The 57,671-nt window shown below is 57.9% G+C and carries 49 protein-coding genes and 3 rRNA genes (2 of these 52 cut by a window edge); 5 read left to right on the top strand and 47 right to left on the bottom strand.

Features of this window, described 5'->3' with window-relative positions:
* The 19 genes from der to I6J72_RS04290 all read right to left on the bottom strand — a co-directional run.
* Positions 1–1,439: the 5' portion of a ribosome biogenesis GTPase Der gene (gene der, locus I6J72_RS04380; RefSeq protein ID WP_204100053.1), read on the bottom strand. 190 nt of this gene lie to the left of the window's left edge; the window shows 1,439 of its 1,629 coding nt (coding positions 1–1,439); its start codon is at positions 1,437–1,439; the stop codon falls past the left edge of the window.
* Entirely contained in the window at positions 1,432–2,142 is a 711-nt protein-coding gene (gene cmk, locus I6J72_RS04375) for a (d)CMP kinase (RefSeq protein WP_204100052.1), read from the bottom strand. Before cmk ends, der begins: the two co-directional genes overlap by 8 nt.
* Positions 2,142–3,062 (bottom strand): pseudouridine synthase, encoded by a 921-nt coding sequence (locus tag I6J72_RS04370; protein ID WP_039675471.1) that lies wholly within the window; start codon positions 3,060–3,062, stop codon positions 2,142–2,144. Before I6J72_RS04370 ends, cmk begins: the two co-directional genes overlap by 1 nt.
* 84 nt (positions 3,063–3,146) lie before the next feature.
* Positions 3,147–3,719: an SMC-Scp complex subunit ScpB gene (scpB, locus tag I6J72_RS04365; RefSeq protein ID WP_204100051.1), complete on the bottom strand. Its 573-nt coding sequence runs from the start codon at positions 3,717–3,719 to the stop codon at positions 3,147–3,149.
* Positions 3,720–3,739: 20 nt separating this feature from the next.
* A complete protein-coding gene (locus I6J72_RS04360; RefSeq protein WP_070669813.1) occupies positions 3,740–4,537 on the bottom strand; it encodes a ScpA family protein in 798 nt (265 codons plus the stop codon).
* A 9-nt stretch (positions 4,538–4,546) separates the two neighbouring features.
* Positions 4,547–5,425 carry a ParA family protein gene (locus tag I6J72_RS04355; RefSeq protein ID WP_204100050.1) on the bottom strand — a complete coding sequence of 293 codons (879 nt, stop codon included), beginning with the start codon at positions 5,423–5,425 and terminating at the stop codon, positions 4,547–4,549.
* Positions 5,426–5,568: 143 nt separating this feature from the next.
* Positions 5,569–6,636 (bottom strand): hypothetical protein, encoded by a 1,068-nt coding sequence (locus I6J72_RS04350; protein WP_239107490.1) that lies wholly within the window; start codon positions 6,634–6,636, stop codon positions 5,569–5,571.
* 48 nt (positions 6,637–6,684) lie between these two features.
* Entirely contained in the window at positions 6,685–7,563 is an 879-nt protein-coding gene (xerD, locus tag I6J72_RS04345) for a site-specific tyrosine recombinase XerD (protein ID WP_204100428.1), read from the bottom strand.
* Between the two features lie 41 nt (positions 7,564–7,604).
* A complete protein-coding gene (locus I6J72_RS04340) occupies positions 7,605–8,243 on the bottom strand; it encodes an NUDIX hydrolase (protein WP_204100049.1) in 639 nt (212 codons plus the stop codon).
* Positions 8,244–9,206, bottom strand: a complete 963-nt coding sequence (locus tag I6J72_RS04335) for a copper transporter (protein ID WP_204100048.1) — start codon at positions 9,204–9,206, stop codon at positions 8,244–8,246.
* The gene (steA, locus tag I6J72_RS04330; protein ID WP_204100047.1) at positions 9,206–10,390 is read right to left on the bottom strand and encodes a putative cytokinetic ring protein SteA; all 1,185 of its coding nucleotides are present in this window, start codon (positions 10,388–10,390) and stop codon (positions 9,206–9,208) included. Before steA ends, I6J72_RS04335 begins: the two co-directional genes overlap by 1 nt.
* Positions 10,391–10,416: 26 nt before the next feature.
* Positions 10,417–12,093, bottom strand: a complete 1,677-nt coding sequence (gene recN, locus I6J72_RS04325; RefSeq protein ID WP_204100046.1) for a DNA repair protein RecN — start codon at positions 12,091–12,093, stop codon at positions 10,417–10,419.
* A 43-nt stretch (positions 12,094–12,136) separates the two neighbouring features.
* The gene (locus tag I6J72_RS04320) at positions 12,137–13,048 is read right to left on the bottom strand and encodes an NAD kinase (protein WP_115022267.1); all 912 of its coding nucleotides are present in this window, start codon (positions 13,046–13,048) and stop codon (positions 12,137–12,139) included.
* Complete coding sequence (locus I6J72_RS04315; protein WP_204100045.1) at positions 13,045–13,854, bottom strand: TlyA family RNA methyltransferase; 810 nt, start codon at positions 13,852–13,854, stop codon at positions 13,045–13,047. The genes I6J72_RS04320 and I6J72_RS04315 overlap by 4 nt, the downstream gene beginning before the upstream one ends.
* A gap of 14 nt (positions 13,855–13,868) precedes the next feature.
* Positions 13,869–14,030, bottom strand: coding sequence for a hypothetical protein (locus tag I6J72_RS04310; protein WP_181815373.1), 162 nt, complete (start codon positions 14,028–14,030; stop codon positions 13,869–13,871).
* Positions 14,021–15,004: an HAD-IIA family hydrolase gene (locus I6J72_RS04305; RefSeq protein WP_204100044.1), complete on the bottom strand. Its 984-nt coding sequence runs from the start codon at positions 15,002–15,004 to the stop codon at positions 14,021–14,023. Before I6J72_RS04305 ends, I6J72_RS04310 begins: the two co-directional genes overlap by 10 nt.
* Before the next feature lie 2 nt (positions 15,005–15,006).
* The gene (locus I6J72_RS04300) at positions 15,007–15,912 is read right to left on the bottom strand and encodes a tetratricopeptide repeat protein (protein WP_239107489.1); all 906 of its coding nucleotides are present in this window, start codon (positions 15,910–15,912) and stop codon (positions 15,007–15,009) included.
* A gap of 127 nt (positions 15,913–16,039) precedes the next feature.
* Positions 16,040–16,789, bottom strand: a complete 750-nt coding sequence (locus I6J72_RS04295) for a hypothetical protein (RefSeq protein WP_204100043.1) — start codon at positions 16,787–16,789, stop codon at positions 16,040–16,042.
* 171 nt (positions 16,790–16,960) lie between these two features.
* Positions 16,961–17,413, bottom strand: a complete 453-nt coding sequence (locus I6J72_RS04290; RefSeq protein WP_239107488.1) for a hypothetical protein — start codon at positions 17,411–17,413, stop codon at positions 16,961–16,963.
* Between the two features lie 651 nt (positions 17,414–18,064).
* On the opposite strand from I6J72_RS04290, the gene I6J72_RS13200 reads away from it, so the two are divergent.
* Positions 18,065–18,187 carry a hypothetical protein gene (locus tag I6J72_RS13200; RefSeq protein ID WP_255562257.1) on the top strand — a complete coding sequence of 41 codons (123 nt, stop codon included), beginning with the start codon at positions 18,065–18,067 and terminating at the stop codon, positions 18,185–18,187.
* Between the two features lie 493 nt (positions 18,188–18,680).
* On the opposite strand, the gene rrf is transcribed toward I6J72_RS13200, so the two are convergent.
* The 27 genes from rrf to uvrA form a co-directional block, all read right to left on the bottom strand.
* A 5S ribosomal RNA gene (rrf, locus tag I6J72_RS04280) occupies positions 18,681–18,799 on the bottom strand.
* 129 nt (positions 18,800–18,928) lie between these two features.
* Positions 18,929–21,999: ribosomal RNA gene (locus tag I6J72_RS04275) — 23S ribosomal RNA — on the bottom strand.
* A 462-nt stretch (positions 22,000–22,461) separates the two neighbouring features.
* Positions 22,462–23,978, bottom strand: a 16S ribosomal RNA gene (locus tag I6J72_RS04270).
* Together the 16S, 23S and 5S rRNA genes form the textbook arrangement of a ribosomal RNA operon.
* A 561-nt stretch (positions 23,979–24,539) precedes the next feature.
* Entirely contained in the window at positions 24,540–25,826 is a 1,287-nt protein-coding gene (locus I6J72_RS04265) for an ISL3 family transposase (RefSeq protein WP_204100042.1), read from the bottom strand.
* A gap of 276 nt (positions 25,827–26,102) precedes the next feature.
* A complete protein-coding gene (gene tyrS, locus I6J72_RS04260; protein WP_204100041.1) occupies positions 26,103–27,362 on the bottom strand; it encodes a tyrosine--tRNA ligase in 1,260 nt (419 codons plus the stop codon).
* A 38-nt stretch (positions 27,363–27,400) separates the two neighbouring features.
* Positions 27,401–27,580 carry a Trm112 family protein gene (locus I6J72_RS04255; RefSeq protein WP_115022283.1) on the bottom strand — a complete coding sequence of 60 codons (180 nt, stop codon included), beginning with the start codon at positions 27,578–27,580 and terminating at the stop codon, positions 27,401–27,403.
* An 11-nt stretch (positions 27,581–27,591) separates the two neighbouring features.
* The gene (locus I6J72_RS04250; protein ID WP_204100040.1) at positions 27,592–28,185 is read right to left on the bottom strand and encodes a hypothetical protein; all 594 of its coding nucleotides are present in this window, start codon (positions 28,183–28,185) and stop codon (positions 27,592–27,594) included.
* Between the two features lie 36 nt (positions 28,186–28,221).
* Positions 28,222–29,787: a VWA domain-containing protein gene (locus I6J72_RS04245; RefSeq protein ID WP_204100039.1), complete on the bottom strand. Its 1,566-nt coding sequence runs from the start codon at positions 29,785–29,787 to the stop codon at positions 28,222–28,224.
* A gap of 36 nt (positions 29,788–29,823) precedes the next feature.
* Positions 29,824–30,951 carry a hypothetical protein gene (locus I6J72_RS04240; protein ID WP_204100038.1) on the bottom strand — a complete coding sequence of 376 codons (1,128 nt, stop codon included), beginning with the start codon at positions 30,949–30,951 and terminating at the stop codon, positions 29,824–29,826.
* Positions 30,952–31,074: 123 nt separating this feature from the next.
* Positions 31,075–32,499, bottom strand: coding sequence for an argininosuccinate lyase (gene argH / locus I6J72_RS04235; protein ID WP_204100037.1), 1,425 nt, complete (start codon positions 32,497–32,499; stop codon positions 31,075–31,077).
* 7 nt (positions 32,500–32,506) lie between these two features.
* Positions 32,507–33,721, bottom strand: a complete 1,215-nt coding sequence (locus tag I6J72_RS04230) for an argininosuccinate synthase (protein ID WP_070670097.1) — start codon at positions 33,719–33,721, stop codon at positions 32,507–32,509.
* A gap of 77 nt (positions 33,722–33,798) precedes the next feature.
* Positions 33,799–34,284: an arginine repressor gene (locus tag I6J72_RS04225; protein ID WP_115022293.1), complete on the bottom strand. Its 486-nt coding sequence runs from the start codon at positions 34,282–34,284 to the stop codon at positions 33,799–33,801.
* A 5-nt stretch (positions 34,285–34,289) separates the two neighbouring features.
* Positions 34,290–35,207 carry an ornithine carbamoyltransferase gene (gene argF / locus I6J72_RS04220; protein ID WP_204100036.1) on the bottom strand — a complete coding sequence of 306 codons (918 nt, stop codon included), beginning with the start codon at positions 35,205–35,207 and terminating at the stop codon, positions 34,290–34,292.
* On the bottom strand, positions 35,204–36,382 hold the full coding sequence (locus I6J72_RS04215; RefSeq protein WP_204100035.1) for an acetylornithine transaminase: 1,179 nt from the start codon (positions 36,380–36,382) through the stop codon (positions 35,204–35,206). The genes argF and I6J72_RS04215 overlap by 4 nt, the downstream gene beginning before the upstream one ends.
* The gene (gene argB, locus I6J72_RS04210; protein ID WP_204100034.1) at positions 36,379–37,314 is read right to left on the bottom strand and encodes an acetylglutamate kinase; all 936 of its coding nucleotides are present in this window, start codon (positions 37,312–37,314) and stop codon (positions 36,379–36,381) included. The genes I6J72_RS04215 and argB overlap by 4 nt, the downstream gene beginning before the upstream one ends.
* Positions 37,315–37,334: 20 nt before the next feature.
* The gene (gene argJ / locus I6J72_RS04205; RefSeq protein ID WP_204100033.1) at positions 37,335–38,492 is read right to left on the bottom strand and encodes a bifunctional glutamate N-acetyltransferase/amino-acid acetyltransferase ArgJ; all 1,158 of its coding nucleotides are present in this window, start codon (positions 38,490–38,492) and stop codon (positions 37,335–37,337) included.
* Between the two features lie 54 nt (positions 38,493–38,546).
* Positions 38,547–39,590 (bottom strand): N-acetyl-gamma-glutamyl-phosphate reductase, encoded by a 1,044-nt coding sequence (gene argC / locus I6J72_RS04200; protein ID WP_204100032.1) that lies wholly within the window; start codon positions 39,588–39,590, stop codon positions 38,547–38,549.
* Between the two features lie 177 nt (positions 39,591–39,767).
* On the bottom strand, positions 39,768–40,220 hold the full coding sequence (locus I6J72_RS04195; protein ID WP_204100031.1) for a hypothetical protein: 453 nt from the start codon (positions 40,218–40,220) through the stop codon (positions 39,768–39,770).
* Between the two features lie 151 nt (positions 40,221–40,371).
* Complete coding sequence (gene pheT / locus I6J72_RS04190) at positions 40,372–42,894, bottom strand: phenylalanine--tRNA ligase subunit beta (protein WP_204100030.1); 2,523 nt, start codon at positions 42,892–42,894, stop codon at positions 40,372–40,374.
* Positions 42,895–42,921: 27 nt separating this feature from the next.
* Complete coding sequence (gene pheS / locus I6J72_RS04185) at positions 42,922–43,968, bottom strand: phenylalanine--tRNA ligase subunit alpha (protein WP_204100029.1); 1,047 nt, start codon at positions 43,966–43,968, stop codon at positions 42,922–42,924.
* 97 nt (positions 43,969–44,065) lie between these two features.
* Positions 44,066–44,866 (bottom strand): RNA methyltransferase, encoded by an 801-nt coding sequence (locus I6J72_RS04180; protein WP_204100028.1) that lies wholly within the window; start codon positions 44,864–44,866, stop codon positions 44,066–44,068.
* 132 nt (positions 44,867–44,998) lie between these two features.
* Entirely contained in the window at positions 44,999–46,663 is a 1,665-nt protein-coding gene (locus I6J72_RS04175; RefSeq protein WP_204100027.1) for an alkaline phosphatase, read from the bottom strand.
* A 213-nt stretch (positions 46,664–46,876) separates the two neighbouring features.
* Entirely contained in the window at positions 46,877–47,260 is a 384-nt protein-coding gene (rplT, locus tag I6J72_RS04170; protein WP_039675591.1) for a 50S ribosomal protein L20, read from the bottom strand.
* 55 nt (positions 47,261–47,315) lie between these two features.
* On the bottom strand, positions 47,316–47,510 hold the full coding sequence (gene rpmI, locus I6J72_RS04165; RefSeq protein WP_039675593.1) for a 50S ribosomal protein L35: 195 nt from the start codon (positions 47,508–47,510) through the stop codon (positions 47,316–47,318).
* A 36-nt stretch (positions 47,511–47,546) separates the two neighbouring features.
* Positions 47,547–48,068, bottom strand: coding sequence for a translation initiation factor IF-3 (gene infC / locus I6J72_RS04160; RefSeq protein WP_082013933.1), 522 nt, complete (start codon positions 48,066–48,068; stop codon positions 47,547–47,549).
* Between the two features lie 266 nt (positions 48,069–48,334).
* Positions 48,335–49,411, bottom strand: coding sequence for an S-adenosylmethionine synthetase (locus tag I6J72_RS04155; protein ID WP_204100026.1), 1,077 nt, complete (start codon positions 49,409–49,411; stop codon positions 48,335–48,337).
* Entirely contained in the window at positions 49,408–52,245 is a 2,838-nt protein-coding gene (uvrA, locus tag I6J72_RS04150; RefSeq protein WP_204100025.1) for an excinuclease ABC subunit UvrA, read from the bottom strand. The genes I6J72_RS04155 and uvrA overlap by 4 nt, the downstream gene beginning before the upstream one ends.
* Before the next feature lie 76 nt (positions 52,246–52,321).
* On the opposite strand from uvrA, the gene I6J72_RS04145 reads away from it, so the two are divergent.
* From I6J72_RS04145 to I6J72_RS04130, 4 genes are all read left to right on the top strand, one after another.
* Complete coding sequence (locus tag I6J72_RS04145; RefSeq protein ID WP_204100024.1) at positions 52,322–52,924, top strand: MBL fold metallo-hydrolase; 603 nt, start codon at positions 52,322–52,324, stop codon at positions 52,922–52,924.
* Between the two features lie 72 nt (positions 52,925–52,996).
* Positions 52,997–53,920 (top strand): DoxX family protein, encoded by a 924-nt coding sequence (locus I6J72_RS04140; RefSeq protein ID WP_204100023.1) that lies wholly within the window; start codon positions 52,997–52,999, stop codon positions 53,918–53,920.
* A 195-nt stretch (positions 53,921–54,115) separates the two neighbouring features.
* Positions 54,116–56,302 carry an AAA family ATPase gene (locus I6J72_RS04135; RefSeq protein WP_204100425.1) on the top strand — a complete coding sequence of 729 codons (2,187 nt, stop codon included), beginning with the start codon at positions 54,116–54,118 and terminating at the stop codon, positions 56,300–56,302.
* Between the two features lie 10 nt (positions 56,303–56,312).
* Positions 56,313–57,323, top strand: coding sequence for an App1 family protein (locus tag I6J72_RS04130; RefSeq protein ID WP_204100022.1), 1,011 nt, complete (start codon positions 56,313–56,315; stop codon positions 57,321–57,323).
* A 79-nt stretch (positions 57,324–57,402) separates the two neighbouring features.
* Here I6J72_RS04130 and I6J72_RS04125 read toward each other — a convergent pair whose 3' ends face one another.
* On the bottom strand, positions 57,403–57,671 hold the 3' portion of the coding sequence (locus I6J72_RS04125; protein WP_039675608.1) for a universal stress protein. The gene runs 172 nt beyond the window's last position; the window shows 269 of its 441 coding nt (coding positions 173–441); the start codon falls outside the window, past its right edge — the gene reads right to left on this strand; the stop codon is at positions 57,403–57,405.

The raw sequence follows: 57,671 nt of genomic DNA, 5'->3' as shown, positions 1-57,671 counted from the left end.
TTGTTGTTCATCGGCGGCGGATTGGCAGCAATCGCCTCGCGCATCCAGTTGTTGAGCTGGCCCGTGGAAACGCGCTGGTCCCAGCTGTCCAGTGCCTCAATCATCGCCGGCTCCAGCTTCTGCAGGGCGCGGCCAGTCTCTGCAGAGATATTGACGCGAGTGACCCACGGTAGGTGGCGCAGGTTCTCATCGATCTCGCGGTCCAAGTAGTAACGACGGTCCTCATCAACCAGATCCCACTTGTTGAAGGCGATGACGAGGGCCTTACCGGCCTCCAGAATCATGTTGAGGACGCGCTGGTCCTGCTCGGAGACTTCCTGGGAGGCGTCGATAAGCATGATGCATACCTCAGCCGCGTCGATAACGCCACGGGTGCGCAGGGAGGCATAGTACTCGTGGCCTTGAACGTTTTTGACCTTCTTGCGCAGTCCTGCAGTGTCGATGAACTTCCACAGACGCTCATCCAACTGGACGAGGGAGTCCACCGGGTCAACGGTGGTACCAGCGGCGTTATCGACGACGGAACGCTCCTCCGAGGTCAGCTTGTTAAGAAGCGAAGACTTGCCCACGTTAGGTTTACCCACGAGTGCGACGCGGCGCGGACCAGAGGTAATTGAGGAATTGCGTGGCTCCTCCGGGAACAGACGCAGGATTTCATCGAGGACGTCGGCGCCGCCGCGGCCGTGCTGTGCAGAAACCGGCCACGGATCGCCCAAGCCCAGTGCGTAGAATTCCGCCATGTCGGCATACATCGTCTCCGAATCGAATTTATTCGATACGAGGATGACCGGCACTTCGGATTTCTGCAGCTTACGGGCCATAACCGCGTCCGTCTCGGTGATGCCGACCTTGGTGTCGACGACGAAGACGATCACGTCGGCAGTGGCCATGGCCTGCTCTGCCTGGCGCGCAATGGCGGCATGAATGCCCTTGACGTTGGGGTCCCAGCCGCCAGTGTCTTGGACGAAGAAACGCTGGCCATTCCAGTCTGCAACGTAAGAGACGCGATCACGGGTGACACCAGGGTGGTCCTCCACCACTGCTTCTCGACGCCCCAAAAAGCGGTTCACCAGAGAAGACTTACCCACATTCGGGCGCCCCACGACAGCTACCGTGCAGAGGTTCTCCTCCGTATGGCCATCATCGACGCCAAATTCGGAGGACAGAGCTGCCCACTCTTCTTCGCTCAGCGGGGCTTCGCTGTCAGCTTCATCCTCGTCATCACCGAAATCGGCTTCACCGAATTCAGAGTCGTCAAACTCAGACTCATCGAATTCATAGTCAAACTCATCTGAGTCGAAATCATCCGGAGCCCAACCGCCATGCGGATCGCGCACAACTTCTTCCTCCAACTTGCCCACCGGGTAATGGAACTCCGTCTCGAACTCCTCGGGCTCCTGGTCTGGGGCCCGATTCGGGTTCTGCGGTTCATTAGTCATGGGAGGCCTCCTTTAAGGCTGACTTTTCGACCACGGCTACGAGCGCGTCAAGGACCTCATCGCGGGACATGTCTGAAGTATCGACGAGCACGGCATCCTCCGCTGGACGCAGCGGTGAGGTCGCGCGGGAAGAATCCGCAGCGTCGCGCTGCTGAACGGCGGCAAGCACGGAGTCAAAGTCAGACTCAATTCCTGCCGCGAGGTTCTGGTCATGGCGGCGCTGTGCACGCACCTCGGCCGACGCCGTCATAAACGCTTTGGCCGGTGCGTCCGCAAGCACCACAGTGCCGATATCGCGACCCTCCACGATAGCGCGGTGAGCCTTCTCAGCGAGGTTACGTTGCAGGTCAACGAGGTTCTGGCGCACCTCCGGAATGGCAGAAACGGCAGAGACATTCCGGGTAACCTCATCCTCACGAATGACCCGGGAGACGTCCTCACCATCAAAGATGACCTGGGTGGAGTCCGGATCATCCGAGACTTCCAAAGGAAGGTTGGCAGTGGCGTTAATAACCGCTGCAGTATCTGCAGGATCCACGCCTGCGCGCAACACGGCGAGGGTCGCCACGCGGTACATGGCACCGGTATCGACGTATTTGGCGTCTAGACGCTTGGCCAGCGCGCGGCAAGTCGTAGACTTACCCGTGCCGGAGGGACCATCGACGGCCACGATAAGGCCGTGGTTTGGCATATTCGAAATCATTACATCCCCACCGCCTTGTACAGACTGGTCAATTCGTTAGAGTTCAGAGCACGCAGGGAGCCTGGCTTCATATCACCGAGCTGCACCGTGTGGAGCTTGGTTCGCACGAGGCGCTGGACTGGGTAGCCAGCCTCCTTCAGCATGCGGCGCACGATGTGTTTACGGCCCTCATGCAGCTCGACGCGGACGAGGGAATAGCCCTGATTCTTATCCACGATTTGCACATAGTCCGCCTTGGCGAGTCCATCCTCGAGCTCAATGCCCTCCTGAAGTTGGCGGACAAGTTTCTTGTCGCCTTCTCCCAGCACTGTTGCTAGGTAGGTCTTCGTGACCTCATACTTTGGGTGCATGAGACGGTTTGCTAGCTCGCCATCGTTGGTGAGGAGCAATAGGCCCTCAGTATCAGCATCGAGGCGGCCGACGTGGAACAGTCGCTGGCCCGATACAACTCGGTCAGCGACGACATCTCCCACACAGGGACGCCCCATGTCATCAGACATCGTGGACTGCATGCCACGTGGCTTGTTGAGCACGAAGTATTGGGTTTCTTCGTTGACGTTGATACGGGTGCCATCAACGCGGATGACGTCCTTGTTCGGATTCACGCGAGTGCCCTGCGTGATGATGACCTGGCCGTTGACTTCGACGCGGCCCTGGTCAATCAGGATTTCTGCGTGGCGGCGCGATGCGACGCCAGCCTTAGCCAGGACCTTCTGGAGGCGTTCTCCTTGGTTCTGGGAGTTCTTCTTATCGTTGCCGTCTACCAGCCAATCAGCGCCCAAGTCGCGGGCGACGGAATCTGCAGTGGCCTTCTTCTTTTTAACGTGCTGATGGCGGGCCGGCTTAGCATTGGAGACAATCATGTCGCTGTCTCGCTGCTTCTTTTCCGGTGTGCCATCGCGGCGAGCGGGTGGAGTCACGGAATTGTGTCCTCTCAATAGTTCTTCAATTTGCGATGCGGAAAGCACCGTGGTCTGCGCGCAATCCTACCCCAGAGTCAAACGTTATGAATAGTCCTCATCGATCTGTTCAATGTCCGGCAGCAGCGGCGCAAGGTCGGGAAGGCGTTCTAGCGAGTCAATGCCGAGGAGCTCAAGGAAAAGCTCAGTCGTTTCGTACTGGTGGGCCAGGCCCTCAGCACTTTCAAGCTCACGAATCAGACCACGCATCATCAGGGTACGGACCACACCATCGACATTGACTCCGCGCACACCGGCTACCTGGGCACGAGTGACCGGCTGGCGGTAGGCAATGACAGCCAAAGTCTCTAAAGCTGCGCGCGAGAGCTTGGTTTGGGTTCCATCGAGCACAAACTGCTCCACGGCATCCGCATTTTCCTTGCGGGTATAAAAGCGCCAACCTTCAGGGGTTTCACGCAGATCAATCCCAGAGCCCCGCTCGGTGAGCTCGCGCTGTAAGCTGCGAAGAACATCACTAACCACAGTGGTCTCCGCATCAAGCGCGCGGGCTAAGGCCTCGACGCTCGCCGGTGAATCCACCACTAACAGGATGGATTCCACGCGTGAGCGCAATTGGGAGATAAGTGGTAAAGCTGTGCCTTCGGTGTGGGCGTCCATGACTGGGTAGCGTACCTTTCTTAATCCCAGTTGGCTGCCGCCACGACGGCAGGATCCACATCGAGTCCGGTCCAAGCCAGCTCAAGCGGCCCAAGGGATTCCTCCTGAACGGCATCAACAGCCTTGGCTTTGTACAGCTCGAGCAATGCGAGAAAACGGCCGACGATTTCCATGGACACCGTGCAATCCCTTGTCAACGCGTCAAAGCTCATCCATTGACCAGAGCCCAACATCTTGAGTGTGCCGAGAATCTTTCCTGCCTGCTCCGGCACGGAAACCGCCACCTGATGGATGTGGCCGGTTGCCACTTCCTCAGGTGGTTTGGGCCGAAAGACACTGGCAGCAAGTTCCGCAAAACTAGCTGGGGTATGTCCGAGCTTTACCGGTGGCAGAAGCTCGCTGAAGCGTTCCTCCATCGCTACAGCACGTGGGTAACGGCGTTGGGCTTGACGCTGCCACTGGGCGAATTGGTCCGCAACCTGCTTATAGGCCTTATATTGCAGCAAGCGAGCGAAAAGCAGGTCACGGGTTTCTAGTAGCTCAAGGTCCTCGAGGTCATCCACGTCACCGCGTGGAAGCAAGCGGGCCGCTTTGAGGTCGAGCAACGTCGCTGCGATGAGAAGGAACTCAGTTGTTTCATCCAAATCCGCGGTTTCCCCAAGGGCTCGGGTATACGCCACAAATTCATCGGTAACCTCAGACAGTGCCACCTCAGTGACATCGAGCTTCTTCGCCTGGATGAGCTGGAGAAGAAGGTCAAAGGGACCTTCAAAGTTACCCAGCGCGATGCGAAAGCCGGTGATTTCCGGTTGCGTCATACCGACACGCTAGACGGTGGCTCGCTCAATGACCTCTTTGGCCAAGTCACGGTATTGCTTAGCTGCCTGCGAGCTTGGCGCCCAAGATGTAATCGGCTCACCCGCAACGGAGGTTTCAGGGAAGCGAACCGTCCTCGTAATGACGGTGTCAAAAACTTTGTCGCCGAAGTACTCAACCACGCGATCCATGACCTCACGTGCGTGACGGGTACGGCGATCAAACATAGTGACGAGGATGCCCATGACCTCAAGGTCGAAGTTAATTCGATCGGCCACCTTTTCCACGGTGTCCGTCAACAGTGCTAGACCACGCAGGGAGAAAAACTCGCATTCCATAGGGATGATGACGCCTTGGGAGCAGGCCAAAGCGTTGACGGTGAGGAGACCCAAAGAAGGCTGGCAGTCAATAATGATGAAGTCATATTCCTTGCGTACAGGACGCAATGCGCGAGCCAGCGTATGCTCGCGGCCGACCTCGTTGACCATTTGAATCTCTGCTGCAGAAAGATCGATGTTGGCTGGGACCAAGTCCAGCCCGTTGACGCTGGTATGCACGATGGCGGAATGCACCGAAACGTCGCTATCCAGCATGACGTCATAGATGGTGTCACCAATCTGATCATGCGTAAGACCCAAACCAGCGGACAGGGCGCCCTGCGGATCCAAGTCAACGAGAAGGACTTTACGGCCGAGCTCAGCCAGACAAGCTCCCATGTTGATGGTCGAGGTGGTTTTTCCCACGCCACCCTTCTGGTTGCACATCGAAATGATGGTGGCGGGCCCATGTTTTTCCAGTGGCTCCGGTTCCGGCAGCTCCCGCAGTGGGCGGCCGGTCAAACCGACCTGTGCCTCCGAGGCCTCAAACAGTCCCTCGTCGCTCACAGTCACACCTGCTTCCTTGACCTACATGGCCTCTCACGTCTGGCCCGCAGCGCATGCCCACGCCGCCTTCTTACATCGTTGTGATTACAGAGTACCCCCTTGGGCAACCCGCCCCGCGATTATAGCCAGCAATAATACTGAGATAAAGCCTAGTGGCTAGACTTTCGGCCACGTGAGCGCCAGAACACAAGACCAGCGACAAGAGCCACAAGACCCAGGCCGCCGAATGCAGCGATGAGCTTGCCAGTGCTGTTTCCCTCACCATCCGCACCGTTTTCTTCGGCATTGTCTTGTCCATCCGCACCCAATTGCTGGTCAGCCGGAATTCCTTCTGCGATGGCTGTAGTGGGATCTGTCAGCGTCACAACAAGTTCAGCTGACTGTGATTCCTTCTGAACGAACTGCATGATGAAGGGGTTGTCGGGAGTCTTTCCCTCCGGGTAAGTCAAAGTCATTGTCCTAGAAGCCTTGTCGATGTCGCGCTGGACGCCTTCTACGAACTCTCCCTGCGCATTGAGATAGCGCAGAGTCACGCCATCATCGTCGAGGTGCTTGAAGCGGTTATACAGATCCAATGCCTGCTTGAAGCCAAGCTTTGCGGTGATGGTTTGCCCGTCGATGGTGGCTTCGAGATTGACGTACTCGGTATGAGAATCATCAACGCCTTCCCAGCCGCGACCCGTATGCGGTGTCTGTGCTTGGCCGTGCCCGGCCTCTCCCCCTTCGCGCTCACCGGAACGCGGATCGGCGTCAGAATCTCCATCACGGTGAGCGCCAAGGGCGGGGTCGCCGCCCTGGCCTAGGTCGCCGCCAGGCGCGGCTGCGCCATCGGGCCCACCTAGGCTTTCTGGATCACCATCGGCCGCGGCGTCATTGAGGTCTTGACCTGTAACGTTCTCATCAGCGACCAACAAGAAGGTCATGGTGACACCTTGGTAGGTCACAGGGACGCTAATTTGTCCGCCAGCGGCGGGAGCGGTGACCGTGGCGGAACCACCGGAAGCTGAGACGGTCCAGCCATCGGCGGCTATGTTGACGTCGACGGGCACAGGCAGAGAAACCGTCGTGGTCTGCCCAGCCGGGACCGGAATCGTGGCATCCTGCGCGTGCGCAACCACACCATCACCCCAGTCGGATGCTGCCACGGGAAGCACAGTGAGGCACCCAGCGGCTATGACGGCAGCGAAACGGCGGCGGAGCGATGCAAGTTGAGGCATAGGGATCTTTCAGTTTGGGGTTGGTTCTAAGGAATAGCTGCCGCGATTTTAGGCGCGGGGATGGGCAGTACGCCAAACCTCACGGAGTGAATCGGCAGTAACGTGAGTGTAAATCTGAGTGGTCGTCACCGAGGAATGCCCCAGCAACTCTTGGACGGTACGAACGTCCGCGCCGCCTTCCAACAGGTGGGTAGCAAAGGAATGGCGCAAGGTATGGGGAGAAATAGTGGCCTTAAGCTGGGCACGCTCCGCAGCTGACTTAATCGCGGCCCAGGCGCTTTGGCGCGACAGAGTTGTGCCACGAGTATTAAGAAACAGCGAATGGGACGTACCTGTGGACAGGACTGGGCGTGAACGCACCAGGTAATCCTCCACCGCCTTCACCGCATGTGACCCCAAAGGGACGAGGCGCTGTTTGTCGCCCTTGCCGCTGAGCATGAGGATATCTCGCACCGAGCGCGGCCCCTCGCCCGTCACGTCATCGACGTTCAAGGAAATAACCTCGGAGATTCGCGCACCGGTGCCATAGAGCATTTCCAGCAAGGCGCGGTCACGGATGTCGATGGGGGTGGCAGCGTCGTCTGTAGGGATGGCGCTCAGGAGCGTATCAACATCGTCCACGCTCAACGTTTCCGGCAGGTGCTGCGCACGTTTGGGCGGCGATACTTCTGCCGCCACATCGCTGTCGATGAGCCCCTCTGCCAGAGCAAATTTGTGTAGACCGCGAGCGACGATGAGTGCACGGCTAGCGGAAGACTGCGCAAGCGATTCACGCAGATAGACCAGATAGTTCTCCACATGGGTGCGCTGGACGTGCCGCAGGTCCGTTATGCCGAGCTCAGCCAACCACGTGATGTAGCGGTTGATGTCACGGCGGTAGTTACTCACCGTGTTTTTCGATGCGCCTTTCTCCACCATGAGATGCATAAGCCAGGCGTGCCCTGCCGACTGGGCCGGAGTATCGCCGCTCACAGCTTTTTGAGGTCGGGGCCTAAGCGCCGACCGGCCATCGACTGCGGGCGGATATCAAAGGGCGAGTCCACTGACCGTGGCATTCGGCCAGCACTGACGCAGGCATGCGCGGCTAAAATTCCTGCCACGGCAATGGAGTTCACAATCTTGCCTGACAGGACGCGTTCCACGGCATCTTCAAGGTCTACCCACGCAAAGCCCATGTCGGCTTCTTCATCGCCTTCGGCATCGAGCTTGTCCACTTGAGACAAACCACGGGCCAGAAACACTCGCACTGCTTCCTCGCAGAAACCTGGTGAGGTTACTAAGTCAGTCAGCACGCCCCACTGCGAGGCGGAAAGGCCAGCTTCTTCCTGCAGTTCGCGCTGGGCACCGGTGAGTTCGTCCTCCCCTTTGACGTCGAGAAGCCCTGCGGGCAACTCCCACAGGCGCCGGCCCACGCTGTGGCGGTACTGCTCCACCATGGCCACTCGATTGCTGTCATCCAGGGCCACTACGGCGACGGCGCCTAGGTGTTCTACTACTTCGCGCTGGGCGACGACCTCGCCGGGCATGACGACGTCATCGCGGCGAACGGCGATAATGGGAGCGTCGAGAAGCTGCTCGGTACCTACTGTGCGAAACTGATGAGCCATTTACAGGTCCTTCGGCAACGCTGGTGCGGCATTCTGCGCGTTGGCAGCGGCGCCGTATACACCTTGTCCGCCCTCAAGCTGTTCCTTGACCGCAAGAACGGCAGCCATCTGGGACACCGGGTGATCAATGGAATCCACAGTAGTAATTTCCGTCTTGGCCTTACGCAGCTTCTCCAGCGCGCCTCCGTTTCCGGCGGCCTTCACCTGACCTGCGTAAACGGTTGCCGTGCCAACGGAATCGAATCCTTCGAGGAACTTCACTGTCGTATCGATGGCGTACCGGGCCGGAGCATCTTCCTCGTTATCGTTAGCGGTCTGGCGGCCGCCGACAACAATGACCGCTTGGGCAGGCACGATTGTGCCGTCCTCGTAGTCGATATAGCCAGCTTCCCGCAGCGCACGCAAAAGGGTGGCCCGGTCATCCACAGAGGCCAACGGCTCAGTACTCTTCGGATCCAGCATGAGAGCTGCCGCCAAAGCTTCACCCGAGTGTGTACCGGCGTCAACCGTCTTTTCACTTAGCTTGGCGCCCGCCGGAAGCGTGTTCGTCACTAAGGACAGCAGCTTGTCAGCAGAACCCTGTTCGAAAAACTTTTGGGTGAGAGTGATGTGGCCGGCATTCGTCGAATCGGCGGACTTCAGCAGCTCCTTTACCGCATTCACGTCCGGTTCTTTAGCGTCCGGAGTACTAATGACCATGACTGGTCGCTGCACCAAAGAACCATCGACGATAAACCGGTTAAGATCGCGCAAGACAGAGTCTGCGGAATCCAGCTGGGCCTCATGAATCTCGTTTTCGACCACTAGCTCGGCATATTTCTCACGTACCTCGTCGTGAGAGCCAGCCTGACCACCGCCTGGAGTGGAGTCCATATTCGGCGCGATAAGCAGTGTGCCCAAAGCTACGCCGAGCGCCGTACCAAAGCCCAGGCCAGCGACGAGAAGCGACTTAGGCGAAGCCATTATTTAAACCACCCCTGGACGCTAAGCGCAAAGTTATTCCAGGTGTCAATGAGATTCTGCAGGAATGACTCATCTCCGCCAAGGCCCACGATGAGGATCACCACAGCGAGGGCGACAAGGATGCCAAGAAGGGCCCACAGCCAGCCCATGGCCCCGGAACTCGGCGCAGTGTAGAGGTTGATAACAGCCTCGGCATCAACTAAGCGGGTACCAGCCTTCATACGCGACAACAGTGCCGCCGGGGTGGCATTAGGTTTGTCGGCAAAGATGTCATCAAGGTCGAGCGCACCGCCGACCTGCACGATCATCTGGGCATCGTGATAATCCGCCAGCAACAGTGCGAGATCCGTGGCCGAGTCTGTAGCAGCTGGGAACGTCATGGCACCTATGCCTAGGTCTTGAATACGCTCAAGGCCCTCGGCAGTGCCGTCCGGTTCCGCAGGCAGGATTACCTGGGCGCCTCCCCGCAAGGTCTCAGAGCTGACGTCGGAAGGATTGCCCACAATGAAATGCGGCTGGTAGCCCAGCTCCACAATTGTGTCGGCTGCAGCATCAACGCCGATGATGATGGGCTCGTATTCACGGATGAAGTTACGCAGCAGGGAAAGCTTTTTGCGGTGTTCCTCAGTGGGCGAGACAATAAGTACCTTGCGGCCCGCCATGTCGGATCCGGCATCGGGGACGCCGAGGCCGTCGATCAGCAGCGGGCCCTCGGAGTGAATGAACTCGATGGAGTTACCGAAATAGGCCTCCATGTGATCAATGAGTTGCTGCTGGGCGGAGGCAAAGTTCTTCTCGGCCCGGTCACGGGTAACGACGGTCCCTGTTGCCAACTGAGTGTCGCCCACATATACGGTGCCGTCCTCGGTCAGGCGGGCCTTCTTGCCATCCTTGAAGTGTGCCACAAAGTCTTCGCCGACACCCTCGATGAGGGTCACATCGGCGTCGAGAAGCATGTGCGGACCATAGTTGGGAATAGAACCAGTGGAGAATTCAGCCACATTAATCACGGCCGCCGGCTTCATATCGACGAGGGTCTGGGCCTCTTGCCGGGAGATGTTGGCTGCATTGATGACGGCGAAATCACCGGCGCTGAACTTCTTCATGCCCTTTCCGCCTGGGGTGCAATCACGGAGCGCGCCGTGTTCTCCAGGCAGATCGGTATTACGGGAAAACAGACTCATGAGTGACAGTTTCCCCTGTTAGAGACTCAATGTGTGGAAGGCGCGCGGAAGTCTGCTAGTTCTGCCTGTGCACGGTCGAAGAGCTCCTGTGCATGCGCGCGGCCAGTCGCAGTGTCATCAAGTCCCGCGAGCATTCGCGCAAGCTCCTCGACGCGTTCTTCGGGGCTAAGATCTGCCACGCCGGAGGTGAATTTCTCCTTAGACACGTGCAGATGAGAGTTCGCATAGGCCGCGACTTGGGGCAGGTGGGTGACGCAAATGACCTGATTAGTCGTGGAGAGCCGTGCTAGCCGACGCCCAATTTCCACCGCCGCCCGCCCACCAACGCCGGCGTCGACCTCGTCGAAAACCAAAGTCGTGTCATCGCCGCTGGCCAGAACCACCTCCATGGCGAGCATGACGCGGGAGAGCTCACCGCCCGAAGCTGCCGACGCCAAAGGTTTGCCATTGAGCTGGAATTCGACTTCATCCGCGCCCGTTTTGGAATACTTAGCCTTGTTGACCGTAACCGTCAGAGTGGAGTTCGGCATGGCTAGGCCGTGGATTTCCTCGGTAACTTGAGCCCCCAGCTTCTTCGCCGCCTTGGTACGGGCGGCGCTGAGCTTCTCTGCCTTCGCCACCATGTCCTTTTCCGCCTCCATCACCTTTTTCTTGAGGGCTTCCAGGGCTTCAGTGGACGTATCGAGCGTCGCGAGCTTCGATTCGGCAGATTCGCGCCAGGCCAACACTCCGTCAATATCGGCGGCATACTTACGGGTAAGCCGCTTGAGGTCTTGTTGGCGCTGCAGTGATTCTTCCAAAAGGCTGGGGTCTGCAGGAAGTTCGCTGAGGTAGGTGGTGAGTTCAGCGGCGATGTCCGTGAGCTGCGCCGTGGCCTCACTGAGGCGCGCGGCCAACGACGCGAGTGTTTCATCGCTGCTTCCGGTTAATGCAGATTCAGCGGCGCCCACGAGGTTGACCGCAGTGTCTTCATCGCCGAACCCTTCCCCACCGTCCAGAGCGGTCAGGGCCGTCGCCGCGGCCTCACGAAGAGCATCGACGTCCTGGAGCCGTCGAATGAGGGTGACCAACTCCGCGTCCTCGCCCGGCTCTGGGTCGAGCTCAGCAATCTCGTTAATGGCGAAGTGAAGGCGGTCAACCTCCTGAGCCATTTCGCGGCGCGATTCGGTGCGCTGGCGATAGTCCTTGGCCAAGGAGCGCCAGTGACTAAAAGCTTCCGTATATGAGGTGCGCACCTTCTCTATGCCGGGTTCAAACTTATCGATAGCAGTGAGTTGTTGATCAGGAGACAGGAGCCGGAGCTGGTCATTTTGGCCATGAACAGTAATGAGGTGGGAAGCAAACTCCCCTAGTGTGGCTGCTGGTACCGCGCGCCCGCCCAAGTAAGCGCGGGAGCGTCCTGCAGCTGACACCGTGCGGGAGACAATATATTCGCCGTTTTCATCCGGTTCTCCCCCGGCGTCTTCAACCACCTGCGCCACTACTGGTGAGCGCGAAGAAAAGTGTCCCTCAACTGCCGCTTTCGCGGCGCCATCGCGTACCCGGGAGGCATCGGCCCGCCCACCTGCTAGAAGGCGCAAGCCAGTAACCACCATGGTTTTGCCCGCTCCGGTTTCACCGGTGAGCACAGTGAGACCATCGGAGAGTTCTGCTGAGGAGCTCTCAATTACTCCGAGGTCAGCGATGCTGATATCAACGAGCACGTGGGTCTTCCTCCTTGTACTGCGTCACTCTAGTAGGGATACTCTAGCGCCTCGGCCCCCGCCAGCCTTCGACAGGCAGACGCAATTTGGAGACGAGGCGATCCGTGAATGGCTGATCGTCGAGGCGCACCCAGCGCACGGGACGGCCTCCACGCACGATTTCTACGCGTGCACCGGGTGGCATTGAGATTTCACGGAAGCCATCGAGGATGACTACGGCTGGAGTCGTAGCCGAAGCTGATTCCACTGCCACCTGCGCATCAGGTGAGACCACAAGTGGCTTGGTAAACAGCGCATGCGCATTGTTAGGAACAACGAGAATGGCATCCAGCGACGGCCACAACACCGGCCCACCAGCGGAGAAGGCATACGCCGTCGAGCCAGTCGGGGTGGAAATAAGCACGCCATCACAGCCGAACGACGACACTGGGCGGCCATCAATCTCCAGGATCGCATCAAGAACGCCAGAGCGGTTGAGGTTCTCTATCGATGCCTCATTAAGCGCCCATCCGCGCTGGCGAAGTTCGCCTTCGGCGTCAAAGACGGCAACGTCGATAGTCAGACGGTCCTCCACGTCATAAGACTGCTCGATAACCCGCACAAGTGCGCGATCCAGTGACTCGGCTTCCCACTCGGCAAGGAAACCCACATGCCCTAAGTTGATGCCCAGGACTGGGACATCCACAGCACGAGCCATATCCGCGGCGCGCAGGAAGGTGCCATCCCCGCCGAGAACCAGAACCAACTCGCAGCCTTCCGCTGCCGCTGGTGTGTGCTTGACGTGCTGGAGCCCCGGCAGCACTGTACTAGCGGCACAGACACGAACCTTGATGCCCGCCTCTTGCAGCAGTTCTGCTGCTCGGTGCGTAGCCGCAAGATTGTCTTCACGGCTAGCGTGCGGGACAAGAAGTATTTCGCGGCGCGCGCTGGCCTCCGCAGCCACAATTCTGCTCACTGTGGTCCCTCCTCAATGGCCGTGTCGATCATCGCGTCTAGCTTATCCTCTGCTGTAGACATCCCGTCTTTGACCAGCCAGAGGAAATACTCCACATTGCCACTCGGGCCCGGCAGCGGTGATGCTGCCACGCCCTTCACACTAAGCCCCAAACTCTGGGCATAGATAGCCACGTCCTTAGTGACCTCCGCCCGCAGTTCTGGCGACCGCACGACTCCACCAGAACCGATGCGGTCCTTGCCTACTTCAAACTGCGGCTTCACCATGGGCAAAAGCCACGCACCCTCCGCCATACACTCGGTAATGGCAGGCAAGACCAGTTTCAGGGAGATGAAGGACAAGTCCCCCACCATGGCGTCACACAGCCCCCCGGTCTGCTCCACGGTGAGGTTGCGGATATTTGTACGGTCGAGCACAGTGACGCGGTCATCATTCTGCAATCGCCACAGAAGCTGTCCGTACCCCACATCCACAGATAGGACCTCGGCAGCGCCCCTGCGCAGGCACACGTCGGTAAAACCACCAGTCGATGCCCCTGCATCCAGCACGCGCCGACCTTTGAGGTCGACGCCGAAAGCATCAAGAGCTCCTAAGAGCTTGTGTGCGCCTCGCGACGCCCAATCGTCCCCCTCCACGGCTTCCACCTTGATGGACACCTCAGGTTCTACCACCGTGGCGGGTTTGGTGGCTTTGAAACCACCTACAGTGACTCGGCCGGCCTTAATCATCTCAACAGCGTGCTCACGAGAGCGCGCAATTTTGCGGCGAACCAGCTCCGCATCGAGGCGGCGGCGTTGTGGGGGCATGGGCTGTTCTTTCCTCAGTTGTCTTGGAGAGCATCACGCAGCACAGCGTGTGCCCGATCCAGCTGGTTAAGTTCCTCCTCGAGGGAGTCGGCCGGTTCCTGCAGGATCTCGGCCACAGAGGCGTCGAGTGCCTCCGGCGCCAGGACCGCACGTGGATCGTGTGGCTTTACTGCCATGTAGACACTGCCTTCTCTGCGAACTCACTGCGCGGCTGAATGTAGCGCGGGGGCTGCGAGCCGGCCCAGGCCACTTCGAGGACGGTACGCAGCGCTTCAATCGACGTCGACTTCTCATTGCCACCTTGGAGGACAATGTCGTAGCCGTCATACCGCGCCATAAATCCTCCCTGGGCTCCGGGACGCGCCTGGGCTTCCGAGAGGGACAGCTCGTGGAAACCTGATCCAACAAAATTGGGGCGAAGTTCCGTGGAGGCCTCAATAAGCGCAAGTTCCCTGGAGACACCGGTCAATACATGAAAAGTATCCATAGCAGCTGTGTTACCACCGGCAATGTCGGTATCAAGTCGATCTCCCACTGCAAGCGGTTTGGTCGAGCCGACAAGTTTCGCAGCCTGGGTAAACATGGCTGGCTCTGGTTTGCCCGCGGATAGGGGTTCCACGCCCGTCGTCGACGTAATAGCGGCGACGAGAGAGCCATTGCCTACAGCCAGTCCACGTTCGGTAGGCAGCTGAGTATCCAGGTTGGACGCGTAGAACTTGGCGCCCTGGTTGATAGCAATAGCGCCTTCAGAAAGCTGCTCCCATCCCACGGACTTGTCCATGCCCTGGAGGACAGCCACCGGTTTCTCGTCCGCGCTGCTGACAACCTCGAACCCTGCATCACGGGCAAGCGCACGGAAAGAATCCGCGCCGATGATGAGAACCTTGGATCCTGCAGGAAGATCCTCACGCGCCATACGGACAGCCGCCTGTGCGGAGGTCACGACGTGCTGAGCGTCGGTTTCAAGTCCAATCTGACCCAGCATCTCTGCGACAGCCTCCGGGCTCCGCGAGGCATTATTGGTCACGTACACCGCCGGAATACCGCACGAATTGATGACATCTACGACGCATTGCAGCGCCTGACCACCTTCCCAGACGGTTCCGTCCAGATCCAACAGAAGCGAATCATGGGTTCTGAGAATACTCATTGTTAGCACTCGGCCAGACGCTCAGCAGCGTCGGTCCAGTCTCCTTCATCAATGTCGGTAGCGTGTTGGAACCATTCCTTGGCTTCATCCTTACGGCCGGCCTCCAATAGCGCATTGGCGTAGGCGTAGGACAGGCGGCAGGCAGCTACGCCCGTGTCATCTTTGTTTGGCTGCGCACGCTGAATGGTGACCACGGCCGAATCAGCCTGGCCCATATCAAGTCGTGCACCGGCAGCAACGATGGCCAGTTCGATGGCGTCCTCCGGGGCGAGCTCCTTGGCATCATCGCTGCGCCACAACTCAATTGCCTTTTCCGGCCGTCCTAAGCCGCGTTCACAGTCTGCCATGACTGCCAGCAGCCCCGGGCCACCGGAAATACGGCGGGCAGCGCGCAACTCAGCAAGAGCTTCCTTCCATTCACCCGCACGGTAAGCGGCGATGCCGTTCATCTCACGCGCGACTGAGACACGGCCAGCTCGGTCCTTTGCTGCGCGCGCATGGCGCAGGCTCAACTGCGGGTCATCATCGAGCCACGTGGCCGCCATAATGAGGTGCTTGGCCACGGCCTCAGAATTCTCCTTCGACAGGGAAGAAAGATCCTGCAGCACCGAGGGATCAAGATCGGTGATATCGATATCGGAGGGCAGATCCGGATCGGTCATGCGTCGGTTAATGCGCTCCTCACGGTAGCCGGAGCGCTGAGGATGGGAGACCTTGTGCTTGTCGCGGTCATGTCCCTTGCGGTCGTTGCGACGATCATCGCGACGGTTGCCGCGACGCTCTTCTCGACGCCCCGATGCTCCCCCACGTTTTTCAAACTTGCGGCCCCCAGAGCGGTTGTTTCCGCGGTTGCTATCCGAGGAACGTTCACGGCCACGGCCGTGGTCGCGGGACTTAGAATCAGACATTAAAGCCATGCACTTTCTGCGGTAGACGCGTCCGTATGTACCGAACCAGTGTACAGGTCACCACGGCAAAAGCGGCAATACGTTCGGCCGCTAGTGAAGTGCCCCACACCCATCGACGTACAGTCACTCAGGCGGTATCAGGAAGCGGCCCCACGTTGTCCAGTGGCCAGCCGTAGCGGACACGATCCAGTCCTGCTGCCACTTGCGGCCGGCCCAGTCCAGTTTCTAGGCTTCCATGCTCCAACGGTTTTCCTCGTACAACAGCAAGAAATGTCCATCCATTATGCTGGTGAGCATCCAGCCGAATCTTATGGCGCTCGCTAGCCAAAGCCACGCCTTGTGCTATCAACCGACGAGGGCTCTCCGAGCGTGCCTCAAACTCTTCGATGGTTCGCGTCTCACCGCTGGGCGCTACCACCATGAGCGTAGTGAGATAGAAGTACTTTGCCTTATCGGCCTTTACATTCTTCTTGTCATAGTAGAGACTGCCGATCAGCGCGGGATAGCAATCAATCCAACCGTTCTTCCACGCGGTAGCGAGCTTTCGGACAAAGAGCCGCCATTTCGCGTAGTCAACAATGTGATAAAGGGAGATTCCTACGGCACACAAAATAATCAGCCACGGTACTTCTCTCCCGTTAGCAATCCACGCAATGAACGAAATGAATGAGCCGGCTCCCATAATGATCCCGAGAAAGAGAATCCCCTCCAACAATGTTCCACCGTCCGGGACTGGCCCCTGGGATGCAAACACCTTGTGAAGATTATACGGTGACGAATTCTCGTGCTTATCCTTGTAGGGCACCGACTCCAGATCATTCAGGAAGACCGAGTTATATCTATTGGCAAAGGGAATGGACGTCTGGGTAAACTTCACCGGCTGCTCCTTCGATGCCTCACAGGTGAGCTGTAAAAGCTATTCTAAACCGCCGTCTCTACTCACCGGCCCCTATTCGCCCAGCAATGCTATGCCGCAGTCTGCGCAGTAATCAATGCCTCGCAGTACATGGTCGATCCGTCTTCTGCACGCTGTCACAGCCGAGGATCGTCACTCCGCTTTAGCGGCTACTGCGCCAACGCGCTTCTCGTGCTCATCCCAGTAGGCCCTAGAGTTCCTCGCGCCTTTCCACCCCACAAGAAACGCTGTACCGAGCCCAACTACGGGAACGAGAATCGCTCCAACTGGGCTAAACAACGAGGCTAGGAACGCTATCGCATGATCAAGCTGCAAGAATTCCAGAACAATTCCGGCCAGTTCACCGCGGCTGTGCATGTCAGGAACGCGCTCGGCGACGGGCGCAAGCACCGGGTCGATCCGTTCACGAATGGCAGGACCAAACATCAAGACAACGAACGAAAGCATGGCAAACACGAGCTTCTTGCTGACCTGATAGCAGCCCGATAATACAGGGTTTTCCATCAGCTTGATGATGCCATCACGACGTTGACCCGCGTCTACTGGGAGAAAATCAACGCTGCTCAAGCCGCTAGAAAGCTTCACGCGTGAGACTCCTCCAGCCGAAAACTCAATCGCTACAGACTCCCGGGCCACTAGGTGCTGCAATGAGTCTTCTTCCCACCCTTTCGAAGGTTCATTCCGGAAAACCAGTGTGTGGTCAACGTCTTTAACGCGCGATACAACGCTGCCCCTAACAAAAAGACATGCAGCATCAACTTTGGAAAGCAAGCCTTGCGGGGCGCCGGCTTCCTCCACCGCGGTGACGATGTCCTCAGCAGTATTGAATCTGGCTCCAGAGATGGTCTGCTTAGTTAAGGATTCAATTGTTCCCCGAGGCGCTACAAGGACATAGCACCAATTACCGCCCCTTGGCAGTTCCCACAATGTGAATCCATCAGGCAAACAGAACCATCCCTTCCCTTCAATCGATTTTGTCACCACGTTACATGGGAGTGAGGCCTCGCAAAAGGGAACGGCACAACTTGCGGTGTTCAATAGCCAGCTCCTCGCGGCCCCTCTGCTCGCAGCTGCGGAATCATCTATGTGTCCAGCCGTGGAAGTACCGACCTACAGGTCGCGATATCCCGGTGCTTTCGGTGAGTGTCGCGCCAGCTGGCGACCCATTGCTTTTGACTTTTCGGTCCGATAGCCTAAGAACCCCCTATACTTCCCTATCCGAAAGGACCTGACACGATGAAAAAGCCCCTAGCTCTCATCGGCGCCACCGCACTGCTTGTGACAGCAGCCCCCACCGCCAACGCTGAAAACAGCACACTGCACAACACCAACCAGGGCTCGTCCACCGATCTCAATTAGCTCGTCGTCGACTCCCCTATTTACGGCATCATTGCCATTCCAGTCACGCTCTCATCTATCGCGCTTTCGTTCCTCGGTATTCCTCAGTGCGGTTTGCATGACACCCGCGGATGCAAGAAGGGTTAAGGAGCCTAAGCCCAACCTCTAGCTTTCGCCTTAATACAAATAGCCCGCCAGCCCAGCGTTCTTGGGCTGGCGGGTATCCATTTGGCGCGCATTGAGATTTCTCCCGGCGAAGCTCTGGGCGTATCACCACCCCCTCTTGTTGAGGATATTCTATGTGTCCAGACGTGGAAGGCGATTTATGCTGGTGGTGGTGTGCCGGGGCTGTTGGGTGGGTGGTACGACAGCTACGGCCTGTCACCTTTCAGGTCTGTACTTTTACAGCGGTATAGCGTGGCGATGATGCTGTGAAAACAAAAAGGAAAGGGGTCCTAGACGTTGTGTTGCCTAGGACCCCTTCTTGTGTATTTTGTTGTTTGTTGTTGTTTGGTGTCGGCGGTTTCTTACTCTCCCACAACCTCCCGGTTGCAGTACCATCAGCGTTAGCAGGCTTAGCTTCCGGGTTCGGAATGGGTACCGGGCGTTTCCCTGCTGCTATAGGCCACCGACAAACACTCGAGGCATTGTTTGTGCCTGGCTGTTGGTGTTGTGTCAGATACTGTGTAGTGGACGCGAGCGACAGTGACGTGATTTTTTGTCTTGGTGTTTGTTTGTTCTCCAATACCCTGGTTGGGTTTGGTGTGTTTGTTTTGGTCTATTAGTACCAGTAGCCTTCACACCTTGCGGTGCGTCCAGGTCTGGCCTATCAACCCCATCGTCTGTAGGGGACCTCAAATGAAACCTCATCTTAAAACAGGCTTCCCGCTTAGATGCTTTCAGCGGTTATCCCTTCCGTACGTAGCCAACCAGCGATGCTCCTGGCGGAACAACTGGCACACTAGAGGTACGTCCGTCCCGGTCCTCTCGTACTAGGGACAGCCTTCTTCAAGTTTCAACGCGCGCGGCGGATAGAGACCGAACTGTCTCACGACGTTCTGAACCCAGCTCGCGTGCCGCTTTAATGGGCGAACAGCCCAACCCTTGGGACCTACTCCAGCCCCAGGATGCGACGAGCCGACATCGAGGTGCCAAACCATCCCGTCGATATGGACTCTTGGGGAAGATCAGCCTGTTATCCCCGGGGTACCTTTTATCCGTTGAGCGACACCACATCCACAAGTAGGTGCCGGATCACTAGTCCCGACTTTCGTCCCTGTTCGACATGTCTGTCTCACAGTCAAGCTCCCTTGTGCACTTACACTCGATACCTGATTGCCAACCAGGCTGAGGGAACCTTTGGGCGCCTCCGTTACATTTTGGGAGGCAACCGCCCCAGTTAAACTACCCACCAGGCACTGTCCCCAACCCAGATCATGGGCCAAGGTTAGATATCCAATCCGATCAGAGTGGTATTTCAACAACGACTCCACACGTGCTGGCGCACGCATTTCAAAGTCTCCCACCTATCCTACACAAACCGAACCGAACACCAATACCAAGCTATAGTGAAGGTCCCGGGGTCTTTTCGTCCTGCCGCGCGTAACGAGCATCTTTACTCGTAGTGCAATTTCACCGGGCCTGTGGTTGAGACAGCAGAGAAGTCGTTACGCCATTCGTGCAGGTCGGAACTTACCCGACAAGGAATTTCGCTACCTTAGGATGGTTATAGTTACCACCGCCGTTTACTGGGGCTTAAATTCTCAGCTTCGCAGCCAAAAGACTACTAACCGGTCCTCTTAACCTTCCAGCACCGGGCAGGCGTCAGTCCATATACATCAACTTCACGTCTTCGCATGGACCTGTGTTTTTGATAAACAGTCGCTTCCCTCTATTCTCTGCGACCCCACAACCCACCACCAACGCAAAGGTTGGTTTAAGTCGTGTGGTCCCCCTTCTTCCGAAGTTACGGGGGCATTTTGCCGAGTTCCTTAACCACAGTTCACCCGAACGCCTTAGTATTTTCAACCTGACCACCTGTGTCGGTTTAGGGTACGGGCCATACATCCACATCGCTAGAGGCTTTTCTCGACAGTACTAGATCACCAACTTCACCCCAATTGGGCTACGCATCACGCCTCAGGTTATACGGTGTGCGGATTTGCCTACACACCACCTCACACGCTTACACCAACAATCCACTAAGCGGCATGGCTACTACACTGTGTCACCCCATTGCTTGAACCACACTTCAGGCCCCACGACATCAACAACCAACGTGTTCAAAGAACACGCCAATTATCTCCGCGGTGGTTAGTATCAGTGCTTTATCATGGGCGCGGATATACGGGTACCAGAATATCAACTGGTTGTCCATCGACTACGCCTGTCGGCCTCGCCTTAGGTCCCGACTCACCCTGGGAAGACGAACTTGACCCAGGAACCCTTAGTCATCCGGCGGGAAGGATTCTCACCTTCCAATTCGTTACTCATGCCTGCATTCTCACTCGCACACACTCCACGCCTCCTTACGGTAACGCTTCCACACATGCACGACGCTCCCCTACCCAATACAAAGTATTGCCGCGGCTTCGGCGGTGTGCTTGAGCCCCACTACATTGTCGGCGCAGGACCACTCGACCAGTGAGCTATTACGCACTCTTTCAAGGATGGCTGCTTCTAAGCCAACCTCCTGGCTGTCTTCGCGATCCCACATCCTTTTCCACTTAGCACACCCTTAGGGGCCTTAACCGGCGATCTGGGCTGTTTCCCTCTCGACTATGAAGCTTATCCCCCACAGTCTCACTGCCGCACAACACAATTGATGGCATTCGGAGTTTGGCTGACATTGCTAAGATTGTAGTCCCGCTCAACCAACCAGTAGCTCTACCTCCACCAAGCTAATGCGACGCTGCACCTAAATGCATTTCGGGGAGAACCAGCTATCACGGAGTTTGATTGGCCTTTCACCCCTACCCACAGCTCATCCCCGCAGTTTTCAACCTACGTGGGTTCGCGCCTCCACAACCTCTTACAATTGCTTCACACTGGCCATGGGTAGATCACCCCGCTTCGGGTCCAGGACATGCCACTAAAACACCCCATTAGGATTCGGTTTCCCTACGGCTACCCCACACGGGTTAACCTCGCGACATGCCGCTGACTCGCAGGCTCATTCTTCAAAAGGCACGCCATCACACACAAACGGTGCTCTGACGGATTGTAAGCACATGGTTTCAGGAACTATTTCACTCCCCTCCCGGGGTACTTTTCACCATTCCCTCACGGTACTCATACACTATCGGTCACACTAAGTATTTAGGCTTACCGGGTGGTCCCGGCAGATTCACAGCAGATTCCACGAGCCCGCTGCTACTCGGGCAACCCAACAACCCATGCATTGAAGCCTTCAACTACGGGACTATCACCCTCTTTGGCGGGCGTTTCCACACCACTTCACCTAACAACAACACACAAGCAAACCAGTGGTAGCTGGTCAACATCAGGGCCCACAACACCGCACACACAACCCCTACCAAGTATCACATGCACACGGTTTAGCCTCATCCACGTTCGTTCGCCACTACTAGCAGAATCATATTTTATTTTCTCCTCCTACGGGTACTGAGATGTTTCACTTCCCCGCGTAAACCCCCACAACAGCTATGAATTCACTGAAGGGTAACACCCCATAACAGGTGCCAGGTTTCCCCATTCGGACATCCTCGGATCAACGCTTTATTGACAACTCCCCGAGGCTTAACGCAGCCTTACACGTCCTTCATCGGCTCAGCATGCCAAGGCATCCACCATGCGCCCTCAATAACGAACACACAACCAACACACAAAAGCCACCACAAAAAGCAGCAACCAAAGCATGCCGGCGTGAACTACACAAAACACAAAAGAACAGAAATCACACAAACCACACACCCACACCACCACACAAAGCAGCAGCACAAAGCATGCGGTTTAATGCTCGCGTCCACTATACAGTTCTCACACAACACCCCACACCAACCACATAACCAACAACAAAAATTGCTACAAACCGGCTACATGCGCTTCGCGTGGGTTGACATCCAGGGGATAATGCCCCAGACACCCAACAATGCACCAACGTATCTTTAAAACCGTGTTAGTCACGTCAACCATCTGGTCAACAATCATTCTGGTTAAGGTGTATCTCCACCCGATTAAACAATCGGTGGCAGCAGAACAATCGACTACTCAACCACCACACACACAACAAACAGTGTGCAAACACCAACTGGTGTCTTATTAATGCTCCTTAGAAAGGAGGTGATCCACCCGCACCTTCCGGTACGGGTACCTTGTTACGACTTCGTCCCAATCGCCGATCCCACCTTAGACAGCTCCCTAACAAGTTTGAGCCACTGGCTTCGGGTGTTACCAACTTTCATGACGTGACGGGCGGTGTGTACAAGGCCCGGGAACGTATTCACCGCAGCATTGCTGATCTACGATTACTAGCGACTCCGACTTCATGGGGTCGAGTTGCAGACCCCAATCCGAACTAAGACCGGCTTTCAGCGATTCGCTCCACCTCACAGTGTCGCTGCGCGTTGTACCGACCATTGTAGCATGTGTGAAGCCCTGGACATAAGGGGCATGATGATTTGACGTCATCCCCACCTTCCTCCGAGTTAACCCCGGCAGTCTCTCATGAGTCCCCAACCAAATGCTGGCAACATAAGACAAGGGTTGCGCTCGTTGCGGGACTTAACCCAACATCTCACGACACGAGCTGACGACAACCATGCACCACCTGTACACCAACCACAAGGGAAACTACATCTCTGCAGCGATCTGGTGTATGTCAAGCCCAGGTAAGGTTCTTCGCGTTGCATCGAATTAATCCACATGCTCCGCCGCTTGTGCGGGCCCCCGTCAATTCCTTTGAGTTTTAGCCTTGCGGCCGTACTCCCCAGGCGGGGCGCTTAATGCGTTAGCTACGGCACAGAAGACGTGGAAGCCCCCTACACCTAGCGCCCACCGTTTACAGCATGGACTACCAGGGTATCTAATCCTGTTCGCTACCCATGCTTTCGCTCCTCAGCGTCAGTAACTGCCCAGAGACCTGCCTTCGCCATCGGTGTTCCTCCTGATATCTGCGCATTTCACCGCTACACCAGGAATTCCAGTCTCCCCTACAGCACTCAAGTTATGCCCGTATCGCCTGCACGCCCGGAGTTAAGCCCCGGAATTTCACAGACGACGCGACAAACCACCTACGAGCTCTTTACGCCCAGTAATTCCGGACAACGCTCGCACCCTACGTATTACCGCGGCTGCTGGCACGTAGTTAGCCGGTGCTTCTTATACAGGTACCGTCACTTGCGCTTCGTCCCTGTCGAAAGGAGTTTACAACCCGAAGGCCGTCATCCCCCACGCGGCGTCGCTGCATCAGGCTTCCGCCCATTGTGCAATATTCCCCACTGCTGCCTCCCGTAGGAGTCTGGGCCGTATCTCAGTCCCAATGTGGCCGTACACCCTCTCAGGCCGGCTACCCGTCGACGCCTTGGTAGGCCATTACCCCACCAACAAGCTGATAGGCCGCGAGCTCATCTTGCACCGAAAAAACTTTCCAACCACCACACTAAAGACGGTTCCTATCCGGTATTAGACCCAGTTTCCCAAGCTTATCCCAGAGTGCAAGGCAGATCACCCACGTGTTACTCACCCGTTCGCCACTCGAGTACCAGTGCAAGCACTGGCCTTTCCGTTCGACTTGCATGTGTTAAGCACGCCGCCAGCGTTCGTCCTGAGCCAGGATCAAACTCTCCACAAAAAGGCCGTGAAAAGCCCAAACCTAGACAAACAGACAAACCAACACAAACAACACCACAACGATGCTGCCTGAACTGGCAAATCCAAAAATTACATAAAGAAAAAAACTTCAACCAACCCCCAACCCGACGGGGCACAAAAAGAAGGGCTGGCCTAGTCAGAAGATTTCATCAATACGCCCAAACAACTTACTGTTATTTACAATGACGCCGCTTGAAAAAGCGCCATCCGGCATACACCAACCGCAACACACATACAATGCATCACGGCCAACAATGATTACAATCAACCAACACAAAAAAGTACATTGGCACACTATTGAGTTCTCACACATCATCCGCACGTTCTTCGCAGGTGAAGTATCATTTTCACTGCTCTGAGCGGCTGGAGTTCATACTCTAGCTAACAAGTTTATACTTTGTCAACTAGGAGTTAATCTCCGTGTCATCCGCTTGTCGCGGCGACTGGGATAAATATACGCACGACTACATCTTTCGACAAATCTCCTGCTCAGCACCGCTATCTGGCAAACGCTTTCTGCGAACATTGGGCCCTTCCGGTTTTAGAGTGCGTTGATTTTCTCCTGCAGTTGTCCGGAGTGGATTAGGCATCGCAAGATGTAGTGGTTGAGGTTTTTAAATCCTAGGGCGATGCCGCGTAGGTGTTCGAGTCTGCCGTTGATTGCCTCGACGGGGCCGTTGGAGGCGCCGATATCAAAGTAGGCGAGCACGTCTTTGCGTCGACGCCATAGGGTGCGTTTTGGTAGTCCTTGACGCAGGGTGTGGATGATGCGTTCCATGAGCTTTTTGCCTTCCGATTTCTTCGGATGCGCGTACGCTGCGATCATGTCTTGGTAGAGCAGCCACGTTACTTCCAGGGCCACGTAGTCGTCATCGGTGGCCCACAGCATTTCTAAGCGTTGCTTTTGCCGCTCGGTGAGGTAGTTCGTCCTGGTTAACAGGGTGCGCCGGTGCTTGTACAGTGGGTCATCTTTGCGTCCGCGGCGCCCGGTGGTCTCACGTTGGAGTCGTTGTCGGCAACTGGTGAGCTTGTCGGCTGCTAGATGCACTACATGGAAAGGGTCCATGACTTTGTCCGCCTGTGGTAGTTGCTCTTCGACTGCGGTGGCATAACCGGTGAACCCATCCATGGTCACCACCTGTATCTGCTCCCGGAAGCTGGGGTCGCGCTCTTTAAGCCACCCGCTGAGCACGTCTGCAGACCTGCCCGGTCGCATGTCTAACAAACGAGCAGGCCCACGCCCGTCCACCAGCGGGGTGAGGTCAACGAGTATGGTCACCAGGTTTGATGTCTGGCCTGGTTTTCTGGTGTGTTTCCATACATGTTCATCGACTCCGAGGATGCGAACCCCGTCTAGGTGGCAGGGGTCGCCGTAGACAAGCTGGCGGCAGGCATCCAGCGCGACGTGGTTGACCAGGTCCCATCCCACATCGAGTGCTTTGGCGGTAGCTGACACGCTCATTCGATCTATGGCTAGGCGTTGCAAGATCCAGCGGGTGACCCGGTGAGTAAGCTTGGAGCCGTCATCTGCGCAGGTTAAAGATTCTTGGAAGATCTTTCTCTTACATGAGGTGGCTGTGCATAAGAATCTGGGGACTGTTACGTGCAGCCTGGTGGGGAATCCGACGACAGGAAGATCAACGAGTCGACGGGTGGTGTGGTCGCGCAGCTTTCCTGGCTGTCCGCAGTCCGGGCACACACCGATAACGGCTACTGGTGTGGCCTCAATGATGGTCAGTGGTCCGGCGTCAGCGGCACCGGTGATGGCAAGTCCGATTTCCGCAGTACGGCAGATGGTGTCGGCGACGAGGTTTCCAGTAGGCTTCACAGTACGGGTCCCTGGTGGGTTTAGATGGTTGTGTAGGAACTTTCATCTTCACACCAGGGACCCCTACATGTTGTGGTGACCCGCTGAACCCGTCGTTTTCTACCTCACCCCGCTACGCACCCCGAAACCGGAAGAGCCGAACATTGCCGTCAACGGATCGCTCTGCGCATCATCCGATGGGTCACCGCGCTGAAAACGACGAAACCCGCTGCGGATGGCAGCGGGTCATGGGAAAGCGGGCCTGCATAAGGAGGCTCGACTATTTACGAGCGCTAGTTAACCAAGCTTGGCACCGGCAAAGTTCTTCTTGCCGCGACGAAGGACCAGCCAGGTACCGTGAAGTAGATCCTCCTCGGTTGGCTCCCAGTCATCAGCTTCAATGCGCTGGTTGTTGACGTAGGCGCCGCCCTCTTTCACGGTGCGGCGCGCAGCTCCCTTGGAATCAGCCAGGCCAGCAGCGACCAGTAGGTCGATGATGGTGCACGGTTCCCCGGGAGCAATCTCGGCCACGGTAGTTTCAGACAACGCACCGGCCAAAGTCTGTTCATCGAGTTCAGCAAGCTCCGCCTTGCCGAAGAGTGCTTGCGCAGCTAGCTCGACCGACTTCGTAGCCTCCTCGCCGTGAACAAGGTTGGTCATCTCCTGGGCAAGACGGCGCTGAGCTTCACGGCGGAAAGGTTCATCGGCAACCTTCTGCTCGTACTCAGCGATTTCTTCCTGGCCCAAGAAGGTAAACCAGCGCAGGTAGTCGATGACGACGGAGTCGCCGGCGTTGAGGAAGTACTGGTACCAGGAGTACGGGGAAGTCTTCTCTGGATCGAGCCATAGCTTGCCGCCACCGGTGGACTTGCCAAACTTCTGGCCCTGTGCGTCTGTCACAAGCGGAACCGTGAGGCCGTGGACCTTGGCACCGCTGACTCGACGGTTGAGGTCAACGCCCGAGACGATGTTGCCCCACTGATCACCACCGCCAATCTGTAGGACACAATCATGCTCATTGTAGAGGTGTACGTAGTCATTGGACTGCAAGAGCATGTAGGAGAACTCGGTGTAGGAGATACCATCAGACTCCAAGCGGCGCTTTACGGTATCGCGGTCCAGCATGGTGTTGAGGGAGAAGTTCTTGCCTACATCGCGCAGGAAGTCAATGACGGACATCTGCGAAGTCCAGTCAGCATTGTTGACCATGGTGGCGGCATTCTCGCCTTCAAAGTTAATGAACTGGCGCAGCTGCTTCTTGATAGCGACCATGTTGTCGTTGATGGTCTCCTGCGAGAGCATGGAACGCTCCCCCACATCACGCGGGTCACCAATCTGACCCGTTGCACCGCCAGCCAAGGCAATGGGATGGTGGCCAGCTTCCTGGAAGCGGCGCAACATAATCATCGGGACGAGATGTCCGGCATGCAGAGAATCGCCAGTGGGATCAAAGCCGCAGTATAGGGTAATGGGCTCTTGGCAGGCCTCGCGGAGTGCGTCAAGGTCGGTGGACTGGTTGATAAGTCCGCGCCACTGCAGCTCATCAATGATGTTCATGAAGTCTCCTTTGGATGTTAATTCTGTGCTCTTAAGCGTTACTTTTCGGCCGGCCACGGGGTTGCGTGGTCTACCAGCATGACAGGAATGTCGTTCTCAATGGGATAGGCCACGCCAAGGCGTTCGTTCACCAAGACCTGTTCTTCGGCCAGATAATTCAACGGACCTTTATCCTGCGGACACACCAGTATGTCGAGCAGCTTCGGATCGAGACTCATAACCGCTAACCCTACACCTCCTTAGATTCGACGGAGGGAAGTATCCCGCCATACTCGAGTTTGAGCGCCATGGAATGGTTGCGTAGGTTGCGTACCGAGTTTTGTGAGATGGCGTCGCGAATCTCCCCCATCTCCCGCGCGAGAATGTCGAGCGATTCGCTCATCTCTTTCACCGCTGCCGGGTTCTTCAAATCCGTTACCTCAAGGTAGGACTTGACCAGCTCTGTGGAGTGCTCTTCAATCATGTCCCGCACCAGCGCTTGCTGGTGTGGCGCGTCATTGAGTCGGCGCCAGTTGTTCAGCACCCACAGCGCCGAATCATCAAACGAGTCCCACGCACGTTGCACGGGGCCTGGCACTTGGCGACGCCCCAATGCATACCGAACTCCCTCCAACGTACTGGTGAGCTCCCCCGGGCCCGACTTTGGAGCTTCGATAGCCTGCGGCTGCTTCGGGGGCGTTACCAGTCCTGCTGCCGCACCGGCACAGACGGCCACGACTGGCCAGAGAAAGCCCAAGCCACCACCGGTGAGAACATGCAGGACCACAACAAGTGCGGTCACCACAACACCGACGGCGATTCTGCGTGAGTTAAGGGCGTTCATGAGATTGAGATCCTCCTGGGACTAAGCGGAGTGTGTCTACTGGTAGGCGCGAATTTCTTCGAAGGCCGCAGCAAGATCACCGTTGAGCGCATCAAATGTCTTGCCGCCGGTAAGTTCTGCCAGTTCTTGCATCTCCTGGATATTGGCTTCACCATACAAGATGACGAAGACAGGAATCTCCTGCTTCTCCGGAGGAAGTTGCTCATAATCGTTCTTAAACTGGGCGAATGTACGCCCGCGCGTGACTTCCCCGTCTGTCATAAGGACCACGGTTCCAATATCACCGTTGGTGGTGTCTACCTCGTCGAGCGCATTGATAACAGCCTCGAACGTGGCGGTATCGCCATCAGCCACGAGGCGGTCAACACGGTCAGCGAGCTCCTTGGTCGTCGCCGGATTGTCCTTGTCTACACGTGCGCGCGTAGGCTGTTGTGGCTCGGAAGAATAAGGGATGAGCTTAATCTGTTCACGGTTTCGGAAGGCTACTTGACCTTCACCATCTGGGGCGCCGTCAGCGGAGCCGTCGATAAGCGGGCGCAAGCTGCTCTTCAGGAGTTCAATGCGCTCACCTTCCATAGAACCCGAAGTATCAAGAACCAAGGCAGTACTACCGGGGTTTCGCAGTTCGTGAGCAAACGCGTCACCCAGGGCGTCCACGGTCTTCTCGTTAGCTGGATAAGGCAGCTCAAAGACCGTGCCAGGTAGATCCGAGTCATCGACTCGCAAGTGGTAGTCCTTGAGCTTCTCTGGGTGCTCACCAAACCATTCAGCGAGCGCCTGTACCTTTCCTTCGGCGTCGTTATTTTTCGAGCTAGCCAGAGCAGACAAAGGATAATCAGCAGAGATGACACCATCGGAAGGAATAACCACTTCGAGGTCCACGCCTTCATCTTTCAGCTGGTAAAGCACAGACTCATAGTTGAAAATCGCATCTGCTTGCTCAGGATGCTCGCGGAAACGATCCGCCAACCAGCCTGAGGACCCTGACGTCAACGTCTGGTTACCGAAGAGCTTCTGGACTTTGCCCGTGGCTTGGCGGATGTCCTTTTCTGACAGGGCACGGCCGGTATCAGCAAACGCAGTTGTCGCCGCAGAAAGCGCTGAAAAGCCCGAATTAGACGTCGTCGGATCCGTCATTCCGAAGGTGATGCCAGAATCTGCGATGTCCTGCCATGTCGGCTGCGCGGTGGTCCAGCCTTGCTCTTTAGCCACGGAGGACTGCACGCCAAGAGCCACTGGGGAACGCGCGACACTGAATTCCTTGCCCAGTTTGCTGTCAGCACCAATGATGCGTGCAAAACGGTTGGTGGCAAACCACGTGGCGTCGTAGGAACCATCGAATCCGCCCTGCTTGAGAGTGCGGGAATTGGCGAGCGTGCCGTCTTCGGTCGTCATAGAGATGTCGAAGCCGAGGTCCCGGGAGGCGTCGTCAAGCACCGGCTCCAATGGTTTCAGCTCCGTTGCCGCTACGATGCTGAGATCGCCGTTAAAGGAAGAACCGGATCCTGGCGTTAATGGCTCGTCGAGCAAATCCTCCACACCGCATGCTGTCAAGGCCATCGCGCTCATCACAGCAATCAGCACTTTTACTGGGCGAAACATTCGCATCAACCTTCCTGATGATGTCACAGCCGGTACCTATCCGAATTCCTGCAGGATTCCCTCGTAATAATCCCACATTTTAGGACTGTCCTCATTGACTATCACGGGAATGTCATAATCCTGTTTCTCGGCAAATTGGGCAAAGAATTTGGCTGTCTTTGTCCTCAGGCCCAACTGGGCCGCCGCCTCCTGCGCCTTGTCATCCCCCAGTGCATCAGCAAGCACAGCACCCTTCTCCGTGCGAGGAACCACCGTGCTGATGAGCGACGCCGACGGGCTCAGCAGCAACGGCGTGTACTGCGACATGTCTTTGCCACCGCTAACTTGGCGCAGATACTGTTCCTCAGTCGTCAGTACCATCGGCATCTCCCCTTTGTCCACACGCAAGAAAGCATCAAGCATTCCCTGGGACGAGGTCTCGCCGTAGCCTTGGTCCGCGATAAGTCGATGCATGCTCTCCTGAGCTAGCTCGTCCAGCTGTGCGGTATCTCCTTTACCATGCTCTTGTGCGGCCACTGCCATACCCGCCAAACGCACCACACTGGCATAGCGCAGCGCCGCATTAGACTCGGTTATCCGAGGTACCGCTACGTCCACCACTCGGGGTGACCCAAAGGATGGGCTAATATCCCGCCACCGAGTTCCGTTCTGGGACATCTCCACGAGCGTGTACAGGTTCAACGACTTCTGGCCGCCGGTATCCTTCACCAGGTCGTGCGCCTTCATGTCCTCGACGAGGTCGCTATGCACGAGTGCAATAAGCGGAGTGGAAAAGATCTCCTTCGAGCGGCCGTCTGGCTTAGTGTTTGCCGAATTCACGTCCCACACTTCAAGGGTGCGAGCTGCTCCATCGAGCTCCGGCATATAGAAGTCATACTGTTTGCCTGAGCCATCAATAAGCCCCATCATCTCCTGCGCTGGATATACATCCAAGTCCAGTTCAATATCGTGCTTCTTCAGAGCCTTAATCGTGTCCGGATCCTGGAAAAAGATCTCCTGCTCAGGGCTAATAGCGCCCGTAATGTGCTGCACGTCCCCTGAGGTACCAAAACTCGGCATCGAGATTCCCCCACGCCCGATGACAATTGACGCCACAGCAATCACAAGGAAAACCACGGCGGCCACGAAAGACTTGCTGCGTCCTTTCGACGATGGGCTGCTCATGACCTAAATCATAAAGAGTGGCGGGCACCACCGCTGAACTTCACACGCACTCACCCCCACAAAAGTCCCCCAATACACGAACCGCATGGCCCTGAGACCATGCGGTTGCAGAAACTGTTGTGCCTAGCGCAGCGGCGTTGTTGCCCAGTCACGAGCTTCAGCGGAAAGCTCCTTGACCCGCTCGCGCTGTTCGGCTACACGTACACCGGCGGTGCCGCCCTTGGTAGCGCGCGATGCCACTGCCCCATCAATGGTGAGCACATCGCGGACTTCGGGGAGCAGGCGCTTGTCGACGCCCTGCAGCTCCTCATCCGTGAGATCCACCAAGTCCACGCCGCGGGCTTCCGCCAGCTGGACGCAGGCGCCGGAAGCCTCGTGAGCTTCGCGGAAAGGCACGCCCTGGCGCACCATCCACTCAGCCAAGTCGGTGGCTAGCGTAAAACCTCGCGGTGCGAGCTCACGCATGCGCTCTTCGTGGAATGTCAACGTCGAGACGAGGCCCGTCATAGCCGGCAGCAGCAGGTTAAGCTGCGCCACGGAATCCACGATGGGTTCCTTATCTTCCTGCAGGTCGCGGTTGTAAGCCAGAGGCTGTGCCTTCAATGTGGAGAGCAATCCGGTGAGGTTGCCAATGAGACGTCCTGTCTTGCCACGGATCAGCTCCGGAACATCCGGGTTCTTCTTCTGCGGCATGATCGACGAACCCGTAGACCAGGCATCATCCAGAGTGACGTAGCCGTACTCCGGGGTACACCAGTAAATGATCTCCTCCGAAAGGCGAGACATGTCGACGGCAATCTGGGTAAGGACGAAGGCAGTCTCCGACGCGAAGTCGCGGGAGGCAGTACCGTCGAGAGAGTTCTCTGCTGAGGAGTCGAAGCCAAGCTCCTCAGCAATAGCCTCAGGGTCTAAGTGCAGCGAAGAGCCCGCAAGGGCGCCTGAACCGTACGGGGAGACCGCCAAGCGCTTGTCCAAGTCCTGGAGGCGCTCAATATCGCGTAGCAGTGGCTGGGCATGAGCAAGCAGCGAGTGTGCAAGAAGAATCGGCTGTGCTGCCTGGGAGTGTGTCTTTCCCGGCATAATGGCATCCGGATGCGCCTCTGCTTGGCTAACGAGCGCATCGACCAAGTCAGCGACCTGAAGGGCAATGTCTCGTACAGCATCACGGACCCACATACGGAATAGAGTCGCCACTTGATCGTTGCGGGAGCGTCCCGCGCGCAGGCGGCCGCCGACCTCAGGCCCAACGATGTCGATAAGCCCGCGCTCCATAGCGCCGTGGACATCCTCGTCGGTAGGCAGCGGTCCGAATTCGCCAGAGGCCACCTTCTCCCCTAGCTCGGTGAGGCCGTTGAGCATGGTGTCCAGGTCGGCGTCGGAGAGCAGCCCGGCTTTATGCAGCACCTTGGCGTGGGCCTTGGAGGCCAGAACGTCATACGGGGCAAGGACCCAGTCGAAGTGGGTAGATACGGACAGGGCGAACATCGCCTCAGAGGGGCCACCAGAAAAGCGGCCGCCCCACAGGGCACCCTCGTTGGTCTTGTGCATTATTTCCTTACTTACCGGTGGGGAAACCGCCGTCGCGGTCACGCTGGTTAGAGATCTGGGTGGATAGGCCGTGCAGCTGGACAAAGCCCTTCGCGGCGGTCTGGTCAAAGGTATCGCCCGTGTCATAGGTAGCCAGGTCGAAGGAGTACAGCGACTGGCCGGAACGACGGCCATTGACGGTGGCGGTACCTGCATGGAGGACCATGCGGATATCGCCGGTCACATTCTCCTGGGTGGATTCGGTGAAGGCGTCCAGCGAACGCTTCAGCGGGGAGAACCACAGGCCGTCGTAGACTTCTTCGGACCAGCGGGCGTCGGTCAAGCGCTTGTAGCGAGCCAGTTCACGCTCAACGGTGACGTCCTCGAGAGCCTCGTGGGCCTTGATGAGCACCATGGCGCCCGGGGCCTCATAGACCTCACGGGATTTAATGCCCACGAGGCGGTCTTCCACCATGTCGAGGCGGCCAATGCCCTGGGCACCGGCACGGCGGTTGAGCTCCTCAATGGCTTCGAGCACGGTTACCGGCTTGCCATCAATGGCGGTCGGCACACCTTTGTCGAAGGTGATGGTGACCTCGTCCGGAGCATTGCCCAGGTCCGGCTGCTCGGTGTAGGCGTAGAGGTCCTTTGTCGGCGGGTTCCACAGATCCTCCAGGAAGCCGGTCTCGACCGCGCGACCCCACACATTCTGGTCAATGGAGAACGGAGAGGCAGCGGACTGCTCGATCGGCAGGTTAATTTCCTCGGCGAAGGCGATGGCCTTATCACGGGTCCAGGCGTAGTCACGAGCCGGCGCGATGATCTCCAACGCCGGGTCGAGTGCACGGAAGGACACCTCAAAGCGGACCTGATCGTTGCCCTTACCGGTGCAGCCGTGGGAGACGTGGGTGCCGCCGTGTTCCTGCGCAGCCTCCACGAGGTGTTTAACAATGAGGGGGCGAGAGATGGCAGATACCAGCGGGTACTGCTTCATGTACATACCGTTGGCCTTGATAGTAGGCAGGCAGTACTCTTCGGCGAACTCGTCCTTGGCGTCCACGACGATGGATTCGACAGCACCACAGTCAAGAGCACGCTGGCGCACGGACTCCATGTCCTCGCCGCCCTGGCCCAAGTCGAGGGACACGGCAATCACCTCGCCACCGGTCATCTTGGCCAGGTAAGGGATAGCGACAGAAGTATCCAGTCCGCCAGAGTAGGCAAGCACAACACGTGCAGTCATAGTGAGTTGCTCCTTCGAGTCATACAGAGTGCTATGAAGTCGATCAGATTTATATTATACAGACTTACGTATAAATGTTAAATGCTGCGGCTGGTAAGTTTCTCCGCCAGTTCGCGCCCGCCGACGTCCTCACGCGCGAGAATAAAGATAGTGTCATCACCGGCGATACAGCCCACGACGTCGGGCAAGCCAACACGATCAATGAACGAAGCAAGGTACTGCGCAGCACCAGCCGGCGTACGCAGCATGGCAATATTCCCCGAGTAGTCATGGGAAACCACAAGCTCGTCGAGCATGCGACGAAGCTTCTCCCTCGGACCATTGAGCTGGTCTTCGAATTGCTCCAGCTCTCCGCCCACGACATAGAAGGAGCGACCCCCATCCCGCTTGACCTTCTTGGCGCCCAGCTCATCTAGATCGCGTGACAAGGTGGCTTGTGTGATGTCAATGCCTTCGTCGAGAAGCAGCTCTGAGAGCTGCACCTGACTGGTCACTCGGGTACGGTCAAGAATCTCCAAAATCTTGGCTTGGCGTGCATTACGCGTCGTGGGCGTTGTAGTCATAAGAATTAATTCTCCTCCTGGTGAGCCAGAAGCCATACCAATAGCGCCTTCTGGGCGTGAAGGCGATTCTCCGCCTCGTCGAAGACACGGGACTGGGGGCCATCTATGACCTCAGCAGTCACCTCATTTCCGCGGTACGCCGGCAGACAGTGCAAGAAGATAGCATCCTCTTTGGCACGGGCCATGGCCTCAGCGTTGACCTGATATGGCAGGAACGGGGTTCGACGATCTTTCCCATCGTCCTCCTGCCCCATCGATACCCACGTATCCGTGATGACGACGTCAGCGCCCTCAAGTGCCGCGAGGGAATCTGTCACTGTCACTTCACCGCGCTGGCGTGCACGGTCAACAAACTGCTGCTGCGGCTGAAAACCTTCCGGAGCAATGATGACCATTTCCATACCAGCGGTGGCAAAGCCGAGCATGTAGGAGTTCGCCATGTTGTTGTTGCCATCGCCCAAGTACACGGCCTTGCGGCCGGCTAGGTCCCCGAAGTTCTCGCGGCAGGTCACCAAATCCGCCAGAATCTGGCACGGATGCAGGTCATCAGAGAGAGCATTCACGATGGGAACAGTGGAGGTTTCCGCCATGTCAAGGAGATTCTGGTGCGCATAGGTGCGCCACACGATGGCCTCCACGAAGCGGGATAGCACCGCAGCGGTGTCCTGGTAGGTCTCACCTTTGCCCATCTGGGTGGACTTGGTTTCGGTGACGATAGCGTGACCACCCAATGCGGCGATACCCGCCTCGAAGGAAAAACGCGTGCGGGTCGACGTCTTATCGAACAGCACCGCTACCGACTTCGGCCCCTCAAGCGGACGCGCGGAAAAGGGGTCCTGCTTGAGTTTCAGGGCAAGGTCAAGAACCTCGACCTGCTCCTGCGGTGTGAGGTCGTCATCAGCCAGGAAATGGCGTGGACTCATCCAACTTCCTCCAATACTTTATGCAGGCGGCCAACTGCCTGCGCGAGTTCGTCATCAGTAATCACCAGCGGCGGGGTCAATCGAAGGACCTCGCTGCTCGGGGCGTTGAGGATGAGTCCGTACTGTAATCCCACGGCCGCAGCCTCCTTCGCCACCGGTTTATTTAATACAACACCTAGCATAAGCCCTCGCCCACGCACAGAAGAGACAACCGGGGAGTTTCCCACCTCGTGTGCCAACCACTGGCCCTTCCGCGTGACCTCGTTGAGGAAGGACTCATCAACACAATCCAGTACCGCTGACGCGGCCGCGCAGGACACCGGATTTCCCCCAAAGGTGGTCCCGTGACTTCCAGGGGTAAATAGTCCCTGTGCGTGTCCTCGCGCAATTGTGGCCCCAATCGGCATACCAGCGCCCAAGCCCTTGGCCATAGTAATTACGTCTGGGAGAACATCCTCGTGTTGGAAAGCAAAGAAATCCCCGGTACGTCCCACGCCGGTCTGGACCTCGTCGACGATCATGAGGATGCCGTGCTCGTCACACAGCTCTCGCACCGCAGTCAAGAAGCCCTCAGGCGCCGGAATCACACCGGTCTCGCCCTGTATAGGCTCCAACACAATGGCGGCAGTATTCTCTGGGTCTTGCTCAACCAAGGTGGTGAGGTAGCTAATGTCACCATAGGTGTAGAACTCCACCCCGCCCGGAAAAGGTTCGAAGGCCTTACGCTTGCCCGGCTGACCAGTCATAGCCAGCGACCCCATCGTGCGGCCATGGAAACCGTGGTGCGCTGCGAGGATGCGGCGGCGCCCAGTCAGGCGTGCGAGCTTAAAGGCTGCTTCGTTTGCCTCAGCGCCCGAGTTAGAGAAAAACACGCGGGCATCGTTGTCCCCCAGCTTCTCGAGGAGCTTGGTGGCTGTTTCGACCACAGGTGGGCTGGCAAAGAGATTGGACACATGCCCTAGGGTGGCTACCTGTCCGCTTACTGCTTCCACGATGGCGGGGTGGGCATATCCCAATGAGCTCACCGCGATGCCCGCCAGCAGGTCGATATAGTCCTTGCCGTCCTCATCGGTGACTGTGGAGCCGCGACCGGACACCAAGGCAACCGGCGGAGTGCCGTAGGTGTTGCTCAGAACCTCGCCCCACCGTTCGGTAAGTTTCCTGTGCTCAGTCACTGTGTATCGTCCTTCCTAAAGACCGTTCCCTCGGGATAGTCCTCGCGCTTATACTCATTGGGCAGCACCATCGTTCCGATGCCGCCCATGGTGAGCAGCTCCAGAAGAACGGCGTGGGCAATGCGGCCGTCAATGACATGGGAGGCATTGACACCGCCCTCCACCGCCATCAGGCAGGACTCCATTTTGGGAATCATTCCAGAATCTAGTCCCGGCAGCAGGGTTCTGAGTTTCGCAACCTCAATCTTGGAAACCAGCGAATCGCGATTGGGCCAGTCAGTGTACAAACCTTCCACGTTGGTGAGGATGACCAGGCGCTCCGCGCTCAATGCCGTGGCTAGCGCACCTGCTGCACTGTCCGCGTTGATGTTGTAAACCTCGCCATCCTGGCCGGGCGCAATAGTGGAGACCACCGGTATCCGCCCGGCTTCGATAATGTCCATAACGGCTTCGGGGTTAACGTCCACAATCTCGCCCACCATTCCGATGTCAGTCGGCACGCCATCGACGTCCACGAGGCGCTTGCGGGCACTAAACAGTCCAGCATCCTCACCGGATGTTCCCACGGCATAGGGGCCATGGGAGTTGATGAGATTAACCAGACCGCGCCCCACCTGGCCAAAGAGCACCATGCGTACCACGTCCACAATTTCCGGCGTGGTAACCCGGAACCCACCTTTGAATTCGCCCTCAATGCCCAGCTTGCCCAGCATCTCGTTGATCTGCGGCCCACCTCCGTGCACGACGACGGGCTTCGCTCCTACGGTGCGCAGGAACACCATGTCAGCGGCAAAGGCTGCCTTCAACGATTCATCCACCATGGCGTTGCCGCCGTACTTCACCACGACAATTTTGTCGCGGTAATGCTGCAGCCACGGTAGTGCTTCCGCGAGCACAGTGGCGCGGTCCGCACTCGTCAATCCTTGAATCATCACTACTCCTCTGTTGGGCTCTACGAGCTGTACGCGGAGTTGATCTCCACGTAATCGTGGGAAAGGTCAGTAGTCCGCACGAAGGCCGAACCTGGGCCACCGGTGCCTAGATCTACGCGGACATCAATATCCGTCCCGGAAAGGTCCACATCGCGGGCACCGGGGGCACCGGTAGACCCAAGACACACCGCCTGGTCGTTGAAGAAAACCGAAATATTGTCTGGATCCATGTCAGCGTTTGCCATACCGACTGCTGCAAGCACGCGGCCCCAGTTCGGATCAGAGCCGAACATGGCGCACTTGAAGAGGTTGTCGCGCCCTAAGGTACGCGCAGCGTTGAGTGCTTGTTCGTCATTAGCCGTGCCTTCCACCGTGATCGTGACGCGCTTGGTCACGCCTTCGGCATCGGCCTGCAGTTGGTCCGCAATATCGGAGCACACAGCAAGAACCGCAGCGTCCAATTCCTCTTGACTTGGTTCGACGCTCGATGCACCCGAAGCCATGATGATGACCGTGTCATTGGTCGAGGTCGAACCATCCACATCCAACGTATTAAAGGTCAGGTCACACGCCTTGCGCAGCGCTGACTGCAGGGCTTGTGAACTGGCGGCAGCGTCGGTAGTCAGGCACACCAACATGGTGGCGAGGGACGGCGCCATCATACCTACGCCTTTGCCCATCGCACCTATGCTCCAGCCATTGCCGGAAAAGGTTGCTTCCTTGACTACCGTATCGGTCGTCATGATGGCCTCCGCGGCCGCGTTTCCATGTGCCTTATCCGCACCGAGGTTGCCTGCCACATCTTCAATACCAGCCAGGACCTTGTCCATCGGCAGCACTTCACCAATCAGACCCGTCGAGCATGCAGCAATGTCAGCCGCTGGGATGCTAGTTCGTTCGGATACCGCTGCCACCATGGCCGCAGCATCGTTGTCGCCCTGCACGCCGTTGCAGGCGTTAGCATTTCCGGAGTTATAAATGACCGCCTGAAGTTGACCATTTGCCACCGCCTCACGGGAAAGCTTCACGGGGGAGGCAACCACACGGTTTCGGGTAAACACGGCTGCGGCATCATAATTGGGACCTTGGTTAATGACGAGCGCCATATCGGGCTTGCCAGAGGGCTTAATCCCAGCAGTTGTTGCTCCAGCAATGAAACCAGCGGGAGTGGTAATCATCAGTGTGTCTCCTTGATTATGTGTGAGGTAGTACTCGAGGCTTTGCGGTGGGGCTTAAGGCGCCACGGCCGCTTGCGGAAGACCGAGGGCTTCATCCCACCCCAGGGTCAGGTTCATGCACTGAACCGCCGCACCCGCAGTGCCTTTGCATAGATTGTCCAGCGCGGCGGTAATAATCAGGCGCTGTGCATTCTCATCCACGTGCGCTTGGATATGAACCATGTTGGTGCCGACGACGTTCTGCGTTTCCGGCTGCTTTCCTTCGTCCAACACGTGACAGAAGGGCTCGTCAGCGTAATAGTTACGGAAGACCTCATGGACGCTGCGCTTATCGATGTCCCCCTTGAGCGGCGCCGTGATCGTTGCCAGGATGCCGCGGGGCAGCGGGGCAAGGACGGGTGTGAAGCTCACCGATACAGTGTCGTCGGTGAATGGCTGCAAGTTCTGGACGACCTCGGGTGTGTGTCGATGGGTTCCTCCAGGCTTATAGGCTTTGAGGTTTCCCATGGTTTCCGCGCCCAGCTGGGCAACTGACGCCTTCTTTCCAGCTCCGGAAACGCCCGTAATCGCGATGATGGAAAGCTCTGGCTCAATGAGCTTCTTCGCCACTGCTGGCAAGGCGCCTAGGGTTATCGCGGTGGGGAAACACCCCGGCACTGCAACTCGGTTGCTGCCCTGAAGTTTCTCACGGTTGCCGGGGACCTCCGGTATGCCATATGGCCATGAGCCGGCATAGTCTCCGCCGTAGTAGGCATCCCAATCAGCTTTATTGCGCAGCCGGAAATCCGCTGCACAGTCGATCACAGTGACGGACTCCCCTAGCTGCCTGCCAATCTCTGCTGAGTGACCATGGGGCAGGCCGAGGAATACGATGTCGTGTCCGGCGAGAGATTCTGGCGTGGTGTCCTCAATGACGCGGTCTGCCAACTGAGGCAGATGCGGCATGAGTTCAGACACGTGTTGCCCCGCGTTGGAATGCCCGGCAAGTGTGCCGATACGCAGTTCGCCGGAGAGATAGGCCGGGTGAGAGAGCAACAGGCGCAGGATTTCACCGCCTGCGTACCCTGTGGCTCCTGCGATTGCTACTGAAATAGTCATGGAGCTCACCCTAGCAAATAATGCAGTGGACCGTATGTTATTCAGAGAATCGGATCCCTGTTTATCTCATCTTAAGATCACCAACACCCGGAAATCACCACTTTGAGCGTGGATCTTTCCGGGTGTTGGTGAAGGAAAGGAAAGTCGAAAAGGGATAGGGAATGTATAAGGGGCGACTTAGAAGGCGCGGGAGGAGATGGAGCCCATACCTTCAGGGCCCGAGACCGCCTTCTTGCCAGCGTAACCCAAGTAGCCCTTGGGACCCACAAAGTGCAGGCCGCCCTGGTTATCGGCCACGACGGTCACCTCGTTGAACTGGTGAATCTGGCCCGGCTGCAGGTGTTTGAACTGTTCAGCCACCATGCCTTGGTTCCAGCATCCGGCGTGAGAACGGCCGGCGTAGTAGCTGAACTGTGGAACCAACTCGTTCGGCGGGTTGCACTCTGGACGGGTTTCTCGTGCACCAGAGGAAAGGCAGCTGATGTAGGTGCCGTTAACGTTGGTGGCATCGCAGGTTACTGTGCCATCGGCGTTTGAAAAGCCGTGTGTGGGGTTGGCTGAGGCCAATGGCGCTACAGCCAAAGCACCGCCGATTGCGGCAGTGGCGGCAAGACGAGAAACAAATCGCATAGCGAGGATAATCCTTTCAGTGTGGGAAACGCTGTGCCGCTTAGCTTATGGCCCAGCCCACACCAGCGCCACGGGAAGGGGATCGCTCCCCGACCTACCGTGTCCTCTGCGTTTCTCCCGGCCGCCCCATACCAGCCGCTAGGGTTAAGCGTTAGGCGCGCATCTCAGCACCCAAGCGCTGCTTTGCCAGCTCAGCAGCGGCAAGACGGTGCTCGTTAACCTCATCATCCGTCAGCGTGCGGTCACCGGCACGGAAGAGCAGCTGGAACGCCAGAGACTTTTTGCCCTCACCAAGCTGCTCGCCACGGAAGACATCGAAGAGCTCCACAGATTCTAGAAGCTCGCCGGCACCCTCTTCGACCACAAGGCGAACCTGCTCGGCAGGGGTCTCCTCGTCTACGACCAGAGCAATGTCCTGATGCAGCGCCGGGAACGAGGACAGTACCGGTGCCGGGAACTTCTCATCCAGAGGCAATGCGGTGACGTCAAGCTCCATGGCACAAGTACGCGCCGGAAGCTCAAGCGCCTCAAGGACCTGCGGGTGCAGCTCACCTGCGTAGCCTACGATGTTCTCTTCACCGTCTTGTCCGGCCACCACGATGGCCGCACAGCGGCCCGGGTGCCACGGCAGTTGCTCCGCTGCCTTCACAGTTACATCGACGCCAGCGGCACGAGCCACCTGGCGGGCGGACTCGATGGCATCGGCATAGCTGTAGGCACGTCCTGCTCCCCACGGCCCCTCGTGCTCAATATTGCCGGTGGCCACCGTTGCCACGTGCAGCGGTTGCTCCGGCAAGGTATCCAGCAGCTCAGCCACAACCTCGTCAGACGGGCGAGATTCGACCGACGGCATCGGCGAGGCTTCTGCGCGCTTAAAGGCCACCTGTTGGAGACCAAAGAGCGCAAGGTCATGGCGACCACGGGCAACGTTGCGGGCAATCGCCTCCAGCATGTTGGGCAGCAGAGTTGTGGACAGCACTGCCTTGTCTGCTTCCAGTGGGTTCTGAACGGCAACGGTCCGACGGCGAGCATCGTCCTTATCCAGACCCCACGTATCAAAGGTGTCGTTGGCGACGAACGGTGACGGCAGCACTTCGGCATAACCTGCATAAGCCAGGCCGTGGCCGATGGCGCGGCGGCGCTTTTGTGCTGGGGTTAATCCGCGACCACCTGCCGGGGTAGGAAGAACGGTGGGAATATCCTCCAAGCCCTCAAGACGCAGAATTTCCTCGATGAGGTCCACGTCCATGCCAATGTCGGTGCGCCACGTCGCTGGACTGACCTCGAGGGTCTCACCGTTATCGATGACAGTGCAACCGACCTCCTCAAGACGCGTCACGACGGTCTCGCGGGAGTACTCCACACCGGCGTACTCGCTGGGCTTGGTGGTACGTAGGGTAATGGGCTCGCGCTTGGCGATGTCCCCCACGAGCGTGCGGCCGGCTTCGATAGTGCCACCGGCGATCTGTTGCAGCAACGCGCAGGCTACGTCGAGGGCGATCTCCACAATGGCGGGGTCAACACCACGCTCGAAGCGGCGGGAGGCCTCCGACGACAGCTTGTGGCGACGCGAGGTACGGGCCACAGTAATCGGATCCCAGATAGCGGACTCGAAGTAGACGTCCGTGGTCGCATCGGAGACCTCGGAGGTCGTTCCACCCATCACACCAGCCAGGGACTGGATACCGTTGTCATCGCAAATCACCACATCACCGGCGGACAGCTCGCGTGTGACGTGGTCGAGTGTTTCGAACTTCTCCCCTTCCGCAGCATTGCGGACCACAAGATCTCCGCTCACGACGTTGGCGTCGAAGGCATGCATCGGGGCACCAAGGAGCAGCATGACGTAGTTAGTGACGTCGGTGGCAACGTTGACACTGCGCTGACCGGACAACATAAGCTCGCGCTCCATCCAGAACGGAGTGCGGGCAGTCGGATCGATGTTTGACACCTTGCGCAGGCCAAAACGTTGGGCCTTGGTCTCGTCGCGCAGGTCAACGTCGATAAGCGTGCCCTGCGCCTCCGGAACTGCCGCGGTATCAACACCGGCCACGCTCGGGTCCTGAACCACGTCCGGGAAGGTGAGATCGAAGGCCGAGGCAATTTCACGGCTAAGGCCACGGGCGGACAGCGCATAACCGCGGTCCGGGGTGATGTTGACGTCGAAGACGGTGTCAGCCAAGCCGATAATCGGGCGGGCGTCCTGCCCTACCTTGTCCGCGACCTCATCACCAAGGACTATGATGCCATCAGCCTTCGGGCCGAAACCGAGCTCGGCGGCGGAACACATCATGCCATTCGAGATGTGGTCGTAGGTCTCACGTGCGGCAATTTTAAAGCCACCCGGCAGCTCAGCTCCTGGGAGGGAGACCACGACATAGTCATTGAGACGGAAATTGCGGGCACCACAGATAATGCCCTGCAACTCACCAGTGCCGTTTGCCTGGCCAACGTTGACCTGGCAGTAACGGATTGGTTTCTTGAACTGGGTAAGTTCTTCAATCTCGACAACCTGGCCAATGACAAGCGGACCGGTCGTTTCCGGGAGGGCTTCGTAACCTTCGGTTTCAAAGCCCACGCGGACGAAGCCGGAATCGAGCTCCTCAGAAGACACGGTCCAACCAGAATGTGCGGAGCCTAGGATGCGGGTGACCCAGTCTTGGGAAATAAGCATTGTTTCTTCTCTATCCTTTCTGGGTTCTTATGCCTGCACACCGAAGGGCAGGGTGAAGCGGACATCGCCTTCGACCATGTCGCGCATATCGGTCAAACCATTGCGGAACTGCAATGTACGCTCCAGTCCCATGCCGAAGGCGAAGCCGGTGTATTCCTCCGGGTCGATGCCCACGGCACGCAGCACGTTGGGGTTGACCATGCCGCAGCCGCCCCACTCAATCCAGCCGGCGCCGCCCTTCTTGTTGGGGAACCACACGTCAACCTCAGCGGAGGGCTCAGTGAACGGGAAGTAGTTCACGCGCATGCGAGTGGTGGTCTCCGGGCCGAAGAGGACCTTGGCCAAGTGCTCCAGGGTCCCACGCAGGTGCGCCATAGTCAGGCCCTTATCCACGGCAAGGCCCTCCACCTGGTGGAAGACCGGAGTGTGGGTAGCATCCAGCTCATCAGTGCGGAAAACACGGCCCGGGCAAGCAATGTAGAGGGGTACATCGCGCTCCAACATGGTCCGTACCTGCACCGGAGAAGTGTGCGTGCGCAGCACCTGCTTGGAACCTTCCTGGCCCACGTGGAAGGTGTCCTGCAACGTACGAGCTGGGTGGTCCGGCTTGAAGTTCAAAGCATCGAAATTAAAGTACTCGGCTTCCACCTCGGGGCCGTCAGCGATTTCCCATCCCATGCCCACGAAGATGTCGGCGATGCGCTCGGACAACGCGGTAATGGGGTGGAGCGCACCGGTCTGCGCGCGGGTCGTCGGAATCGTGACGTCAACCTTCTCCGCCTTGAGCTGGGCGGCGCGGGCCTGCTGCTCAAGGACTTCACGAATCTGTGAAAAGGACTTCTCTACCTTGCCGCGGGCCATGTTCACCGCGCGGCCAGCATCCTTGCGCTGATCCTTGGGCAGTTGCCCTAAGGACTGTCGGGCCTGCGGAATATAGCCGCTGTCTCCGAGGTGCTCGCGGCGGGCAGCGGTGAGCTCCTCAAGGTCATGTGCAGCTTCAAAGGCGGCGATGGCCTTCTGCGCGGCTGCCTCGAGGGCCTCTTCGGTCAATTCGATCTGAGGTGTGTCGGACACGTGCCTAAATTACCTTCTTCTCGCACGAAAACTAACGGCAGCCATCTTACCGTGCTGCCTGACTCGTGTGGCCACCAGCCCTCCTGCGATAACGAGGCTAGTTTGCCTGCTGCTTGGCGGACTCGTAGAGGCAGATGCTGGCTGCCGTAGCAAGGTTCAAAGACTCAGCGCGGCCGAGGATGGGAATGCGCACGCGCATGTCCGCCTCATCCTTGAGATCCCCCAAACCATGCGCTTCGTTGCCAAACAGCCACGCCGTGGGCTGTGACAGGTCTGCATCAGCTAGGTCTACCTCGCCATCGGCAGCCGTAGCTAGCACCTGCATCCCGGAAGCACGTAGTTTACCCAGCACGTCCTTGATGTTGGGGTCACGGGCTACAGGAATGTGGAAGAGCGAACCTGCTGAAGCGCGCGCTACCTTGCAACCTAAAGGATCCACCGTTTCACCGGCAAAGATAACTCCATCAGCGCCCATGGCATCAGAAGTTCTAATGAGAGTTCCCGCGTTGCCGGGCTCGGAGGTTAGCACCGGAACAGATACGAGCTTGGGCTTTCCCGCCAGAATTTTGCCTGCGGTCCACAGAACTGGGCGGCACACTGCAAAGAGTCCAGTGCTCGTCGCCGTATCCGAGAGGTGTTTCGCAGCTTTGTCAGTAATCGGATGCACGTACACATCCATGTAGCTGCACGTGGTCACGATGTGTGCGAAGCGTTCTGCGGCCTTCTCCGTCACGAAGACATCCGTCGCCGCCCCCGTAGACACGGCTGCGTCCACAGCGTTTTCGCCTTCAATGATGAAACGATCAGCCTTCCTTCGGTTGGCTGCGCGGTGTAGTTTGGCGGCGTTGACCACGCGTGGGGTGCGTTCAGTAAACGCGGACGAGAAATCTAGTTCCATAGCTTTGACGGTACCCACCGACCTTGGCATTGAAAAGTCCTTCTCTGCTCGCCTGGACTGCGCAAGAGCACTGGGAATGAGGAAGGGGGACGGTGCCGAGAACCGTCCCCCCTGTGCAATCACACGTCAGGCTTAGCGCAAACCGACGCGCTGAGCCAGTTGTGTCAGTGCCTTTACGTTGACGTTAACCAAGCCTGTCTGCTGCGCAAACGCAGCGAGTGCGGCTACAACAGCGGCAAGGATTCCCATGCCTGTTGCCACACCGGCACCGAAGTTCTTGCTGCTTCCAGCATCCTTCCCTGGCTTTGGCTCCTTGGAGGGCTCGGAGGGCTTGTTGTCTTCAGACGGTGCGGGCTGAGGAGATTGCTCCGTCGTGGAATCCTCGCTCGGCTTGGCAGCGTCATTGGTCCACCACTCATCAAAGACCAGATTGGCCACCGTGGTGTTGTCAATGAAGTCACCACGCACCGGGTCAGTTCCAGCAGCATGTGCCTTGATGTCCTCGGCACCAGCGCCCTTGAAGAAGAATGGGACGAGCTGGTTGGTGTGCTGACCGGAGTACCAGCCGTGACGGGCAACCTCGTCCTTGGCACCTTCCATGGCGTTGAACTTGTTATCGGCCTGCGGGTTCTTCTCCGTCGGCACCTCATTAGGACCAGAAAGGTAGCCGGTTTCATGGTCAGCGGTCACGATGAGCAAGGTCTCCTCCCAGGAGGAGTTCTTCTCTACCCACTCGATGGCCGCATCGACAGCCTTGTTGAAGTCCTGGGTCTCTTCGATATCGCGGACTGGGTTGTTGCCGTGACCGGCCCAGTCGATGGCGCCGCCCTCAATCATGACAGAGAAACCATCCTCGTCTTGGCCCAGGGCATTAAGGGCGCCCGTGGTCATGGTGGGGAGATCAACGACATCGTTGAGCTCATCCGAATAGGGTGCCTCTGCCTCGCCCGTGCGGGAATTCTGAAGGGTGGAGCCTACCTGTGCGATGCCCCAGTACTTCTTGTCTGGTTCGACATCACCATTGACCATGCTCTTGAATTCATCGTTGGATTCGAAGTAGTTCCAGTCCAGCTTGCCCTCAGAGAGCTTGGCGTAATCCTCCTCGTAGATAAAGCTGTAGTCCGGAGTATCGAGCTTCTCGTGGTCATTGTTGTAGAAGGGGTGGCCGGCCGCCATCACGAGGTCAAGATCACTGTTCAGCATCTCCTTGGTGATGTCCTGCAGCTTGTCGCGATCCATATTGTGTGCGGCCCATGCAGCAGGTGTGGCTTCAGAGTAGGCGACCGAGGAGACAACGCCAGCAGACTTGCCTTGCTTCTTGGCGCGCTCGGACATGTTTTCTTCCTTCATGCCGTAGTGCGACATGCCAAGGATTCCATTGTTTGTCTTCACACCGGTAGCCATCGCACTGCCGGCCGCGGCCGAATCCGTAATCTTTCCCTCCATGACGTACTCATGGGTCTTCCACGCCTGCTCCGGGTCATAGGAGCCTCCCATTGGGAAGGTGGCCATAGACAAACGGTTGAATTCCTCGTAGGACTGGACAGGTTCGCCATCCATTTCCTTCAGGTTTTCATCGCCAAAAGCGCCATCAACGAGATACTTGGACTGGCCAGTCTCATAGAGGTTGGTGAGTGCCAAGTGGCCATAGCCCATGCCATCGCCGATCATGTAGATGATGTTCTTGGGACCACTGTGTCTACTTTCCGCAGCACACGCGGGGCTAACGCCCAAGGATGCGACGGACGCAGTAGTAACAACAGCCACGGCGGCGGTGGCAAGACGCGAGAGTGTCATCAGTGAAAGATTCCTTGTAAAACATAGGAGGACAATGAACACACGACACACTAGTTTTTGTTTCTGACCGCCCAGCATCCTGACTATTTATAAGAGATGAATAAATAGAAAACTGCTCGTCCACCCCGCCGCTCCCCTCACCGTGCAACGCAAAAGCCCACCAACTCCCGACGATGGGAGCGGTGGGCTCAATAACGCTTCTACGTTAGGCGCTTAGGCAGCCTTCGGAGCGTTGACGTCCTCCGGCAGTGCGGCCTTAGCAGCCTCACACAGAGCGGAGAAAGCCTCGAAGTCGTTGACAGCGAGCTCGGCGAGCATCTTGCGGTCGACCTCGATCTCAGCCAGGCGCAGGCCGTGGATGAGACGGTTGTAGGTGATGTCGTTCATACGAGCAGCAGCGTTGATGCGCTGGATCCACAGCTTGCGGAACTCAGACTTACGGGCGCGACGATCGCGGTAAGCGTAAGTCATGGAGTGCAGCCACTGCTCCTTAGCCTTGCGGTAGAGGCGGGAACGCTGGCCACGGTAGCCCTTGGCGGACTTCAGGATCGCGCGGCGCTTCTTCTTGGCGTTAACTGAGCGCTTTACTCGTGCCACAGTAATACTTCCTTATCTTGATTGTGAGTGTGTGGGGAGGGGAGCTCGGCGCTGACTATGCGCGGCCGAGGAGGCGCTTGATGCGCTTGGTGTCTGCCTTGGCAACGTCCTCGGTGCCCTTCAGGCGACGGGTACGCTTGGACGGCTTGCCCTCGAGGAGGTGGCGGCGGTTAGCCTGCTCGCGGCGCAGCTTGCCGGAGCCGGTCACCTTGATGCGCTTGGCGGTGCCCTTGTGAGTCTTCTGCTTCATGAGAATTAAATCCTTAAATCCTAAGTGGAGCGTGGTCTACTTCTTGCCTTTGCGGACAGGTCCCAGGACCATGGTCATGTTGCGACCATCCTGCTTGGGGCGCGACTCCACAACGCCGATCTCTGCGACGTCGTCAGCCAAACGCTCCAACAGGCGGAAACCAAGTTCCGGACGCGATTGCTCACGGCCTCGGAACATGATGGTCACCTTGACCTTGGAACCCTTCTCCAGGAAGCGCACCACGTTGCCCTTTTTGGTCTCGTAATCGTGATCATCAATCTTCGGACGGAACTTCTGTTCCTTCACCACAGTTTGCTGCTGGTTCTTACGGGACTCGCGGGCCTTTTGAGCCTGCTCGTACTTAAACTTGCCGTAATCCATGATTTTGGCTACGGGCGGCTTCGCGTTCGGTGCCACCTCGACCAAGTCAAGGTCGGCTTCGTATGCGAGCTTGCGAGCATCGTCAGTGCGGACGATGCCCACCTGTTCACCACCGGGGCCAACAAGACGGACCTCGGGTACTCGGATGCGCTCATTAATGCGAGCTTCAGCGCTGATTGTGGTTCTCCTCGATTGTGGGGGCTAGTAGTGCGCCTACCGTGACCACAAACGAATAAATCCCGGGTGCCACTGGCAACCGGGAGTCTCTAACAAGCACGCACCACTGTCGTGGTGCCTACTCTTTTACCTTTATCCTGCGCTCACACTGAATGTAATCTCATGTGCAACGCGGCTTCGGGTGGGAGAAACTCCGCTTGCGGCCCAAGTACCTCCTGGAGGAGGCGCTACGGGCGGTAGTGCCCATAACAGTAACACCCGCAGAGTTAAGAACCAAATCGCGGTGTTGAAGTGCGTGTCGGCGCGCTCATAGCGGTGCTACGTGCGGACGTGGAGCTGGTCGGTACCCCGCTGGTCGCCGTCCTTCGTGTCGAGGCAGAGCTAGTCGTCGCCGCGGATCCACCCACTGTTGCTGTGCTGCTCGTCGTAACGCTCGCGGAAGTCTCAACCTTCGGCTCGCAGTCCTTAACGGGAGTGAGTGCTCCCCCTTCAAGGGCCTCGGTAACGGCACGATCCACGCCGGCCGCCAAGACGTTTAAGGCGGGAATGGCCTTCTCTGCACTCGCACCGGGCATGGTGACTTCGATGGCAAGGCCAATCGAGCCGCCGTTACCGGTATCGCGCACACCTACCTGGCGGTGCGTATAGCCGTTGTCTTCCTCAGATAGTCCCCAGCCACCTTTGGCACGAGTATTGGGCAGCTTGTCCAAACCATTGTCCTGCCACGCCACGATCTCATCCATGGCCTCGTAGACGTATTCAGCCTCTGGTATGCACGGCAGGTGTGAGCCAAACACGGCTTGGTCCTTGAGCAACCAACGCGAATATCCAAATGGCTCCTCCAGCTCACCAGTGGAGCCATAATCATCCAGAAGTTCCTTCAGCGCACTGCTGACATCGCCCTCATTCCATTGCACGTGGGACCACAACGCGTAGGCAGCATCATTGTCCGATTCTTTGATGGCCAAGTCCACAAGGTCGGGGCTTGCGCCGTCGCGCAGCGCCGCGATAGCAATCGGCACCTTGACCGTGGACCATGTCGGCTCCTCCCCTGGCAATCCTGCCTGCACCACGCCAGCGTTATCGGCCACAGCGACACCAGCCCGGATGTCGTACTCCTTGTACTCGCTTTCAACTTCGTTGATCACGTTGCGCAAAGCAGCTTTCAGGTCATAATCGGAGGCTTGATCTGACCCCTTCGCTCCCCGCACTGAGGTTACTTCAGCGCTTAGTGAGTTCTCCGCTGGCTTGGAGCAACCGCTAACCGTCGCGCCCGTAGCCAGGCATACGGTCAGCAGCGCGGCGCCGAGGCGTCGGCCGCGTTCCGTTCCTTCGAAGGTCACAAAACCTCCTTGAGGAAGCTGCCGGTGTAGGAACCTTCAACCTTGGCAACATCTTCGGGGGTACCTTGAGCCACGACAGTGCCGCCGCCGGAGCCACCCTCCGGCCCCATGTCAACAATCCAGTCAGCAGCCTTGATGACATCGAGGTTGTGCTCGATGATGATGACTGAATTGCCCTTGTCGACGAGGCTTTGGATAACGAGCATCAGCTTGCGAATGTCCTCGAAGTGCAAACCAGTAGTGGGCTCATCAAGGATGTAAACCGTGCGGCCCTTCGTGCGTTTTTGAAGCTCAGAGGCAAGCTTCACGCGCTGTGCTTCACCACCCGACAAAGTCGTGGCTGCCTGTCCCAGGCGCACATAGCCCAATCCAACCTCGACCAAGGTGTTGAGGTAACGGTGGATAGAGGTGATCGGTTCGAAGAACTCGGCCGCCTCCGTAATGGGCATGTCGAGGACCTCGGCAATGTTCTTGCCCTTGTAGAGAACCTCGAGGGTCTCACGGTTGTAGCGTGCGCCCTGGCAAACCTCACACGGCACGTACACGTCCGGCAAGAAGTTCATCTCAATCTTGATGGTGCCGTCACCCTGGCAAGCCTCGCAGCGCCCGCCCTTGACGTTGAAGGAGAACCGTCCCGGCTTGTAGCCACGGACCTTGGCCTCTTGGGTCTCAGCGAAGAGGTTACGAATCTTGTCAAAGACACCCGTATACGTCGCCGGGTTGGAACGCGGAGTACGGCCAATGGGGCTCTGATCCACCTGCACCAACTTATCCAGGTGTTCAGTACCTTCCACGCGCTTGGCGCGGCCTGGTACCTGACGGGCACGGTTGAGCTTGTTCGCGAGGGTCTTGGCCAGAATCTGGTTGACCACCGTGGACTTGCCCGAGCCAGACACACCTGTGACGCACACAAGGACGCCCAGCGGGATCTCCACGTCAATCCCCTTCAGGTTATTCTCGCGTGCACCAACCACCTTGAGCATGCGGTCACGGTCAATCGCACGGCGTGATTCCGGTACGGCGAGCACTTTCTGCCCGGAGAGATACTGGCCGGTGAGAGACTCCTCCACCTTCTCAATGCCGGCAGGTTCGCCTTGATACACCACTTGCCCGCCAAACTCACCGGCACGGGGTCCGACGTCAACCAGCCAATCCGCCTCCCGAATGGTGTCCTCGTCGTGCTCAACCACGATGAGGGTGTTGCCGATATCGCGCAAGCGTTTGAGGGTCTTAATGAGACGCTGATTATCGCGCTGATGCAGGCCAATAGACGGCTCATCCAGCACGTAGAGCACTCCTGCTAGGCCCGAACCAATCTGGGTGGCCAGGCGGATACGCTGCGCCTCACCGCCAGAGAGCGTCGAGGCGCCGCGGTCCAACGTGAGGTAGTTCAAGCCCACGTCAAGCAGGAACCGCAGACGGGCCTGAATCTCCTTGAGCACAGCACCGGCAATGATTTCCTCCCGGTGACCAAGCACCAGCGAGTCGAGGAACTCAGCGGCGTCTTCGATAGACAGCGCGCTCAAACCAGCGATGGACTGCTCACCATGCGCAGTGGAGGCCAAGCGCACAGCAAGAATCTCGGGCTTCAGACGGGTACCACCACAGGTCGGGCACGGCACCCGGCGCGTGTATTGCAACAGGCGGTCCTTCTGCGATTCGGAATCCGTCTGTTCCAATTTGCGCTCTAGGAAGCCAATCGCGCCTTCGAATGGTGCGCTCCAGTTACGCTGGCGGCCGTAGCGGTTCTTGTAGCGCACCGTCACTTCGACGTCGGATCCGTAGATCAGTGCGTGACGCTGCTCCTTCGTGAGCTCCGAAACTGGAGTTTTCGGATCGAAGCCTAGGGTCTTACCCAGCCCTTCCACCAGCTTGACAAAATAGCGCGAATTCGGGCTCGAGGTCCACGGTTGAATAGCCTCCACCGCTGGGGCATCCGGGTCCGGGATAAGCAGGTCAACGTCCACCTCAAGGCGCGTGCCTAGGCCATCACAGTCCGGGCAGGATCCAAAAGGAGCGTTAAAGGAAAAGGCGCGCGGCTCGTACTCTTCCACGGTCAGGGTGTGGCCATTCGGGCAGGCAGCCTTTTCCGAGTACGTGTGAGTCAGCTCTTCGCGGTCGACGAAGTCGAGTGTCACGAGGCCTTCAGCAAGCCGCAGCGCCGTTTCTACCGAGTCCGTAAGGCGCTGCTTCTGAGAAGCCTTGACTTGCAGTCGGTCCACCACAACGTCGATATCGTGCTTGATTTGCTTCTTGAGCTTGGGCGGATTGCTCAATTGATGCAGCTCACCGTCGACACGCACGCGGGAGTAACCCTGCGCCGCTAAGTCCTTAAACAAGTCCACAAACTCGCCCTTGCGGTGGCGCACCACGGGTGCCAGAACCTGGAACTTCAGCTTTTCCTCGTGGCCTAAAACCTCGTCCACGATTTGCTGCGGGGTTTGGCGCTCAATAACCGCGTCACACTCCGGACAGTGTGGCGTGCCCGCACGAGAGAAGAGTAGGCGCAGGTAGTCATAGATTTCCGTAATCGTACCGACGGTGGAACGCGGATTGTGGTTGGTGGATTTTTGGTCAATGGAGACTGCCGGGGACAATCCATCAATAAACTCGACATCCGGTTTATCCATCTGTCCCAAGAACATGCGCGCATAAGAGCTCAAGGACTCCACGTAGCGGCGCTGGCCTTCGGCAAAAATGGTGTCGAAGGCCAGGGAGGACTTGCCTGAGCCAGACAAGCCGGTAAACACCACGAGCTTGTCGCGCGGGATATCGATATCCACGCCCTTGAGGTTGTGCTCGCGTGCGCCTCGTACGACCAAACGATCAGCCACTGATTGTTGCCTTCCTACACAAGAGAATGTTGGCTATGGGAGTTCTCGATCAGAATCTACCCGTAAGGTGGGGTACATGAACAACGCGGTTGAACTTCATAAAATTTCCGTTTCCGAGATGGACAACCAGTGTTACCTGCTCTGTGCAGGAAATGAGGCGTTGCTTATCGACGCCTCAGCGGACGCCCCCGCACTCCTCTCCCTCGCTGAAGATCACGGGGTCACCATCACCGCTGTACTGACCACGCACCGTCATTGGGACCATGTCCGCGCTCTGGAAGAGGTCTTGGACAAGACTGGGGCGACTCACTACGCATCTTTCCTTGACTCCCCAGCTTTGCCGGCGCCTGTCGACGTCGAACTGGAGCACGGCGACACCCTTCCCTTCGCCGGGCACGAGTTCCCCGTCCTCATACTCCGGGGCCATACCCCCGGTGGCGCCGCGATTGCCGTTGAGATCGATGGCGTAACGAACCTTTTCGTTGGCGATTCGCTCTTCCCTGGCGGCGTAGGAAAGACGACGTCGGAGGGAGACTTCGTGCGTCTGTACAAGGATGTCACCCAAAGGATTTTTGATGTCTACCCGGACGAGGCAATTGTCCGTCCCGGGCATGGAGACTCCACCACCCTGGGCGCAGAGCGCCCGCACTTGGAAGAGTGGTGGGAGCGCCGATGGTAACAGCGATTGTTGTTTAATCCGCGTACTATAGTGTGGCGAACGTCTTTACATATCTAATGAATGGAGCACGTCATGATTCGTAAGCTCGCCCGTCCTATGCTGGCCTCCGTGTTTGTCTGGGATGGTGTGGATACCCTCCGCAACACCTCGGAGCACGTCGCGGACACCGAGTCCGTGCTCAAGCGCCTTCGCAAGGTGCTGCCCCGAGAGTACGCAGGCTACATCCCCAATGATCCGGAGCTCGTTACCCGCGCGCTGGGAGGCGCCAAGACTGCTGCCGGTACCACCCTGGCTCTGGGTAAGGCTCCGCGCACATCGGCTGCTGTGTTGGCGTTGACCCACGTGCCGAACCTCACCGGTAATGCTTTTTGGTCCGCTGATTCCAAGGAAGAGAAGGAATCCAAGCGCACTAGTTTCCTCACCAACACTGCACTGCTTGGCGCGCTGGCCATCGTCACCCAGGACACCGAGGGCAAGCCTTCCCTGCGCTGGCGCACCGCCAAGGCCTCCGAGCGCGCCAATAAGAAGATTCAGGCCGCGCTGCCGGGTAAGTCTGAGCAGCAAAAGTTCGCCGAGGACGTGTCCAACCGTGCCAGCGACATTTCCTCTGAAGTGACTTCTAAGGCCAATGACTGGTTCGAAACCGCCAAGGATTATGTCGAGGACAACCGTGATGACTGGGAGTCCACCGGCCGCGACTTCCTCGATAACGCCCGCTCCTTCGTCGAAGAAACCGCGGAAACCGCTCGTGAGTTCTTCGATGACAACAAGGACGACTGGCTCAATGCCGCTCGTGAGAACACCGAAACTGCTCGCAAGGGTTTGGTGAAGGCCGCTGGCAAGGCTCAAGACCGCGCTGATGCTGCCCTGGCCCAGGTCGACTCCGTCGACAGCAAGCGTGCACAGAAGAAGGCGCGTAAGCGTGCTGACAAGCTGCAGAAGGAAGCCACCAAGAAGTTGGACAAGGCCTTCAAGAAGTTTGGTGACCGTTTCTAAACGTCACGCCTAAGCTGCGGATAGTCTCCGCACAAACACTGCACTTCTCGTTGCGGTAGAGAGGACAACGGCTCAGCGAGTATGCTGGGCCGTTGTCTTTTTTCATGTCCCTCTCTGTGCCTCTGTTCCACGAGAAGCCGTCGTACGCATCCAAGGAGCCTTGTGTCTGAATCTTCCTCTGCCACTCACACCGAGATGTGCGCCGAGCAGTCTTATATCGATAGTCTCTTTGCACGGCTCGACAACGAGGTGCAGACAGCGAATGAGCGCCTCAACGAGGTACAGGCAGCTGTGGACCCGCATACGCCAGATGCAGATGCTCTAGTGCGCCGCGAAACGGAATATCACGGTCTGCAAGCGAAGCTCGACCGGCTCAACGTCGCTCAACTCGGCCTCGTGTTCGGCCGCATCGACATCGATGCGCCTGGTGATAACCCCACACCGGAAGGCCTGGATCGCCGCTATATCGGCCGCATGGGTCTTGATGCCCGCGAAGAGGACTATCGCACGCTTCTTCTGGACTGGCGCGCACCGATGGCCCGCCCCTTCTACCTCGCCACCACCGCGCACCCAGAGGGCGTGCACGTGCGCCGTCATATCCGCACGACCGGCCGGACCGTCACCGGCATTAACGATGAGGTTTTGGAAGGCGAAGCCGGCATTGAACGGAGCGATGTTGCCAGCGAATCCGCTCTACACCACGTCATGCAACGCGCCCGCACCGGGCACATGCCATCCATCGTGGAGACCATCCAACGTGAACAGGATGAAATCATCCGCGATAACACTCGTGGCGTCATGGTCGTCGAAGGCGGTCCGGGCACCGGCAAGACGGCGGTGGCGCTCCACCGCGCGGCGTATCTGCTGTACACCTACCGCGAACAGCTCGCCGCTACTGGTGTGCTCATCGTGGGTCCCAACTCCACGTTCCTCGACTATATCTCCCGGGTGCTGCCGGAACTTGGTGAAACCGGTGTCGTGCTCTCCACTATTGCGTCCCTCTTCCCTGGAATCGACGCGACCCACTCGGAGTCTTTGCTGGCACGCGAGATCAAGGGTTCTGAGGCTATGGCAGAGATTCTGTCGAACGCCGTCAAGGATTACCAGCGTCTTCCGGACGAACCTCGTACTGTCGACATCGATGGCCTTGAGCTCACCGTTACCGCCGACATGGTCAAGGCGGCTCGTACCCGCGCCCGACGCTCCCGCAAGCCCCATAACGACGCCCAAGGAGCTTTTGCTGAGCATCTCATCGAATCCTTGGCGCAGCACATGGCGGAGCGCATCGGCGCGGATCCGCTGGGTGGGGAGAACCTGCTCTCCCGCGCGGACGTGGACCAGCTCCACGACGATTTGGCTGAAGAGCCACTCATCGCGGAACTTATCGAGGAGTACTGGCCGCACCTGTCCCCCACGGAGGTCCTTGCCACGTTGCTTAGCAGCACTGCCCGTATAGACTCTGCTGCTAGCGCGTATGATGATGAAACCCGTGAGGCTCTCTACCGTGAGGACGGCACCGCGTGGACATCGTCGGACGCGGCGCTTCTCGACGAACTCGCGGTTCTTATCGGAATGCCGGACCCGGAGGCTGCACGCGCTGCCGAAGACAAGCAGTGGCGTGAACAGGTCGCCGAAGCCGAGGATGCACTCGACATTTTGAGCTCCTCTGATTCGACAGACAACGATGATGACATGTTCGAGGCGGAGATTCTCTCCGCACACGACGTCATCGATGCCGAGCATCTCGCCCGCCGCCAGGAGGTGCGTGATTCTCGTACGACTGCGCAGCGAGCCCGTGAGGACTACACCTGGGCCTATGGCCACGTCATTGTCGACGAAGCACAGGAGCTCACCCCCATGGAGTGGCGCATGATCTTCCGCCGCAGCCCGTCGCGGTGGATGACGCTCGTGGGCGATACCTCTCAGACCGGATCCCCAGCAGGGGTCGATGAGTGGGCAGAAACGCTCGAGCCGTTTGTGGGCGATCGCTTCCGACAACACGGCCTCACGGTCAATTACCGCACCCCACGCCCCATCACGGAGCTAGCAAATCAGCTGTTGGAAGAGATCAACCCGGATGCCACACCGAGTATTGCGGTGCGCGATGGCGTCGACGTCATCTGGCACCGCGGGGTAACGAGTGCGGATACAGTACAAAACACGCCGGGAACGTTTACGGACGCTCAAGGCCGCTTGCATGCCGTGATCACCGCGGACACTGTGGAGGACATCAAAGGCCTCGAGTTTGACCACGTCGAAGTAGTGCATCCCGATGACATCGTGGCAGCCTCGCCCCAAGGAGTACACAACCTCTATGTGGCGATAACGCGCGCAACGCAGTCATTGACCATCTCTGGCCGCTACTCGGAGGTTTTCCGATAATCTGGTGCGCATGGCACTTTCCGATATCGCCCGCAAGATCGAATCTTCCACCAACTCCTTCACATTGAAACGTTCGGCACGTCAAGGCTGGCGTCCGTCCGTCACTGGTTACTCCGGGTACGGCAATGCCGAATTCGTGCACGTGTTAGGCCGAGTGCTGATGCACGATCCCGAATCGGAAAGTTCCAGAACGTGGGCGCAGCGCGGCTACCGCCAGTTCTTCACCATCCAGGTACCACGCCATGAGGTGGAGGTCACTGTCGGTGGAAAGACAGTGTCAGGAACGACCAACCACAACGGCTATATTGATGTCCTCGTCCACAATCACGGTCTTGAAGCCGGTTGGCACGAGGTCACCATCCGCGCAAAGGGCGCGGATGAGGTTACTGCGGACGTGCTCATCGTGGGGGAAGCCGTAGAGCTTGGTGTGGTAAGCGATATTGATGACACCATCATGGTGACGTGGTTACCACGCGCGATGATTGCTGCGTGGAACTCGTGGGTCAAGCGCACCGATAAGCGCGCTCCTGTAGCAGGTATGGCCAGCTTTTATCGGGACATCGCGGAGAAGCACCCTGGAGTGCCGTTCATCTACCTCTCCACCGGTGCGTGGAACACGTACGACACCTTGGTGACCTTCATGGAAGAAAACGGCTTCCCACGCGGCCCGCTCTTGCTCACAGACTGGGGCCCGACCCCTACCGGACTCTTCCGCAACGGTCAGGAACACAAACGTGTGCAGCTGCGTAACTTGTTCATTGCCTTCCCGAAACTACGGTGGCTGCTCGTTGGCGATGACGGCCAGCACGATCCCTTGACCTACGCCGATGCAACGGCCGAGCACCCGGACCGGGTGGCAGCGGTAGCGATTCGCAATCTTTCACCGCAAGAGCAATTGCTCTCCCACGGCTCGCTCGCGCCGCTCGTCAAAGCAAACGAGACGGGGTCCTTTGATATCCCGCTCATTCAGGGCGCCGACGGTCATGTTCTCGCTCGCGCCTTCCACAAGCTCCGCCTATAGGCTTGCCCTCCCCCCTCAAAAAACGACACAGCGCGCGGCCCCCTGACCAAGGGGAACCGCGCGCGGCCGATATTGTGTCTTAGTTGACGGTGTGGACGATCATCACGTCGCAGTCAGACTGGCGAGCCACATCCGCCGGGACGGAACCCAGCAGACGGCCGGTCAGGGAGTTGATACCACGGTTACCCACGATGAGCAGGTCAGCCTTGTTGTCGTTGACGATGGACATCAGGGCCTGCACCGGGGTGCCCGGGCGAACAGCGGTCTCGACCTTCGTCGCACCGAACTGCTCTGCGTGCTCCTTGCCAGCGGTGAGGTTGGCCTGAGCCTTCTCATCACCAAGGATGG

Origin of the sequence: Corynebacterium sp. FDAARGOS 1242 (assembly GCF_016889985.1) — a bacterium.
Classification (GTDB): domain Bacteria; phylum Actinomycetota; class Actinomycetes; order Mycobacteriales; family Mycobacteriaceae; genus Corynebacterium; species Corynebacterium minutissimum_B.
This window is presented reverse-complemented; position numbering and strand designations above follow the sequence as displayed.

Coding starts and splice junctions, on each gene's coding strand:
- cmk (WP_204100052.1), bottom strand. CDS start 2,142: ATGATTTCGAATATGCCAAACCACGGCCTTATCGTGGCCGTCGATGGT.
- scpB (WP_204100051.1), bottom strand. CDS start 3,719: ATGGACGCCCACACCGAAGGCACAGCTTTACCACTTATCTCCCAATTG.
- I6J72_RS04360 (WP_070669813.1), bottom strand. CDS start 4,537: ATGACGCAACCGGAAATCACCGGCTTTCGCATCGCGCTGGGTAACTTT.
- I6J72_RS04350 (WP_239107490.1), bottom strand. CDS start 6,636: ATGCCTCAACTTGCATCGCTCCGCCGCCGTTTCGCTGCCGTCATAGCC.
- xerD (WP_204100428.1), bottom strand. CDS start 7,563: ATGCATCTCATGGTGGAGAAAGGCGCATCGAAAAACACGGTGAGTAAC.
- I6J72_RS04340 (WP_204100049.1), bottom strand. CDS start 8,243: ATGGCTCATCAGTTTCGCACAGTAGGTACCGAGCAGCTTCTCGACGCT.
- I6J72_RS04335 (WP_204100048.1), bottom strand. CDS start 9,206: ATGGCTTCGCCTAAGTCGCTTCTCGTCGCTGGCCTGGGCTTTGGTACG.
- steA (WP_204100047.1), bottom strand. CDS start 10,390: ATGAGTCTGTTTTCCCGTAATACCGATCTGCCTGGAGAACACGGCGCG.
- I6J72_RS04315 (WP_204100045.1), bottom strand. CDS start 13,854: ATGCCCCCACAACGCCGCCGCCTCGATGCGGAGCTGGTTCGCCGCAAA.
- I6J72_RS04310 (WP_181815373.1), bottom strand. CDS start 14,030: ATGGCAGTAAAGCCACACGATCCACGTGCGGTCCTGGCGCCGGAGGCA.
- I6J72_RS04305 (WP_204100044.1), bottom strand. CDS start 15,004: ATGAGTATTCTCAGAACCCATGATTCGCTTCTGTTGGATCTGGACGGA.
- I6J72_RS04300 (WP_239107489.1), bottom strand. CDS start 15,912: ATGTCTGATTCTAAGTCCCGCGACCACGGCCGTGGCCGTGAACGTTCC.
- I6J72_RS13200 (WP_255562257.1), top strand. CDS start 18,065: ATGAAAAAGCCCCTAGCTCTCATCGGCGCCACCGCACTGCTTGTGACA.
- tyrS (WP_204100041.1), bottom strand. CDS start 27,362: ATGAACATCATTGATGAGCTGCAGTGGCGCGGACTTATCAACCAGTCC.
- I6J72_RS04255 (WP_115022283.1), bottom strand. CDS start 27,580: ATGAGTCTCGATCCGAAGCTGCTCGACATACTGGTGTGTCCGCAGGAT.
- I6J72_RS04250 (WP_204100040.1), bottom strand. CDS start 28,185: ATGAACGCCCTTAACTCACGCAGAATCGCCGTCGGTGTTGTGGTGACC.
- I6J72_RS04245 (WP_204100039.1), bottom strand. CDS start 29,787: ATGTTTCGCCCAGTAAAAGTGCTGATTGCTGTGATGAGCGCGATGGCC.
- I6J72_RS04240 (WP_204100038.1), bottom strand. CDS start 30,951: ATGAGCAGCCCATCGTCGAAAGGACGCAGCAAGTCTTTCGTGGCCGCC.
- argH (WP_204100037.1), bottom strand. CDS start 32,499: ATGCACAAGACCAACGAGGGTGCCCTGTGGGGCGGCCGCTTTTCTGGT.
- I6J72_RS04230 (WP_070670097.1), bottom strand. CDS start 33,721: ATGACTGCACGTGTTGTGCTTGCCTACTCTGGCGGACTGGATACTTCT.
- I6J72_RS04225 (WP_115022293.1), bottom strand. CDS start 34,284: ATGACTACAACGCCCACGACGCGTAATGCACGCCAAGCCAAGATTTTG.
- argF (WP_204100036.1), bottom strand. CDS start 35,207: ATGAGTCCACGCCATTTCCTGGCTGATGACGACCTCACACCGCAGGAG.
- argB (WP_204100034.1), bottom strand. CDS start 37,314: ATGATTCAAGGATTGACGAGTGCGGACCGCGCCACTGTGCTCGCGGAA.
- argJ (WP_204100033.1), bottom strand. CDS start 38,492: ATGATTACCACTCCCGCTGGTTTCATTGCTGGAGCAACAACTGCTGGG.
- argC (WP_204100032.1), bottom strand. CDS start 39,590: ATGACTATTTCAGTAGCAATCGCAGGAGCCACAGGGTACGCAGGCGGT.
- I6J72_RS04195 (WP_204100031.1), bottom strand. CDS start 40,220: ATGCGATTTGTTTCTCGTCTTGCCGCCACTGCCGCAATCGGCGGTGCT.
- pheT (WP_204100030.1), bottom strand. CDS start 42,894: ATGCTTATTTCCCAAGACTGGGTCACCCGCATCCTAGGCTCCGCACAT.
- I6J72_RS04180 (WP_204100028.1), bottom strand. CDS start 44,866: ATGGAACTAGATTTCTCGTCCGCGTTTACTGAACGCACCCCACGCGTG.
- I6J72_RS04175 (WP_204100027.1), bottom strand. CDS start 46,663: ATGACACTCTCGCGTCTTGCCACCGCCGCCGTGGCTGTTGTTACTACT.
- rpmI (WP_039675593.1), bottom strand. CDS start 47,510: ATGAAGCAGAAGACTCACAAGGGCACCGCCAAGCGCATCAAGGTGACC.
- I6J72_RS04145 (WP_204100024.1), top strand. CDS start 52,322: ATGAACAACGCGGTTGAACTTCATAAAATTTCCGTTTCCGAGATGGAC.
- I6J72_RS04140 (WP_204100023.1), top strand. CDS start 52,997: ATGATTCGTAAGCTCGCCCGTCCTATGCTGGCCTCCGTGTTTGTCTGG.
- I6J72_RS04135 (WP_204100425.1), top strand. CDS start 54,116: ATGTGCGCCGAGCAGTCTTATATCGATAGTCTCTTTGCACGGCTCGAC.
- I6J72_RS04130 (WP_204100022.1), top strand. CDS start 56,313: ATGGCACTTTCCGATATCGCCCGCAAGATCGAATCTTCCACCAACTCC.